The organism is Westiellopsis prolifica IICB1 (assembly GCF_004323185.1).
GTDB classification, from domain to species: Bacteria; Cyanobacteriota; Cyanobacteriia; order Cyanobacteriales; family Nostocaceae; genus Pelatocladus; species Pelatocladus prolificus_A.
Window position 1 is genome coordinate 480,935 of record NZ_NAPS01000001.1, and the last position, 57,671, is coordinate 538,605.

A 57,671-nucleotide genomic window follows, 5' to 3' on the forward strand; every position below is an offset into this window, starting at 1 on the left:
CCGATCCCCTTCCCCCGTTCCCTATTCTCAAGTTATAGGTAAAAATAAATGCGAATTTCCGCTTGCATCACAACTAGAAATCGTACAGAATCCTTAGATATTTGCCTCAAAGCACTTTGGAATTCTCAAGTAAAACCCCACAGGGTTGTTGTTTCTGATGACTCTAGTGATCCACAAGTACAAGAAGCAAACTACCAAGTTGTTCAGAAATATCCAGGTACAAATTATATCCAGGGACCTCGTCGTGGTGTTTGCGCTAACCGCAACAATGCAGTAAATGCAATTCCAGAATCGGAAACTGATTTTGTTGCTTTTGTTGATGATGATATTTGTGTGCAGCCAGAATTTTTTAGTGTGGCTATAGAAAGATATTCGCAGATGTCAACCCAGGAAAGAAATCAGACTATCCTGACAGGTACTAGCAAAAACGAATATGCCCACTTTGTACCAGCTAGACTCACTTTTCAAGGACATTTTTCACCCACTGATGATACTCCTCAAACTGTTGTTATTCACGCTACTGTGTTTCCCAGACATTTTTTGACCCAAGAACAATGGGATGAAAATATCTTTTTTGGTTATGAAGATGCTGAACTTGCTCTGAGGGCAATTAAGCGTGGTTACAAGATTTTATATTGCCCAGAATTAAAAGCTGATATTTATCCAGTAAACAGTGTCTTGGCAACTGGTACATCTGATCTGGATATTGGTGGCTTGAATTATTATGACTTAAATATTGAAGCGGCTCGTCTTTACATTGGTATTAAACGCTATAAAGATTTGTTCCCTAACCCTTTAAAATTGATAGCTTTTCTGCTTATATACTTTTTACAAATGTCAAGATATTTATTTAAAAACAAAGCTATCCAAGCTTGGCCGGAAATTATTCGACGTTCTCGGATTCAAAGATTATTACTGCCATCTGGAATTTAAGAGTTAAGCAGAAAATTGATTTTAGAGGATAGTGAACGTGAAACTTTGCATTGTTACCCACAATGTTGTCAAAGGTAATGGTCAGGGTCGAGTTAACTATGAAGTTACCTGGGAAGCAATTCGTCGGGGTTATGATGTTATCTTGTTAGCCAGCCAAGTGGCTCCAGAGTTACAGCAGCATAGCCAAGTCAGATGGATTAATATTCCTGTTAAAGGCTGGCCGACAGAAATTTTTCGCAATATGATTTTCTCCTGGCGGAGTGGTCATTGGCTACGTCAACACCGAGGTGAATTTGATGTAGTCAAAGCTAATGGTGCAATTACAACAGCACCTGCTGATGTGAATGCAGTGCATTTTGTTCACAGCTCTTGGTTGAAATTCTCTGCTATTGGGGCTAAACCAAAGTCACTGAAGAATTTACTAAATACACGGGGAGTTTTATACGATTTTTACCAATGGCTGTATACATCGATGAATGCACGTTGGGAAAAATCAGCTTTTGAGCAAGCACAGGTAGTTATAGCTGTATCTGATAAAGTCGGAAAGGATTTATTGGAAATAGGTGTGCCACCAGAACGGTTGCAAGTAATTTTTAATGGTGTTGACCTGCAAGAGTTTTCACCCGGAGTGAGCGATCGCTCACGATGGAATCTCCCCCAAAATGTACCCCTGGCGCTGTTTGCGGGAGACATTAGAATTCCACGCAAAAATTTGGATACGGTTTTACATGCCTTAGTGAAAGTGCCAGATTTACATTTAGCAGTTGCGGGAATTACGGAAGGTAGCCCCTATTTACAACTAGCTGCATCCTTGGGGTTAAATGAGCGAGTATATTTTCTGGGACTTTGTGATGATGTCCCGGAGTTAATGAAAGCGGTAGACTTTTTGGTCTTTCCTTCCCGCTATGACCCTTTTGGATTAGTGGTGATTGAGGCTATGGCTTGTGGTTTACCTGTAATTACTGCGGTAACTACCGGTGCAGCAGAACTGGTAAAACCAGAAGCAGGGATTGTACTGTCAGATCCTAATGATACAGAAGCTTTAGCACAAGCACTATCATTTTTGGCGAGCGATCGCACCTTACGTAGTCAAATGGGTCAGGCTGCTCGAACTCTTGCTGAACAACATAGTTGGCAATTAATGGCAAAGAGTTATGTGGATGTATTTGAAGAGTTAGTTAAATCATCTTAAAGATCAAAAGAAGTAGCAGGAAATAGGACTAATCAACAGGAAGATTAACTTGATTTATTCCTAACAAAAAGATATCTATATTGAATAAACCACAAAAAGTACAAAATTCAGGGATTAATAAGTATTTTTTGAAATGGTGAGAGGCAAATTAAGTTATTTTCACCCTCTCTAGTTTTAACTTCCACATTCCTATTTTTATAATATTCTCTTATGCAAGAATTACCATCAGTTGCTATTTGTATCCCTACTTATAACCAAGGGCAGTATTTACTAGAATCTGTAGGTACAGCCTGCGCTCAAACTTATCCGAATGTAGAAGTTTGGGTTGCTGATAATGCCAGTACTGACAATACACCAGAAGTGATGGCGCAATTATGTCAGCAATTTCCCCAAATTCGTTATCACCGCCATCCAGAAAATTTGGGCATGACTCCTAATTGTAATTGGGTTTTGAGTCAGCCAAAAACCGATTATGTCATCCGTCTTGATTCCGATGATGCGATCGCACCTCGTTATGTCGAGACTTTAATTGCTCTGATGCAAAAATATCCAGAAGCTGGTTGGGGTCATGTTGCTACTCAGGAAATTGATGAACGGGGACAAAAACACAGCATCCGCAGAGTAGTGAGAAAGCATGAGTTTCAAAGTGCAGATGAAGCCCTACAAGCGTCAGTATCCGGTTTACGGACGGCTTCTAGCATTTTTATGTTTAAAAGTCAAGCTTTGCGAGAAGTTGGGTTTTATGGCGATGGTCGCCTCAAGTACAGTGAAGACTATGATTTAGCAGTGAGAATGTCTGATGCTGGTTATGGCAATGTTTATTCAGATCAAATATTAGCCGATTACCGCGTTTGGACTGACACCAACAAAATACGTCCCAAGCGTAAAGGCGATCAACTGCAAGCTTACATTTGGATTTATAACAAAAGCTTTATCCCTGCTTTTCAAAGAAGAGGTTGGGATACCAAAATAATTGACAAATTTCGGCAAAAGATGGCGTTGATTCATGCTGCTGCTTGTTTTTCTCCAATTTTCACCGCAGATGAACGAGCAGAACTGATTAGTTTATTAAAAGAATTAGGTGATTCGCCAGCATTACGGTTACGTCTTTTAGCTTGCTCCTGTGGTCTTGCTCCCATATTTGATTGGCAACTCCACATGACATTAAAGTTAAAAGGTGTAGTTAAAGGCTGGTTAAGTCGGCTCAAGAATACTTCTAAGCTCAGTGCAGGTGTTAGCTCGTGATCACAATCAGCGTCATGATTCCTACCTACCGTCGTCCCCAGGATTTGGCGCGGTGTCTGAGAGCATTAGAACAACAAACTCGTAAACCAGAGCAAGTTGTAATTGTAGTGCGTGATACAGATAATGATACCTGGGCATTTCTCAAAGATTATCATCCCACAGGCTTCAAATTAGAAGCAGCAACAGTTACAGTCTCTGGTGTCGTGGCGGCGATGAATGTAGGTTTAGATACAACCACTGGAGATATCATCGCCATCACTGATGATGATGCTGCACCCCACCAAGATTGGTTAGCGCGGATGGAAAGCCACTTTTTGTCTGACGATCGCATTGGTGGTGTTGGTGGACGAGATCTGGTGTATGTGGGTAATGAACTCATCTACCAAGGCGTGTCGGAAGTAGTAGGGAAATTACAGTGGTATGGACGTGTAATTGGTAATCACCATACTGGTAAGGGTACAGCGCGAGAAGTAGACGTACTCAAAGGCGTGAATATGGCCTATCGTCGTAGTGCGATCGCAGGATTGCGCTTTGATGAACGTATGCTTGGTACAGGCGCTCAAGTACACTTTGAACTAGCATTTAGCTTGACAGTTCGGAGTCGGGATTGGAAACTCATCTATGATCCCCTGATCAATGTGGATCATTACCCAGCCCAACGCTTTGATGAAGATCAGCGCAATAACTTTAACCACCTTGCCTGGAAAAACGCTGTACATAATGAAACTCTAGCTCTACTGGAATATTTACCACCTCTGAGGATAGTAGCATTCATGGTTTGGGCTACACTTATTGGTACACGCAAAGCTTTTGGTTTGCTACAACTACTGCGATTTTTGCCAAAAGAAAAAACTTTAGCATGGCAGAAATGGTTGGCATCTATGCAAGGACGCGCCCAGGCTTGGCAGACTTTGTTGTCCCACCAAAGCTTCATCTCATCAGAGAAAGCCCAGTAAATTTAAAAATCCAAAATCGAATGACTTATAGGCAGGGTAATTTGACTAGTTACGCAACAACAAGCTCAGAGCAACCACAACAGTCACTACTAGGTTGGTTAGCAATTGTGGGGCTAGTGCTGGTTGTAGTGGTATCTATTTTCGCTGCTGGTGCAGCCGCTCGCCCAATTTATCTAGTAGGTACTTTTGGTGTAGGGGTTTTTCTCTATCTACGGTATCCCCTCCTTTACATCAGCTTGACTTGGTGGATGTGGTTTATTACACCCTTTGTCAGTCGTCTCATAGATTTCCGTAGTGGTTTTGATCCTAGCCGTTTTTTATTAATATCACAGTATTTAATCACCCTTCTCACCTTACATACCGCCTTAAAAAACCTTCCCCAATCTGCTCGCAAAGGTGGAATGCCTTTTGTACTAGCCTTTTTGGGTGTATTTTATGGCTTCTTGATTGGATTTGTGAAAACTACACCTTTCACCGCAGCTAGGGGTATGTTGGATTGGTTAACCCCGATTAGTTTTGCTTTCTATATATTTTTCAATTGGCGAGAATATCCTCAGTATCGTCAAGCCATTATCCGTACCTTTGTTTGGGGGGTTTTGGTGACAGGTATTTATGGTGTATTCCAATTTATGATTGCTCCAGAGTGGGATAGATTCTGGCTAGAAAGTACAAGACTCACAAGCTTTGGAGATCCTGAACCTTTTAGATTAAGGATTTGGAGTACGATGGCGTCACCTGGCCCTTTTGCCAGCATGATGATGACGGGCTTGCTGTTGTTATTCACCAGTAGTGAATTTGTACGTATTCCAGCCGCAGCAGCTGGTTACTTGGCGTTTCTGCTGACGATGGTGCGGACTCTGTGGGGATGCTGGGTAATAGGAACCGTAACCTTGCTGTCTTCCCTCAAACCACAAATCCAAATGCGACTGATGATAACTGTTGTGATCATGGCTATTTGTGTTGTACCATTAACCACAATGGAACCATTCGCTGAAGTTATTGCTACCCGCTTAGAAACTTTTGCCAATCTTGAAGATGATAACAGCGCTCAGGTTAGGCAAGGGATTTATCGAGATGGTTTGGGTAAGGCGATGACTAATATTTTAGGTAACGGCATCGGCAATACATTCATTGTGAATGAAAAGGGCGTTTTAGAACCAATTGTGATCGATAGTGGGATTTTGGATATGTTTTTCACCCTCGGTTGGTTTGGCGCTATCTTTTATTTGGGTGGATTGATTCTGCTGTTGTTTCAAATCTTTCAATTCTCAGAGCCTCGCTTCGATCCTTTTATGGCTGCGGCGCGTGCGATCGGTCTTGCCAATTTTGCTACCTTACCCCTTGGTAGCGGTATGCTAGGAATTTCCGGTATGATTCTTTGGGGATTTATGGGTATTGTCTTGGCAGGACATAAGTATTACGTGGGTCAGCGAAATTCTGGCAGAAGTTAACTGTTATATTATGTTCGCGTAGATAGATTCAGGTTTGTTTGCAAGCGATCGCCTTAGATAAGTCAGAACACTCAAACTACTGGTGAGGGTCTTATTTGTCATTTGTGATTACTGAATCTTGAAATTTTTCACAGTTGCTGCCAATTGTTGAGAAATTCCCACGGTTTGCTGCAATGATTGAGAAATGGAACGTGATGATTGACTAGTTTTTTCTGAGACTTGGGAAATTTCTGTGATTAATTTGGTCACTGCTTGCGATGTTTTGACTTGAGAAACTGTCGCTTGAGAAATTGATTGTACTAAATCATCAATTTGATGAGAAACTGTAAGAATTTGGTTAAGGGAGACTTTAGCATCTTCGACGATGCGAGAGCTTTCCACTACCTGGGTAGTTCCCTGTTCCATTGCTTTGACAACTTCGTTGGTTTCCCGTTGAATATTTTCGACAATCTGTTTAATTTCTTGGGTAGCGTCAGAACAGCGTGCTGCTAATTCACCAACTTCTGTTGCAACTACCATAAAACCTCGGCTCCCTTCACCTGCTCTAGCAGCCTCTAACCCAGCGTTGACTGCTAATAAGTTGGTTTGCACAGCAATCTCGTTAATTAAGGAAACTATTCGAGAAATTTGTTCTGAAGAATCGCCAAGACGTTTGACTTTTTTGGCTGTGTCGTCAATAGTCGATCGCAAGTTAAAGATTTTTTGTACCGTCAAATCCATTGCTGTTTCACTTTTTTGAGCAGTATAAGAAGCTGTATGGGCAATTTCGGCAGCTTTTTGAGCATTAACTGCAACATCTGCAATGGAAAGTGTCATGCGTTCGACACTATCGAGGGTACGGTTAATTTCCAGCGCCTGTTTGATGGCTTCGTTAGCAAGTTGGTAGATTGCACCTTCGTTTTCACCAATAGCTGTATTCACATGAATTGCACAGGTTTTGACTTTGTTGACTATTTCTCTAAGATTCTCAACTATGCTGTTGAAAAAGTCTGCTATTGTCCCAATTTCTCCTTCGGTAACTTCTGCATACACCGTCAAATCACCTTTGGATGCTCCTTCGATATCTCGTAGCAGTTTGACAATTTGTCGTTGTAATGATTCTTTTTGTTGACTCTGCTCGATCGCAATCAATTCTGCACGAGAACAGGCTTTTTCGGACTGTTCCAACACATATGCTTGTTCGAGGGCGTAACCAATGGGAATTGCAACCTGCTTAAACAAATCAATTTCTGATGCTTGCCATTGACGAGGACTAGAACATTGATGAGCAATCAGTAAACCATATAACTTATTATTGAGCAAAATTGGTGCGACTAAATTCGCTTGCACTTCAAAAGCTGCAAGTTGACGAATGTGACATTGGGTTAAACCTGCTTCGTAAATATTTTCTATAGCTTGGACACGGCCTTTTTGATACTTGTGTATATAATCTTGGGCAAAACAAGGATCTGCAATCTCTGCACCCAAGGCACTTGTCCATTGGTCGTTAACAGACTCAGCTACAATTGTTCCTACCCAGTTTTGAGCAAAGCGGTAAACAACGACTCGATCTACTTGAATTGCTGATCGCATGGTTGTTACTGCTACGTTTAAAATTTGTGCAGTGTTGAGCGATCCACGAATGCGAAGGGTAATGCTATTGATTTGTTTGGCAATTATGGCTTCATTTTCTTGCTGTTCTGCTTTTTGGGCAATTTTTTCTGCCATTTGATTAAAAGCCACAACTAATTCTCCGATTTCGTCGTTAGCGCGAATCTTGACTCTGACAGAGCGATCGCCATTTGTCAATTTTTGCATGGCGTCTTTGATCTGTGTGATTGATTGAACGGTATTGCGCTTCGATATATATGTTCCAATTCCAATCACAATTGAGCCAAAAACTCCTGTCAGGCTGTATTGCAGCCAATTTGAACTGAGTAAACTTTGCAGTTTAACTGGTTTAGTTACCTGCATCAAAACAGCTACTGACTGATTTTCCCTGCTTACAGGGACATTTCTTTTATTTGTGACAAAAGTGATAGTATGAACTTCTGATTTTGCCTGTTTAAGTGATTGAGTCTGAAAACTGCGATTAATGATTACAGTCGAGCTAATACCTAACCCAACAATCAAACCTAATTGATACAAAATTAAAACTGTCAGATTATTGCTGCTGATTGGAAAAGTGATAAATCTCTGCCATCGAGATTTTTGTAATTTTGAAGTCGTCGCTTTGGTTTGTGTCGGTCTAAAAATATTTTGGTAATGACTGCGATGAAATTTAAACATTAATCCTGTGTTCCAATGAAACTAAAATATCTCATGCAATTTAAAATAATTTCCATACATCACTAAGTCCATCTGTGATGTTTTTTAATTTTAAAAAGCAAAGATTGATAAGTAAGTCGGTGGGAATAAATCGAACTATGTTAATGAATGTAAAAAATTGGGAATTAATTTCGTAGTAAGGACTTCAGTCCTTATTTGAGGACTTTAGTCCTCACTACAAACCTTGAATTATTTCCGCCGTTCTACTTAATATCTATGAGGTTTTCTATTCAAGTAATACCAATTTAATGTGAAGCCACACTAAATGAATAAACTTCCACTCTTGGCGATCCACCTTACGGTAGACACGTAGACGCTTCTGCGGCTTCCGTAGGTAGTGGCTTCTGAAAGTAGCCGCTTGCGCGTCTAAGGCTTCTACCGTTCCGGTAGGCGCGTAGCGGCTTCTGCATTAATTGAGGGGAACACACTATAAATCAAAAAATAGAAGCACCCAATGTTGGTATTTTTAGCTTGTTAAGCTTTGAACTTCAGCCTAATAATTAATATCATTTTACATGAATACTGATTTTAAAGTATTTTGGAAATTTTTTACAACTATTTTTCCGCATTATCGAATAAAGATAATTCTAGTTGAAGTTTTTACCTTAGAGGATGTTTGAAAACTTTAGGGCGAATATAATTCGCTACTACACAAGCACGATACGTAGCAGCTTCCTGAAAGGAAGTCCACGGAGGTGGACTAATGAAAAATTCAGGATGTTAACCCGCGCAGGTGGGTTTTGCTTCTCGTCGCCAGGGCTAGTATCTGTGTACCACGATATCTTGAAATTTTATGTGACACAGAACACTAACTTCTGATGCAGAAACAAATAATTGCTTATAATGAGTGTTTTGTCAATATTTTTTTGTAGCTTTTTTATATACGTAAGTATATTTAATATTCACAACATATGGATAGATGCCAGAACTCAAATAGAATGGTTATGAGAAAGTAGCTTACATGAGCTGTGTACACCAAAATAAATCAAATACTTCACTGCTTCTCCTTGGTAAGGACACAGGTGAAGTTAGTTTAAAATCAGGTTAAAGCCCTAAAGACAAACTTAAATTGAGCAAGTTTGAACTCAACGAAAGTCACAGACTATCGCTTCTCAAAACAAACCGAGTTACTAAATCGGGGGTTAGCAGTGCAACAGGAAAACATCCAAGAATCTAATTCTCATCATCAATCTAGTGTGAAATTGAGTTGGGTTCACCAAGATTTAGCGCATTTGCGACCTTTTATTCGCAGTACCATCAAATTATTCAAATTAGGTGAAAAAGCTAGTAACCCAGAAATATTAGTACAAGAAGTGCTGGCTTGGACAAGCGCTCAACCTTTACTTACCCAAAAAGTTTGTCAGTTGCTGTCTGATTATAAAACTTTTATTACTGCTGGTGAAGAAGCCGCAGTCGTTGAGCAGTTAATACAAAATCACTTGATAGCAAATTGGGAAACTCAAATCGCTGCTGAACATTTACAGACAATTCACGACGGTTTAGTTGCTAATCAAAAATATAATTCGATATGGTTGCTGCGATTGTATCAGCAAATTTTGCAACAAGGAGAATTACTAGTTCACGATAGTCCAGTTCAAACAGAGTTGTTGAACTTAGGGTTAGTAGTTAAACAAGAAAATAAATTAAGAATATCAAACCGCATTTACCTATCTATTTTTAATTTGAATTGGGTCGAGCAAGAATTAGGACGTTTGCGACCCATGATTCACAACACTACTAAATTATTTAAACTAGATAAAAAAGCAACTCATCCAGATGTTGTACTCGAACAAGTATTTTTTTGGACAGGCGCTCAATCTTTTTTAACCCAAAAAGTTTGTCAATTGCTCTGTGAGCATGAAAATTTTATTCCTGCTGGGAAAGAAGCAACAATAGTTGAGCAGTTAGTACAAAATCACTTGATTACAAATTGGGAAAGTCAGATAGCTGCTGAACATTTGCAAGTAATTCAACAAAGTTTAGTCCAAAATCAATTCTGCAATCCTACACAACTACTAAGGCTATATCAGCAAATTTTACAACAAGGACAATTATCGGCTCAAGACAATCCCATCGAAACAGAGTTATTGAATATAGGAATAGTAGTTAAACAAGACAATAAATTAAAAGTAGCTAACCGAATTTACCAATCTATTTTTAATTTGGATTGGATCAATCAACAATTAGAGCAATTACAACCTTTGATCCAAAATACCATTAAAATTTTTAATTTAAATGAGAAAGCTAGTAACCCAGAAACATTAGTACAAGAAGTGCTGAGGTGGACTGGTTATCAGCTTTTTTTGACTAAAAAGGTTTGTCAATTGCTGTTTGAATATACAAATTTTATTGCTGTTGGAGAAGAAGCATCCACAGTCGAAAATTTGGTGCAAAATCGCTTGATTAAAAATTGGGAAAGTCAGGTAGCTGCTGAACATTTGCAAAAAATTTACGACGATTTAGTTGGGAATCAAAAATGTAATCCAATATGGTTGTTGAGAACATATCAGCAAATATTACAACAGGGAAAATATTCACTTGAAGATGACTTAGTCGAAACAGAGTTATTGAATATAGGAATAGTAGTTAAACAAGATCATAAATTAAAAGTAGCTAATCGGATTTATCAATCTGTTTTTAATTTAAACTGGGTTGAGCAACAGTTAGCAAATATAGCTGAGGTTTCACCTGCAATCAATTCTAGAATTAATACTAAAAAATCATTGATAGCAATTGCTATGCTTGAAGCCAGAAATTGGATTTCCAATCCCAGAAGCTTCATGTTGAGAGTGATTTGGTTGTTGCTAGCAATAGCTGGATTTAGCGCACTTTGCTTCAATATTTATAAAAATATAGAGGTAAGTATTATTTTTCAAGAAGGTAATGAACTGTTTAATCAAGGAGAATATAAAAAAGCGATCGCCAAATATGACAAACTTTTAAACATCGATAGCAACTACTATCAAGCTTGGACTAACCGAGGTTATGCACTCGCTGGCTTACAAGAATATAGCAAAATGTTAGAGTCTTGCTCTACAGCTACAATTATAGAACCAAAAGCCGTCTATGCTTGGAATTGTCAAGGAGAAGCACTATATAACCTCCAACAATATTATGAGGCGATCTCAGCTTTTGATTCAGCCTTGACTCTTGACACCAAAGACCCTGTATTTTGGATTAATAAAACTGAATCGTTATTAGCATTAAAACAATTTGATACAGCACTGGTGACTATTGATGAAGCAATTGGTCTGCTCCAAGAAAAGCAAAAACTGAATCCCCCAGAAAACATGACCAGAGAATTAGCAATTGCTTTTAGTCATAAAGGTAAGGTCTTATGGCACAAAAAACAATATAAAGAAGCACTTACTGCTTTTGATCAGGCTTTAGTCAACGATCCAAAATATTTTACTGCTTTGCGGGGGCGGGGTTTAGCATTCCAAAGTTTAAAGCAGCACAAACAAGCGATCGCTCAATTTCAACAAATATTGACTCAATCTCGTCTGACAGATACTCAAAAAGCAGAAACTCTATACTACATAGGAATAACTTATTGTCAGTCTTCCCAAGTTGATGAAGGACTCGCTGCTCTCGAAGCAGCTGTCAAACTTAAACCAGACTACCAAGCAGCAGAGCAAGCAAAAGGTAATTGTACTCGATCAGGTTCAAAATCTTAACCACCGAGGTTTGATATCAGTGTAAATTTTACCAACAGTCCTAGAATCAGGGGGTTGTGATTGCTTAAAATCACTACCAAGCATTTGGTATAAAGCTTGAGAAGAATTTACCTTTTCATTCAGGGTGAATAATACCTGAGCGCTGTAATGATTGCAACCAACACCCCTGCGTTCTACAGCACAAATTACAGGTTGAGCGTTGGATTTGTCGTTAGTGAGGTATTTGGCACGACCTGTTTGATATAGTGCTTGCAAAGTCTGAGCTGTTTTCTCACAGTTTTGCACCGCAGCTTGGGATGAAAAATATTCAGGTGGGAAACTCAAAATATTTAAATCTTTGACGCTTTTTTGCTCGGAAAAGCTAGCAACCACTGTAGGTATAGCAGTATTTGTCTTACACGTCACCTTCATGGTATATGCAACTTTGCTGGGTTGAGCAACCACTGCTACAGCGGGAGATGCAAGTATGGAACTTACTCCTAGTATAGTGAGCCAAGATAAGCGTTTGTTCATTTTAAAGTTGCTTCCTTAAATATTGACTAAAAATTTAGTCTTACTATACTATTTTTTAGTTAATTTTACTTAAGTAATACACAAAAAGAGAACTAAAATAAGTTTCAATTATCTTCATCTGTATAATTTTATTTTTAAAGATGGAACAGGTAAATAGATGTCTTTTATTACTCTTTAAAACCGCTATCAGCTATCTATTTGCTGGTAATTTAGTTCAAGCCCAAATTTCTCCAGACGGAACTGTACCAACTAGTGTCAATCAAATTAATAATATCTTTGAAATTACTGGAGGGACACAAGCTGGGAGCAACCTATTCCATAGTTTTCGAGAGTTTTCCGTGCCTACTGGCAGCGAAGCTTTTTTTAGAAATACTGCTAATACTAATAGTAATAGTATTGTCAACATTATCAATCGAGTCACAGGTGGCTCAATTTCTAATATTGATGGATTAATAAGAGAAAATTATGGAGCAAATTTAATTTTGATTAATCCTAGTGGGATTAATTTTGGTCCTAATGCCCAACTAAATATAGGCGGTTCTTTTTTAGGAAGTACAGCTAATAGTATTAAATTTGCTGATGGCACAGAATTTAGTGCTACAAATCTTCAAAATTCACCATTATTAACAATTAGTGTGCCAGTTGGTTTACAATTTGGTCAAAATCCAGCAGCAATCAACGTTCAAGGTCAGGGTCACAATTTATCAGTTGAAAGTCAAATTTTCTCACCTTTTACGAGGGGCGATACTACCGGGCTAAAGGTACAACCTGGTCAAACTTTAGGTTTAGTAGGCGGAGATATCACCTTAGATGGGGGTGTGATCACAGCAGCAGGAGGACGAATTGAATTAGGTAGCGTCGGTGGAAATTCTTTCGTTAATCTTGCTGCTAACCCTGGTCAAGTTTGGAGTTTGGACTATACAGGAGTGTCTAGCTTTAAAGATATTGACATGCGATCGCGCGCGATTACAGATACTAGTGGAGTTGGTAGCAGTTCTATCCAGTTACAAGGTAGAAATATTACACTTCAAGATGGATCAGCCGTATTAATTCAAACCCAAGGTACACAATCAGCAGGAAACATCAACGTCAATGCATCTGAATCTTTGCGATTAATTGGTACCACACCAGATGGGCGAATTTCCACCAACATATTTGCTGAAACCATTGGAGGTGGCAAAAGCGGAGACATCAATATTATAACTGGGCGCTTAGTAGTTCAAGATGGAGCAGTTATATCTGCTGCTACTTATACTCCTGCTCCTGGTGGTAATATCAGTATAAATGCTGCTGAGTCTTTAGAAGTACTTGGATATTCATCAGTAAATCCCAATCGTTTTAGTACAATTTCTGCTGCAACCTACGGCGCTGGAAATGCGGGAACACTTACAGTCTCAACCAAACGTGTCACAGCAACAAATGGAGGTAACATTGCATCGATCACAGCTGGAACTGGCTCAGGTGGAAACGTCATTGTAAATGCATCTGAGTTAGTCGAACTGATTGGATTTACCCCATTTGTCTTTGCACCTAGCCAGATTACCGCCGGTACAGGAGGCCCCGGTTCAGCAGGTAATGTGACGATTGATACTCAGCGTTTGGTTGTTAAAGATGGAGGTAGAGTAGATGCTTCCACCTTGGCGAGTGGTCCAGCCGGAAGTATTACAATCAACGCTAAAGAAGCAGTAGAAGTCAGTGGTACAGTCCCAGGATCTGTCAATCCCAGTCTGATTGTCTCCTCTGCTAATACCGTTGATCCCGCCTTGCAGCAATTATTAAGACTGCCTCCCTATCCTTCTGGAGCCTCTGGAGATGTGACAATTAACACAGGTAAATTACTTGTTACAGACGGCGCTCTCATTACAGCAAGCAATAATGGGTTTGGAGCCTCTGGAAACATCAGAATCAATGCTCGTTCGGTTTTTCTGGATCAGGGAGGAAGTATCACATCGGAATTGGGTTCAGCAAATGCCATAGGACAGCCTGATGTTTTTTCTCCGATAACTTTACCAGTTCCCAAGGGTGGGGATATTGCAATTTCAACCCAACAATTAGATATCCGGGGTGGGGCTAAAATATCTACTAGCACTTTTAGGGATGCAATAGGCGGCAATATTAATGTGGATGCTCCCGAATCAGTGCAAGTGTTTGGAGTTTCACCGATAAATCCTGCATTGCAGAGTTTGATTAGTGCTTCAACTTTCGGTTCCACCAATTCGGGAAATGTGACTATTTCAACGGGGCGATTGAGCGTTGTTAACGGGGGATTAATCACCGCCGGTACCTTTGGAACTGGTTCTGGGGGAGATGTAACCGTTAATGCAACTGAATTAGTAGAAGTTACTGGAGTAGAACCATCCCGATTCTTACCAAGCATCGTCGCAGTTTCAACATTCAATGCTGGGAATGCTGGCAACTTGAGTATCACCTCACCTAAAGTTGTAGTTCGGGGTGGTGGTAAAATAGATGCTTCCACTTTTGCAAGTGGTTCAGCAGGAAATGTTACCATCAACGCTCCCCAATCAGTAGAGGTGACTGGCACAGTCCCAGGGAGTCGCAATCCTAGTTTGATTGGTTCCGCAGCCATTATTGAGAACGAAACCATTCGACAGATTCTTGGAGTACCTCCTGTCCCAAGTGGAGCGTCTGGAGATTTGATCATTAACACAGGGAAGTTGAGTGTTACTGATGGAGGGTTGGTGACAACGAGTAATCAAGGTTCAGGAATATCCGGCGACATCAAAATTAATGCTCAGTCTATTTTTCTTAATAGTGGTGGTGGTATTAGATCAGAATTAGGAGGAACCTTCGGAGGAGGACAACCTACTTTCTTTTCTCCTTTCACTGTTGGAGGTGACATAGGCGGAGATATTAATATTTCAGCCCAAGAGTTAATAGTTAAGAATGGTGCTGGTATTTCAACTGCTACCTTTACGAATGCAGCAGGTGGTAATATCAATGTGGATGTTTCAGGCTTAGTGCAAGTAGACGGGTTTGCACCTTTCAATCCTAACGCGCTTAGTTTGATTGCTAGTTCTACGTTTGGTTCTGGACGCTCAGGAAATGTCAATCTTTCCACTGGGAAATTGCAGGTTCTCAATGGAGCGAGGGTAGGCGCTGGTACTTTTGGAAGTGGCTCTAGTGGAGATATTACCGTTAATGCCACAGAATCAATACAAGTTATTGGTAAAGAACCAAGTCAATCAGTAGGTAGTTTAATTGGTGTTTCGACGCTGAATATCGGTAATGGTGGTGACTTGACTATCAATACACCAAAACTGATCGTCCAAGATGGCGGTAGAGTTGATTCTTCGACTGCTGCTAGTGGTTCAGCAGGAAATGTTACTATTAATGCTTCTAAATATGTTGAGGTTGATGGTAAATCCAGTCTGATCAGTGCTGGTGCAAATATTGAGAGTGAAATTGCCCGACAACTTTTTAGATTACCGCCTGTTCCGAGTGGTTCATCTGGTGACGTGACAATCAACACACCAAAATTGAGGATTACAAATGAAGGTCAAGTGAACGCGAGAAACCAGGGAACAGGTAATGCGGGCAGTGTCAGAATTAATACTAACTCTACTTTTTTGGATAACAGAGGTAGCATCACAGCGGCAACCACATCTGGTGAAGGTGGTAACATTTTCTTGCAAACGAATTCCCTAGAAATGCGCCATGGTAGCCAGATATCTGCGGAAGCAGGCGGCAGTGGTAACGGTGGTAACATCACGATTACTGGCTTTAGTCCGGCTGACTTTGTGGTGCTATTAGAAAGTAGCAAAATCACTGCTAATGCATTTCAGGGTAGGGGAGGAAATATCAATATTAATACACAAGGTCTATTTGTGTGTCCAGAATGTCAGATTAGTGCTAGTTCTCAGTTAGGGGTAGATGGGCAAGTAGAAATTTTGACACCAAATACTAGTACAAATCAAGAAGTTCTTGACTTGCCGCAGGAGATTAATAAACCTGAAGAAGTGGTAGCACAAGTCTGTCCGGCGGACAGAAAACAGGGACAGAGTCAGTTTATTATCACTGGGCGGGGAGGATTGCCACCTCGACCAAGCGAACCACTCAGTAGTGAAGCATTACTGAGTTTTGAATCTTACCCGAGTCAAGCAGAAAAGATTTCTGGTAGAGCGATCGCCACCAAAACCAACCAAACTCAACAATTACCACCAATCGCCAGAGGTTGGTATATTAACTCCAAAGGTGCAGTCATCCTCACAGCAGCTACACCTACATCTTCCCCCTACAATTCTGGATTAAGTTCATCGTCATGTCATGCTAATTAGAAAGAACTTACTGAGACGTAAAGAGGCCAGAATCCGGGGACACAAATTCTCTTCATCTACCACCCTCTCCCTACTCTCTCTACTCTTCACTACATCCTCTGCTTGGGGACAGCCCATAAATCCGGTGACGCCAACACCAGAACCACCCCAACCCCAGCCTCTACCACCTTTAGAAAAACCACTCCAGGTTCCACCGACACCACCACAAACCCCTGACGAAATCCAGAGTGTACCAGGCACAATTGTTGTGCAGAAATTTGAGTTTATTGGCAGTACAGTTTTTAGTCAACAACAGTTACAGCAGGCGACGGCTGATTTTGTTGGTAAATCGATTACCTTTGCAGAACTGCTGCAAGCTGCAAATCAAATCACTCAACTTTATCTGCAACAGGGGTATATTACATCTGGAGCCTACATACCTAGTCAAGAAATCCAATCGGGGATCGTTAAAATTCAGGTATTAGAAGGTAGCTTAGAAGACATCAAAGTTAACATAGTCAAAGGGCGGTTAAGTTCAAATTATGTGCGATCGCGCATTGCGATGGCTGGTTATAAACCTTTGAACATTAATCGCCTACAGGAATCACTACAATTATTACAACTCAATCCTCGGATTGAAAGATTAAATGCCGAACTCACAGCTGGTACCAAACCCGGTACTAATTTATTAGAAGTAACAGTTTTTGGGGCAGATACTTTTAATACCCGCCTGATGTTAAATAACCACCGTAACCCCAGCATCGGTACTTTTGAACGTGGTATCGACATCTCAGAAACTAGTTTGTTGGGATTAGGAGATGAATTTACTTTTGGTTATCGCAATACTGATGGTAGCAACAGGTTTGAGGGTAGTTATAATTTTCCAGTCAATCCCCGCAATGGCACTATTGGTTTTACCTACCGGATCACCAACAACAAAATTATCGAAGCACCTTTTGATGATTTAGATATTAAAGTAGATTCTCGCGAGTATGAATTTACCTTTCGTCAACCAGTTATTCAAAAAGCAACCCCTCAACTTAGTCAAGAACTTGCTCTTAGTTTTGGGTTTGCAAGACGAGAAACCAACTCCTCTATTCTGGGAGTAGACTTTCCCGTTTTCTCTGGTGCAGATAACAACGGAGAAACCCGAATCTCAGAATTAAACTTTACTCAAGAATGGTTACAACGTGGTAGCCAAGCCGTCTTAGCTGTAAATTCTGAAATTAGCTTGGGTGTTAATGCTTTTAATGCCAGTGTTAGTGATGATGAGCCGGATAGCCAGTTTTTAGTTTGGCGGGGACAAATGCTGTATTTGCGCCGCTTGACACAAGCAACATCAAAATCAACAATCAGTCCTAGCCTACTGTTGCGTTCCAGCGTCCAGCTAGCCAGCGATTCTCTAGTTCCCATCGAGCAATTTAGTATCGGCGGTCCCACAACCGTACGCGGTTACCGTCAAGATGCCTTAGTTACAGATAACGGCATGATTGCCTCCGTAGAAGCACGACTACCGATATTCCAGACACGACAAAATAAGGGAGTTTTACAGATTGCACCATTTATTGATTTTGGTATCGGTTGGAACACAGGTAGAGACAGTCCAGATCCGAATACCTTGGTAGGGTTGGGATGTGGTTTACTTTGGCAGATGGGAGAAAATTTTTCCGCCCGCTTAGACTGGGGTATTCCTTTAATCGATATTTCCAATTCAGAGGGTAGAACATGGCAAGAAAACGGCGTGTATTTTCAATTGGAATACAAACCTTTTTAATGTTGGTGACTTGTTATTTGCGATCGCGTAGCAGCTGCTTTGTAGGATCGCTTTCACGTTTGTGGTGAAAATCGTCTCATTCATAAGCAACGTCGCGATGTTAGTGGCAAACGTCACGATGTTCTTTATGAACAAGACGATGTTGACCACAAACGTCGCGATGTTGACCACAAACGTCACGATGTTGACCACAAACGTCGCGATGTTGACCACAAACGTCACGATGTTGACCACAAACGTCGCGATTTTTTGCTTGTAGTAAGGGCTTTAGCCCTTATTTTGAGGACTAAAGTCCTCACTACGAACTTAAAGCATGTGCATCTATGGTCGATTTATATAACCCGATTGAGGTAAAAAGCTTATGATAATTAAAAAATACCGTCGTCTAATTATCTTATTGATTTCAGTCCTATTTGGATTATTTTCTACTTTAAGTCTTCCAGCTTGGTCGAATTCCAAATCAAATCAGGCGCTACAATTGGCACAGCAAGGACAACAAAGCTATAACATCGGTAACTTTGATCAAGCAATTGAGCTTTGGCAAGCAGCAGCTCAAGCTTATCAGCAAATGGGTGACAAAGAAGGTGTGACAAAGAGTTTGATTAATCAATCCCAAGCTTTGCAAGAATTAGGATTGTATCCCAAGGCTTGTAAAACTCTACTCCAAGCCTTTGCTGTTGCTAATCCCACATGTAACCCTGACCAGATAGACAAGTTTCTCACAAAAATTGCCCAACAGCAAAATTCTCTTTCACTTATCCAGGCTACTGGTTTACGTAGTTTAGGTGAAGTTTTCCGCAGACAAGGGTTGTTAGAACAGTCTCAGAAAGTTTTGCAATTGAGTTTGACAGCGCTAGAGAAATCACCCCAGTCAAGTGCGGTGTTGTTAAGTTTGGGTAACACCGAACGGACTTTAGGAAACCAAATTCGCGATCGCTGGGATTATGAACAAATCACAGCTATCATTGATCAAAAATCTGAAGATGCAGCTTTAGCACCTTACCAAAAAGCTTTCCAATACTATACACAAGCAGCAGCGGTAACTTCAGCACCAGCAATTGTCAAAACTCAAGCACAACTGAATCACTACAAACTGTTACTAGAAAATCAAAGTTGGTGGCGAGAACAAACAAATCGCCGTATTGTTTCTTGGTTGAGATTTGGTGAGTCTAAGTTAATCGCCCGTGCTAAAGATTTTTTGTCTGAGTTGGAATCAAAATTGAGTCGGGATGGACAAACTTTGCAAAGTCAAATTGAGTCTTCCTTGGCTACTATTCCTCCATCTCGTGCAACTATTTATGCTCAGATTTACTTTGCTGATACTTTGATTAATACAGAACAAGCAAACAAAGCCAAATCTATTTTGGATACAGCACTTCAGCAAGCACGGACTTTAAAAGATCAACGTGCAGAAGCTTATGTTGTAGGCTATTTGGGGAAATTTTATCAGCAACAAAAAAACTTCAGTGAAGCGATCGCTCTCACTCAGCAAGCCTTAATGTTATCTCAATCACAAAATAACACAGATGATACACGAGAAATTACGTATCTTTGGCAATCACAGTTAGGTAATTTGCTCAAACAAAAGGGAGAAAACAAAAGAGCGATCGCAGCTTACACAGCAGCATACAATACTCTCCAATCTCTGCGTACTGATTTAAATGCTAATAATCGCGATGTGCAGTTTAATTTTGTCCAAGAGGTCAAACCAGTTTATACAGAACTAGCGAATTTACTCTTAAAATCAGAACTGAGTGAAAGTGAATTGAGTTCTTTAGTAATTGCAAATCCTAATATTAACCAATCAAAATATGAGCAAAATCAACCCAAAAATCGTTTAGAATTTGCTCGTCGGGTCATCGAATCTTGGCAATTAGCAGAACTTGATAATTTCTTTCAAGACCCCTGTTCTCAAGAAACAGATGTTGCAGTTCAGATAGACGATATTGATTCTCAAGCAGCTGTTATCTACCCTATTAGTTTTCCAGACCGCTTAGAAATTATCCTTTCTTTACCAGGAAAAACCCTACAACAAGTAACCATTCCTGTTAATGAAGATAAACTTAATAACACTCTGGATAAACTTTATGACTACTTAGATAACGTCACTATCAATAACTCTGCTCGTAACATTCTATCTACTTCTAACCCAGACCCACAAGAATTGAAAGAAAATATTCAAGCAATTTTACCAATATTCGGACAGCTATATAATTGGTTAATTCAACCTTTAGAACCACAGTTAAACGCCAAACAAATCAACAAATTAGTTTTTGTACTCAATGGAAGATTGCAAAGAGTACCACTGGCAGCTTTATATAATGGTCAACAATATTTGATTGAGAAATACGGCATTGCTCTAGTGCCAAGTTTACAACTAATTGATACCAAATTCCTCAAGCGCCAAAACATCAAAGTCTTAGCTGCTGGTGTCAGTAAACAAATTCAAATCCAAGGAGAAATCTTTCCAGCATTAGTAAATGTGCCAAAAGAATTAGACGAAATCAAGCAAGCTTTTCCTACTTCTCAAAAACTTCTCAATCAAGAATTTACTACTAAAACAATTAAAAAGGAACTCAAATCCAATTTTCCTGTTGTTCACCTCGCAACTCACGGATTATTTAGTTCTAATCCTCAAAGAAATTTTATTATTACAGGAGATGGGAAAAGTATCAGTATTAATGAATTGAGTACTTTGTTAAAAGAGCAAGAAAATAATTTAGAATTATTGGTGTTAAGTGCTTGTGAAACTGCCACTGGTGATGAAAGAGCGATGTTAGGTTTAGCAGGAACAGCAGTTCGTTCTGGCGCACGCAGTACTCTTGCAACTCTCTGGCCTGTCAGTGATGCTTCCACAGCTCAACTCATGGGTGAATTTTATCAAGAATTGAAAAAACCAGGAGTACAAAAATTAACTGCTTTGAGAACAGCACAATTATCACAGTTGGAATCTATTCGCAGTCAACCTTTATTTAAGCAATTGAAATCTCTACCACCTCATCCGTATTTTTGGGCTTCTTACGTTTTAGTTGGAAATTGGCAATAAAACTTTATGAACTAACATTTAAAGTTTGTAGTAAGCACTTTAGTGCTTCAAAAAATAGGACTAAAGTCCTTACTACGAACCAAGCATTATTAATTAAAAATGTTGGTGTTGCATAATAGAGAAGTTAAATATACTGAAATATTCAATTCGTATTTATGCAAAACCAGATAACCCAGTTTTTGAATCAATACCTTTCAGAAATTCTCCTCCGCAGTGGGGAACACCTAGTACTAGTAGCGATCGCCATGACGATTGCGATCGCTATTGGTATTCCTTTAGGTATTTTCATCACCCGCGAACCTAAATTCACTCAACCCATTCTCAATATAGCGAATGCTATTCAAACTATTCCCAGTTTAGCCATCTTTGGCTTCCTCATTTCTGTGCCATTTATAGGAGGAATTGGTTCAACTCCTGCGATCGTTGCTTTGACTCTTTACGCTTTGCTTCCCTTGATTCGCAATACCTATATTGGTATTACCAACGTTGATCCAGCAATTCGTGAAGCGGGAAAGGGAATGGGAATGACTGATAGACAATTGTTGTTTCAGGTAGAAATTCCCCTCGCTTTAGGTGTAATTTTAGCAGGAGTCAGGGTAGCCACAGTGATTTCTGTGGGAATTGCTACCATTGCTGCGGCCATTGGTGGTGGTGGTTTGGGAGTATTTATTTTCCGAGGGATTTCCACAGTTAATAATCAGCTAATTTTAGCAGGAGCCATACCCGCTGCTTTGATTGCTTTAGGAGCAGATTTCATCTTAGGATGGTTAGAAAACCAACTGACACAGCAAAGAGGAAAAACGCTAAAAGTTAATCGCCAATTTGCCATTACATTAAGCACATTAGCATTACTAATTGCAGGACTAATTAGCTGGAACTATTCGCAAACAACACCAAAAATTGTGATTGGAGCTAAAAATTTCACTGAACAGTTTATCTTAGGAGAATTACTAGCTCAACAAATTGAATCTCATACAAATTTAAAGGTGGATAGACGCTTCAATTTAGGCGGAGTTTTGATTAGTCATGAAGCTGTGAGAACAGGACAGATTGCTGGTTATGTAGAATATACAGGAACGATTTTTACAAATGTATTAAAACATAAACCTATTAGTAATCCTCAAGTTGTTTATGATAAAGTTAAACAAGAATATGATCAAAAATTTAAATTAGAAGTTATGCCTTCTTTAGGATTTAATAGCACTTTTGCTATGATCATCCGGGGTGAAGACGCTAAAAAATGGCAGATTAAAACCCTTTCCGAAGCTGCTAAATATACACCTCAAATGCAAGCAGGATTCGGATATGAATTTCTGGAACGCGAAGATGGTTATTCTGGTTTAGTTAAGACTTATGGCTTAAAATTTACCAAAACTCCTAAACAAATGGATTTAGGTTTGATGTATCAAGCTTTGAAAGAAAAGAAAGTAGATTTAATAGCTGGTGGTTCAACAGATGGCTTGATTCCTGTCTTGAATTTAGTCATTTTAGAAGATGATAAAAAATATTTTCCGCCCTATGAAGCTATCCCTATATTCAACCAGGAAACTCTGAAAAAATATCCAGATATACGAAAGGTGATTAATCAACTAGCTGGGTTAATTTCCAATGAAGAGATGCAAAAAATGAATTATCAAGTGGAGAATCAATCTCGTCCTGTTGAACAAGTTGTCCGTGATTTTATTAAATCTAAACCTGAATTATTATAATCAGAAATCCTGTAGAGACGAGATATATCGCGTCTCTACAAATTTATGTGTATTGTGATTAGCGTGAAATGGTATAAGTCCTGACAATGTCGAAAAATCTTATTTATTGCAGTATTGAGTCCAATTCAGGTTAATTTTGGTATCAAAAACCTTACTCTATTTCATCTTTTATGTCCTCAATAACTTTCAAAATAGATTGACGAATTAAGCCTTCCAAGACATCAATAAATGAACCTTCAGCTGTTTCGGTTTTCCAGGGATCCTGGACTACAGTACGGATGACAGTAATCGGTTGATCTGGTTCTCCAGTAACCCCTAAACGGTTCTTGTAGTGTTCAATGAAATAAGAACCATAAGATTCTGCATTGAAATCTGTGGTACTGACAATCATGGGGTAATTATTAATATCATCCCCCTCGTCAATACTCAAGTTTTCATAATACCGTTTATTGAGAAGGTTTGCATTCTTTAAACTGGTATTGAGCTTACCATCAATCTTGAAGTTGAAAGCGTAGATCAATATATTTAAATCAGGCCCAAGTTCTTCAAGTGCGGCCATTGCTTCTTCATCTTGCTCAATCTCTTCATTCGTTTTACCATCAACTCTTTCCCGAATGAATTGAATTTTTTCGGCTTCTGTATTTCCGGGAATAGAATCTGGAATTAAGGTCAGAGGAACAATAATAAATGGATCTTCCTCTTTGGCCATACACAACAGTCGAGCATAGAGTTTATCACCACTAAACAGAGCCTGACCCAAAATCCTACCATAGCCATCTTTGGTGGGTCGAATGATGCGATGACTCAAATATACCGCCGCTGGAGCTGCACCTGGTTTAGATCCCTCAATTCCATAAATACCAATGGTTGGCTCGGCTTCTCCATGAAAAACATAGGGAGCAACAAAGGTAACTAAATTCCGCATCGCTGAGTTGCGATAGCATAACGCTCCAGCTGGATAGGGGATGTAACCTGATTTATGGGGATCAACAGTGATGGAGTCAGTTTGAGGAAGAGCGGCGAATTGCTCTTCTACGTAAGCACTCAAGGGAGAAATCGGGGGTGCTGAATCTTTAAAAGAGGGTAAATAAAAGTCTGCGTCGGTACGTAATAGGGTGGCGAAATATCCCCCCCAAGCAGCATCCGCATGAACGGTAAATTGTAATCCTTTTTGGCTGAATTCTTCTCGTAGTTCCAGAATTTGCTTGAGGGGATCAACGGCGCTTTCTTCGGTGGTTCCAATAACTGCAACGACGGTATAGACAGGAATGTGATTATCTAGGCAATATTGTAAATCTTCTCTGAGATTATAACCCTTGAGTCCATCTTGACCAGGTTGAGGTTTAAGAGGCTCAATTCTCATTCTGCCATGTTCGTCAACTTCCACATCAATCATGTGGGAAGCTCCCATTCCTAAAACAGCTGCTGCTTTCGGGAATGAGTAATGTTTGGTTCCGGGTACGAAAAAGACAGGAGATTCAATTTCTTGTAGATAACGTTTGGAAAATTCTTGTATTCCTAAATCTTGTACAGAATACTTGGATAAGGCAGCCGATAAAATAGTAGAGGCTTCACTTTCGTTAACACCTTGGTTCACTAATTTCTCAGTGATTTGCGTGGATAAGGCTAGGATATCATCAACCTTGAGGTTTAAGAGTTGCCAAGTGTTGAGATTGACTAACTGTTGCTCTGTCCAAGTTCCAGAATCTGATGAGTAGGCATTAATCTTGATCTGTTCTGCTACCTTGACCAAGTTTTGATCATGTAACAAAGCTTCTTTGATAGAAATGGGATAAAACTTGAGATTTCTTGCTGACCAAATAGCCTCTATGTTAGCAACAGTTCCCCCACAAGTGATATGTCCCCAGGCGCGCAGTTCATCATTTTCATTATCATCTGGCGGAACGTAGTATCCTAGCATTCGGCAAAGATCATCACCTACTTGGATTTCCAACTCTGTGGTGACAGTAGACGCTTCAAAAGCCACATTATTAGCGTTGTACAGCATTCCCGCAAAGTAGCCGATTACCGAAGGAATCGTGGAGTCCCAGCCCATGTGTCCTTGATAGCGCAAACTGAAAAAGGGAACGGATTGCTTTAGTCTTTCTAATAAGTCGTTATAACCATCTTTGATCAGAGCGATCGCTTTCTGGTAGTCTGGCGATTGCTTGATTTCTTCGGTAATATGACCAGGATCATCTGGAAAATAATTTCTTCTCCACTCAGCTTGAGAGTCGATAGCGTGTGATATTAATCCCTTCAGCAGTTCAGCATTTTCGGCTCTTGGCCCTAAAAACCAAGCTTCTACGGATCTTGAGCCAGTTGTGTTGAGGTTGAGGGTGTTTGCTTTTTTAAAAGACTTTTGGATACGGCGCGCTGCTTTTTCAAAAGCTTTACTGGAAGCCTCTCTGGGAGTTCTCATCAGAACTTTCTCCTTGTAAAGTAATATCGATTTAGTCTTGAAGGCTGTCTGTAAATGTAAACAGGGCTAACTCAGGCATTACGTTTTTACGTGGCTGATATGATGTTAAAATACATCGTGACACCTTGATTCAGACTGTCATAATCGTTTACAAACAGTCGATTTTCGTATTGCAAATTACCATCAATATTGGTAATTTAAGAATTTATTTATAGAATTAATCTTTGATTTTTGAAAGAAAATCAATACATGATATATGTGAAAGTTCCCTTCGGAAATATTTGGATAATTTATTTTTTGATGTTCTCCTAAATCCTATAGAGACGTTGCACTACAACGTCTCTACATGCCCAAAAATATGAGGATAATCCTTCAAGTTTTTCAAAAATTCATTGAAAAATGCTGCTTAGAGACTTGATAAAATTTGCTTTATGAGTAGTGTTTTCTCTTCAAAACACTATGAAGAAATTTTATCTGATGAAGCTTGTAGTAGAGATTTTTGAGCATGGGCGATCGCTTCCAAATTTCTTGACCTGCAAAGACACTGAATACCGAAGGAATTTTATTACTTTCTGTCGTCTTTAATAGAACGTTTTGAGAAATTTCTTTAAGACCAGGTTCATGAGCATCAATATCTAAAGCAACCAAGTTGGTAACGGGTTCACTGCTGTGTAAATCGGAATCCGCCTTACTTGCTTGAGGAATTTGACTTAGGATCAGTGCTGCTAAAACAAGAACAGCGCCAATTATACCTGTTACTCCCAGCTGCTCCCCAAGTAGCCAGAATGCAAAGATTGCTGAGAATACTGGCTCTAGCGTGTAGATCAAAGCAGTCTCGTTTGCTGAAACCCATCGCTGGGCTATGGTCTGAAGCCAAGTGACAATAGTAGTTGCGATTATTGCTAGATATAAAATTACTATCCAGTGTTGATTTATTGCTTCAAACTGGTTCAGAATTTGCGAGTTACCCCAAACTGCACCCAGTCCCCCAATAAATACCAGTTGGATACCAGTAAGTGGAAAGCTAGAGTGACGTGAAGCAATTCGCTCTAGAAACAATATATAGAATGCATAGATCAATGCATCAGCAAACATCAACAAATCACCAATTCCTAGCCTTCCCTCTTCCCAAAACATCGTACCAATACCAATTACAGCCAATCCTGCTGCTAGGAAAGTTCTCAGCATTACACGCTTACCACTCAGCCATTCTAACAGAGGTACAATCAGCGCATTCAGGCTGACAATAAACGCTGCGCGATTTGATGGTATGGTTTGAAGTGCGATCGTTTCAAAAGCTAAGTACAGAAAGAACAAAAACCCCAGAATAATACCATCACGAACCAAATTTAAATTTAGATTGCGTAAATGAAATACAAAAAAAACTGATGCTATTATAAAGCGTATGCCGATCAACGTGCTTGGTGAAAGGCTACTAACGATGTCTTTAGTCAACGGAAAAGTTGTGGCACTAATGATATCAACAAGGATAAGCAGAGCTATTCCTTTGAAATGCAAGGTATTTGCAGTTTGCATCAGATTAATTGATTAAATAATGTTTCTTTACATTCATCAAGAATGCGATCGCTGACTCTGTTTGCTTACAAGTTTTTACAGAGTTACCGATTTAGGGCGCATCCACCCAGCCAGTCCTTGTTTTAGCTTAGTTAGTCTTTATAGTTTTTCCCAGGTTAAAAAATATTTCACCACCAGCATCTATTGCTACTCGACCCCCTTATACTAATTTTCTATTGTACTGGCTATTTGACAAATTAATTGCCAAGCCTGCTGTACATGAATTTTCTGTGTTGTTGCTTGTCCAATTGATATTCGTAAAGTTAGTTTTTGGTCAAGCTTAGTAGAAGTCAGATAGAGTTTTCCTGAAGAATTAAGGCGACTAAGTATTGTCTCATTAATTTTGTCGTTACCTTTGTGACGAAAGCACACCAAGTTTAAGGGAGGATTCACAACTAGCTCAAAACTGGGATGAGCTTTTACCCATTCGCTAAATTCTTGTGCCATAGCAATATGCTTGCGAATGTGATATTGCAATCCTTCTACACCATAGTATCGAATTACAAACCACAGTTTGAGACTTCTAAATCTACGTCCTAAAGAAATCTGCCAGTCTCTATAATCAAGAACTTTACCAGACGTGCTGGCTTGATTTTTGAGATATTCAGGCATGATAGATAGTGCTTGAATTAACTTAGCTCGCTCTTTGACATAAAAACAGGTACAATCAAAATTAGTGAGCATCCATTTATGGGGATTAAAACAATAGCTATCTGCTAGTTCTAACCCTTGGTGAATCCATCGATATTCAGGACATAGAGCTGCTGTACCACTCATTGCGCCATCAACATGAAGCCAAATGTTATATGCTTGAGCGATCGCACCGATTTCTGTTAATGGATCTACTGCATTAGATGAAGTTGTCCCCACAGTAGCAGCAATATAAAAAGGAATTAATCCAGATTTAATATCTGTAATAATTTGCTGTTTAAGTAATTCTGGACACATTCTATAGTCAGCATCAACCTCAATTAAGTGGAAGTTTTCTTGCTTAATTCCCGCTACCTTGGCTGCTTTCTCAATAGAAGAGTGTGCTTGAGTAGAAGTGTAGACAACCAGTTGATTAATATCTGCTTTTGACTGTTCTCTAGCTGCGATCAAAGCTACTAAAGAAGCAGTACTGGCTGAGTCTTGGATTACTCCTCCTCCTGCGGTCGAAGATTTAAACTGCGAAGGAAGATCCAACATATCTATTAACCAGTCTAGAACATGAGTTTCTAATTCAGTACAAGCAGGAGAAGTTGCCCACAACATTCCCTGAACTCCAAGTCCCGCACTGACTAATTCTCCTAAAATTGACGGTGCAGAAATACCTGTAGGAAAGAAAGCGAAAAAGTTTGGAGACTGCCAATGAGTCAATCCTGGTACGATAATTTCATCTAAATCTTGTAAAATATCTGAAAAAGACTCTCCTTTGATCGGGGCTGTTTCTGGTAATTTTGCTCTAATGTCTCCAGGTTCTGCTTGAGATAGAACAGGTAGTTCCTCTACTGTTTCTAAATAATTTGCTATCCAATCAATAGTTTTATATCCCCAATGGCGAAATTCATCTGAGGACATATGGTATTGTTTATTATTTTCCATATTGTTCTACGATTGAAAACTAATGATTTGACACTATATTGAATTTTATTTGGAAGATTTTGAAATTACAATTAAAAGCTAAAGCTGGTTTGCATCAATCCAATCCAAACTGTATCATTATCTGCGTTATGTTCGGGACTTGTAATCACTAAAAATCCTGGAGTAATAGAAATTCTGTCAGTCACTGGGTAGCGATAAGATAATTCAAAATGTAAGGAAGTATCTTGATCCCGGCGTTCGATAACGTCATTATCTGTGACTTTTGGAGGCATTCCAAACACAAAACTTAGTTGACTACCTAATTTGCCCAAATCAGCTAGTGATGTGGTAATTGCCCAACTCCAGATATCTGCCTGATCACCTTTAGAGCCATTGAAATTACTGAGACTAGGTGAACCCTCCGCACGTGCATTAAAGTAGCTAGCCCAACCGCCTAGTATCAGTTTTTCACTTAATTTGTAAGTAAATTGTAAACCAAAAGCATTCGAGGAAGTCGGTGTATTGGCACCAAATGGTAATTGAGCAAATTGACTACCCTTACTTCCCGTAACATTAATACTTGCACCAGGTTCTGGAGCATAATAACGACCGTAAGTAAAAGCAATCCCGATTTTGTCTGATGGAGTGTAGGTGATTTGAGTCAAAGCAGTATATTGACCACCAAATAATCCTTCATTGGGGTTGTCACCAGAACTAGTTAAATAAGTGATACCTGCGGCTAATGTATCGGTGAATTGATAGTAAGCTACAGCTCCACTACCAAAAGCAAAAGAGTAAATTGGACTTTCCGCGCCAAAATTGGAGATGGAACTGACAGGATTAAGAGCCGGAAAAATGCGAGTGGGAAAGTCTGCTGCTGGAGCAATGGCTACTATTCCGCGATCGCCTATGGGAAATTCATAAAATAGCGTACCGAGTACCACATCATTACCAGTGTTTGTTGCGCCTATCAACAGAGTCATATCTGTGCCGGTGACACTACTCCCAACATTATTAACATTCCCTGCAACCAGTTGAGTTCGCAATCGATCTTTACCTGTAAAACTGGTATCAAGAGTCAAAATACTTCGTGATGATAGAGTGGTATTTGTATCTATTTTTTCAGTTGAGTTATTACCAGGAGAAACTGATCTTTTATCACCAAAGGCACTAATTAAGTTAAAACTCGCTGTACCCTTTAAAATTGTAGTAGTACTAAACTGGCGATCTGCAATTGAAGCTGTTTTATATTCTAATGTATCTATTTTTGCAGTAATTGCTTGCAGTTCTTGTGTAAATTCTGTTTGTAATCTTTGTAAAATTGCCAAGTCTTCTTGGGTAGCAAATTTATTACTTAAACTGTTAATTGAACGCCCAAGTTTTAGCAAACAATTATCTAGTGCAGCGGCAAATTCATAACGGGTCATAGCCCGATTACCATTAAAATTACCCTCGGTATCACCACTAATACATTGGTATTTTTCTACTAAGTTCCGCAGCGCTTCATAAGCCCAATGATCAGGAGTAACATCTTGTAATTGATTAACGTTAATAATTTCATCTAATTCAGGAGGAGCGCTAATATATAGTTGCTTACTTTGTGTTTGTAGTGTTTCTGCAACTTTAGATTCGGAATCAGAACTTACTAAGGTTAACTGATTTTGATTCTCTGATGAAATTTGTAAATTCTCTGTATTACTTAAATCTTTTTCTTTAACAGAATTAGAATTTAAATATGTCTGTGCTAATACTGGCAATGCAGTTAACAAATTACCACTCAAAATTATGGAGGTAAGAGTAATGGGTATATCAATTTTTTTCATTATTTTTAGTAAGCGTTTCAGCGCTGAAGCAGATTGAGATATTAAAGGGATATAGTAAAAGAATTATACCCAGCAATAAAACTGAGCATTGACAACTCTTAAAAAGGACGAAGCTTTACTTCATTATTCACAACTTCAATTACTTTTGTATTCACATCATCAGGGATTTTTGTATATCCTAAATCTTCGTTAATTTGTTGTCCCTTAGTCAAAATCCATATCATCAATTTTTTAATTTTTTCCAGCGTATCTTGGTTGGCATAGTTTTTATGGACTAGTAACCAAACTAAACTTACTAAGGGATAGCCATTTTCTGGATCTTGGATATCTTCTGTAGAAAAGTCATCCTGAAATGTGATATTTGCTAGGGCTTTATTAGTTTCTTCAAGAGTAGGTTTAACATAATTACCACTTTGATTTTCAATACTCGCTACTGACAAATTATTAGACAGAGCAACGTTGGCTTGAACATAGCCAATAGCACCGTCAATGCGTTTTACTTCTCCAGCAATTTCACTATCCTGACTAAGAGCAGAAAATACCCGAAATCCCCAATCGGGGTTTCTGCTGGCTACTATTTTACCACCAGTAATTTTCCGCAAGTATTTAGTGAGAATAAAGTTAGTACCGCAATTGTCAGAGCAAACTACTACTTGAATTTTTTTATTAGGAAAACGGGAATTAACTTGTTGCCAATTTGTGATTTTACCAGTGAATATTTGTGACAATTGGTCACGGGATAATTTCACATTACTACTAACTTCTTTGAGATGATAAACAATAGCTAATGCACCTCCTCCTGTTGGCACCATTAACAATCCATTTTCCATCTGATTGATTTCAATAGGAGTGGGAATTAAAGTCGTCGCCCCAAAGTCTACGGAGTTATTCGTAAATAACCGAATACCACCACCACTACCAATCGAGCTATATTTAAATTTTCCACCTGTTTCTTTTTTGTATTCTTGGCTATAACGTTCTATCAACGGTTGAGCAAAAGAATCACCAGATCCTCTTAATAATTGGGCAAAAGCTGCATGAGTGGTGGAAGTAATTGTTGTCGCAGCGACTAATGTAAAAATTAAAATTTGCTGGTAGTTACTAATTTTCAATTTGTTCACAAATATATTCAAAGTAAATAAAGCAACTAATTTTGAGAAAAAGTTCATCCAATTTTAGAACTTACAATTTGGAAATTTTCCTATCGAAATTATCAAACAACAAATTGGATAACTGTCTAGATATCCGTTAATATAGGAGTCCGATTTGATTTATGAAAAAATCTAATACCAATTCTTCGTGAAGCTGCTCCCGAATTTTACCCCTCCCCAACCCTCCCCTTGCGAAGGGGAGGGTGCGCTTTTAGGGTATTGAAAAATGCTAATACTTACCACTAAACTGTACTAGCTCACATTAATTTTTTTCCGATAAATCATAACTTTATTGCCATCAGGGGCAACTTCTAACCAAAAATCTGGAATGACAAATTGATAGTACAATTCTCCCAGACGGGTACTCCGCCAAACGCTTATTGTTTGGTCATTGGGCGCCCATCGTTTGAAAGCTTTGACAGCAACTTCAGGAACTGCACTGGAATCTATTTGTTCATCTACTTGAGTCACAGTACCATTGGGACTAACTTGGGCTTCCACTTGATAGCCTTGTTGGTTTTTTCCTCTCATAATATACATTAAGGAACCATCTGACTTCAGTTCAATTCGAGCTTGATTAAATTCAGCATTGGTCACAGTTTTTGCAGCTGACATTGCTGTAAGTGGTACTTCTTCTAAGGAAATTTTTCGTACTATTCCCCCTAAATTTTGAGCTATTAATATATTGTTTTGTTCAGACAAACTTTCAGCCTGAGCATTACAAGGATAAATGGAGGAGATGCAAACCATCATTCCTGTAAGTATTGATATTCTCCATCTATGAATTACGTTAAACATGATTACCCTGCTAATATTTAATATCTTGAACAATTCTAAAACCAGCGTGTTGATAGAAATTTGGACGGAACCAATTGCGGTAATATTTCAAAGCCTCTGTACCATTGGTTATCCAGCATCCTCCTAACATCATGTGATGTTTGGTATCAAAAAAGATGGCAGAATTATCTTCATACAAAAAATGAGGTTGATATCCTGAGAGAGGGTTTAAATTATCACTCAACCATTCCCAGACATTACCGCGCAAATCATACAATCCAGAGTGACTTTTTGCAGTTTCTAACATCCCGACTGGACTAGGTGAGCCAAATTTAAAATTGAGATTGTAATTGTCTACATCTTTTACTAAACCATCACCATAAGTTGCTAGATTATACTCAGCTTCAGTCATTAAGCGAGTACCTTTACCTTGCCAACGACAGTAAGCTATTGCTTCATAGTGATTGACTTCCACTGGCCAATCCAAGGGTAAGTCTATCTCATCAAAGATGGCTCGATATTGATAATTACCATTTTGAAGCAGCCAAAATTTGGGATGTTGGATGTTATTTTCAGTTTTCCAATTCCAGGATTCTTCATCCCAATAATCTTGATTTTTGTAGCCATCGGACTTGACAAAATTGACAAATTCGCAGTTGGTAATCAGATATTTACTGGCTAAAAAAGGTGCAACTTCAACAGTGCGATCGCCATAATCAATATCCCATCCATAGGTAGTATCATTAAAGGCTTTACCTATTTTTACTACCCCACCAGCCACTTCTATCATTTCATTCTGAGGAGCGTCAGCACCAGAAGGAGCATATTTCCAGTTTGAAGGGCGTTTGACTCTCTCAATTGGCAGTTGGCGAATTAACATCGAAGAGGTTTCAATGTGAATGCGTTGGTGTTCCATCCCCATCATTAACGCCCAAAGGGGATGATCAGGATGAATTGGTAGAGTAATTGGGGTTCTCTTAATTAATTCTGAAATAACTGAGTATGCTTGTTTTCGATACTCCCAAGTCTCTGCAACTTGTGGCCATTCCAGATGGGCGATCGCTTGATCTAATTCCTCTGGCTTTTCTGGATCAACTCCAATTTCAAATAATATCTCATAATCTGGATTAATACGTTTCTTTAATAATCCAACACGAATCAATTTGTTGATGTAGAAAACAGCCGAATGTCCCAGATAAAAAATCAGAGGATTTCTTAAAGGATCGGGATTAATATAAAATGTGTCTTCACCAACTAAACTTCTAAACAACATGTCTTCGAGTTGCCAAGCATTCTCAAAGTAATCGAGGATGGCTTGGTTATTGCAACTATCAAGTTTTGGAGGAACAGTTAATTGGATTGTTTTCATGGTTTTTTGTGGTTGTGATGAACTTTTGAAAACACAATTTAATCCAGATAATTCGCTTCTGTTTCTAGAGTAATAGATTTATAGGTAGATTCCCATGCAAGGGTTAATAAAGTCAAAAAAGATGCAAAAATCTTACTGAGTGACATATTCTCGCTTATCAAGTTCAATCAGGTAAGGAGCGACAAAACCTTGATACTCTTTTTTCCTAGTCGCTGATAAATCTTTCCAACCAGTAACTTTTCCCCGACATTCTTTCGAGCCGCATATGCACTTGGGTGGAAAATGATCAATATAATAGTTTCCCATCGCATAATCATAAGTGATTTCTTCACCCACACCGATATTTTTCATTGCGACAATATCATGACCACCTGTTTCATTGACTCTGATGCCACAATTAGGATCGCAAGAATGGTTTACCTTAGCCATCAATCCAGCATGGAGAACATATTTATTTTGGGCTATTTGTGAAGCGTGACGAGTATTTTTATCCAAGATTTTTTCAATTATTCCAACCACAACTATCTCACCAGCTTTAAATGTTCGCGTGGCAAACACTCCTTCTCCTTTAATATCAATATTTCTTAACTCAATGCCATCTTTCATTTTTTTTCCTTTTTTGTATGATGGTTAAGGTTTTGACAACTAGAAATGGCATATTGACAAATCTATTTTAAATATCAATGATCAATAGGCAGTAATTCATAGGACTTACGCACACTCTACGAATTCTTGGCTTCTACCTTACGGTAGACACGAAGTGGCTTCTGAAAGTAGCCGCTAGCGCGTCTAAGGCGTCTTGGCGGTTAGATAAATTAACCTTTTTGGCAATTTTTGCGTAAGTCCTGATTCATATCGAAATGGGGAGGTAGCAGACCAGCTTCACCAGAAAACTTTTCCATAGACAGAATCAATCTCCCAATCAAGGTTTCTATGTTCGTCTGCGTTAACGAAATTCTATCAAAGAAGGCTTGCTTGTAGATTTTCTAATAATTGATACCAAAGTCCAGTTTTTTGCGAACAATAAAACCGTGTTGCTACACTCTCCCATTTTTCAGACCTTGCTCTAGATGGTCACAATCCCACTCCTGGTTAGCAAAACCTTCTTCAATTGTTGATTGCTTCCCTAGTCTGTTTATATGTTTCCATATCTACTTCTAGGTTTATAGATAGGAAATCTATTCCTTCTTTCTCTAGTAGTTCTAATATGGCTAAATTTAAGTTTCTCTCAGCATCAAAGTAGAGATTGTCATCATTGACAAATGCCATAATCTCAATCACACGGGCATTTCCTTCAATCTTGCTAAACCGCACTATACATGATGGAGAAAAACCTGGAATAGATTTTGGTATTTCCTGAATAGCATTACAAATTCTGGCAGTTTGCTTTGCTGAAATACCATCAATATTGAGAGTTAAAGCTATACCCCACTTTAACTCTTTTCCAGGATTTTGTGACCAATTTTCCACAATTCCAGTAATCATTCTTGAATTGGGCATTTTGATGATCGAACCCCACTTGGTTATATGCAAAGTTGTGGTTCTAAATCCAATTTTTAGTACCTGCACAAAACCATTTATTCCATCTACTCCTATCCAATCACCTTCTCGATAAATATTATCAGAGTAGATAATTAATGTACAAAACCAGTCATAGACAATATCCTTTAATAGCAAACCTAGAGTGATACCAGCACCACCTAATAACCCAACCAATGCAGCAGCTGATTGTCCTAAAAATATTTCACTAACCTTAATTGTCAGTATAATAATTGCTGCTGATTGGAAAACCTTTGGCATTAAAGGCCTGAGCAAGTCGTCAAGGTCAGTTTCAGTTCGTAGCACTACGTTGGCAAGTATCTGACCCATGATAGAAGAGCCTCGATAAACAACGTATGCAACTATAAAAATGACTATAAAGTTGAGTGTTCTACCTATTGCTTCGCTCAGTGCAGGTCCTAATTCTTCTGCCAGAATTGTCTTGACTAGCCAAAATCCACCAATCTGAATTATCCAACTTAAAGAAGGCTTGATGACAGCTACCAATTCATCATCAAGTGTACTTTTAGTTTTGCGAGTAAAGCGCTCAAGAGCTTTAATAATGACTCCAACAAAAAACCGTCTCAACAGCTGTGTTAGTGTCAATATCAAAATAACAGTAGCAATTTTGGCGATCGGTATGCCAGAGTAGTTAATGTTTTTCAGCGTGTTCCAAAGTGTTTCCATAAGTTAACTAAAAAGTATTTGAATTTTTGGTAGATGAAAATTCCTCTATACCTCAACTGTTTGAAATCAGAAGATCAGGCACAGAAAAGAAACACGATGAATTTTATCATTTTCATCCGTAATTTATTTCATAAAAATTATGAAATAAATTACGTTTTATTTCCCGGAATATGTGTATTGGAATTCTTCAAGTAGATATTTATTCTATCAACATAAAAAATGCTCTATAAATTAAGGATTTTCAAATAAAAAAATATCTAATTTGTAAGGTGCGTTAGGAGTACAAAATCTTTGAATACACAGCACCAACTATGCTGACGCACCCTACAATTCAGAAAAATTTGGATAATTGATTTTTTGGTGTTCTCTGATTCACCTTAGTGTAGACACTTCATGATGCCTAGCTCGTTATCCTACAATGGAAGAGAAAACAATCTTTTAAGCTTGGCAAAGAATTAATCCAAACCACTGCTTGGGATCTGTCCAGATTTTCAGGGTTTTAAGTCCTTTGTTCTCTAGTTCTTTTTGCATAATTGCTAAATCAAACTTACGAGAAATTTCGGTGAGAATTTTTTCCCCTCTTTCCAAGAAAACCTTTAAATCTAAGATTTCTAAGGATACCCAATGATTCTGGTGACAATGAAGATACATTTCAATTTGAGCATCGGTTTGATTATATATTGCTTGATGTGTAAATAAGCTAGGATCAAAATTACCTTGAAATCGCCAATTTAAATGGGAGAGCATATTCAAATTAAAAGCAGCCGTTACTCCCTGACTGTCATTATAGGCTGATGATAAAATTTCTTCTGGTTTTTGTAAATCAATACCAAGTAGAAAATAATCACCAGGGTTTAAAGTGTGAGAAATGTGGTGCAAGAAATTCTCGGAATCTTGGGGAGCAAAATTTCCTATAGAACTTCCCAAGAAAAAAATCATCCGTGATGGCGACGAGATCGATTCCAATTTTGCTAATGCTTGCTCGTAAGTTCCTACTAAACCCTCTATCGAGAAAGAAGGATATTTTTCTTGTAGTTTCAGTACACTAGCTTTGAGGATTCCTCCACTTACATCAATTGGTATATATTTACATGAATTAGCAATTTTTTGGTATGCATCTAATAGAAACAAAGTTTTAGTAGAACTGCCACTACCTAATTCTATTAATTCACAAACGCCTGTGATCTTGGCAATTTCATCAGCATATTGGCTCAAAATCCAAGATTCTGTTCGTGTTGGATAATATTCTGGTAAATCACAGATTTGTTCAAATAGTTCTGAACCGCGATCATCATAAAAATACTTTGGAGGTAATTTTTTCGGAGTTTGAGTTAATCCTTGAATGACATCTTTACCATCGTTGGTAACAGATTTATAGAGAACCGTGAGAGATTTCAACGAATTTATAATCATTCTGGTGTTGTTTTTTATTTTCTTAATCTCACAAATAATTGCATATTTAAATATATAGATCAACTCTGATTGCTAGCAATAAATATTTAAATTTTATTTATAAATTACAAACAATCATTATTGTTTAATTATGAAAACCTAACCCATAATTTTTCAGACTTTTTTAACAATAATGAATACTTTTCAAAAGTCTAAATACTATGGATTATCTATTTGATTAAAAAATTGAATTATTTAGTAATGATTTTTGAATTCTTTACTCATAAACTTCCTCAGTGCAAGTTAAAGCTATGGATATGTTGATTGGGTATCTGAGCAGATACATATGAATTATGAAGCGATGCGATCGCTCAAGGCGGGAGCATTGCCACTTCCTCACTCTTGCCTGAATCAAAGTGTTCAAAAGGTTTAAGCACCAGAATTAACGGTGAGCCTAGTGCTATTTTTGGCAGAACATACGGGAACTCACTAGGTAGAATTTAGCGTGCTATGGCAATCAGCATCACTAAAAGCAATTTTCTTAACTTGATATTACACTATTTTGAATCAACTAACTGCATTCTTTTTTAAGGTTATTTAGCTGTTAATAAGAGTACGTTTATAAGAAATTGAGAATTTAGTCAAGTAAAAAATGTTGTCTGGTCACTCAAAAATAAACTACATTTTGTTCTTTGCGAACATCAAAAATAAACCAAAACTTGATGTATTATTTTGCACTACATTAATAAAAAAACTATTGATATCAAGTTACAGCAACTGTTTCAGATATTGCTAAAATTGTCAAGGACTTTTTTGTGGACAATAAACACCTTTGAAGATAACTTCTAAGATCCACATTTTATAATCCTGATACAGCAAGAGTTTTAGAACTATACAGAAAGTAGATTTCGGTTATCGGCCACGCAGTTTACTTGCAGGCGATTCAATATAAGTAAGTTGGCGCTAATATTTATAGCTATGTTAAGAAATTTAAATGTAGGGTGCGTTATGCCGTAGGCTAACGCACGGTCAAGAATTCAAGGTGCGTTGCGTTGCGTTGCGCTGCGCGACAACGCACCCTACAGCTAATTTATATTTCTTCATATACATTGAATTTTTCCCGCCGACTTACTTAGAGTCTGATAATATTTATCAAACTCACGGTATTTTACGGCTGATTGCAACTGGTGCAAGATGTCAGATAAGGGGTAGCGGAAATTCTCTGTTGTCTTCCTTGTCTCCCTTCTTTACCTTAATTGACCTTCAAACGAACTAGTGTTTCCTGTAACTGTTGGGAAATCTTCACCGTTTTTTGTAGAGACTCAGAAACTTGCACAGATGACTCACTAGTAGATTTTGAAGTCGTAGCAAGTTGCTTCATTAACTCGCTAACTGTTTGTGATGTTTGGACTCCATAAATTGTAGCAGTAGAAATTGACTGCACTAAAGCATCTATTTGCCGTGAAACATCTAAGATTTGACTAAGACTATGTTTTGCATGTTCAACAATTTGTGTTCCCTGGGTAACTTGATTAACTCCTTCTTGCATCGCTTTGATTACTTCTTTGGTTTCCTGTTGAATGTTTTCAACAATTTCTCCTACTTCTTTGGTTGCTTGTGCTGATCGCACTGCTAGTTCGCTAACTTCTTCAACTACAACAACAAAACCTTGACTTTCTTCACCCATTCGCGCTGCTTCAATACCTGCGTTGATCGCTAACAAGTTAGTTTGCATGGAGATTTCGTTAATTAGTGACACTACACGCGAAATTTCTTGTGTAGATTGTCCCAAATGTTTAACTTTCTTGGCAGTTTTACCGACGATTTCACGCAAACTTAAGATATTTTCCACTGTTGTATCCATCGCTTTTCCTGTTTCGATGGTGGTATGGGCGACGGTATTAGCAACATGTGCAGCTTGCTGAGTGCTAGATGCTACTGTTTGCATTGCAGTAGTCATTTGCTCAACAGCATCCAAAATACGACTAATTTCGGTAGTTTGTTCTAGTGCTTGTTGTGTGAGATGGCTGATTGTTGTTTCGTTGCTACCAATCGCGTCGTCTAATTGCACAATAGATACTTTTACTTTGATGATAATATCCCGTAGACTTTCAACAATAGAGTTGAAAAAGTCTGCAACGGTTCCAATTTCGCCTTCATTGACATCAGCACGTACCGTCAAATCACCTCTAACTACACCTTCAACGTCATCAAGTAATTCTAAAACTTGATTTTGCAAAGTTTGTTTATGTTGCTGTTCCTCGCAAGAAGATGTGTTTGCAGTTTGGCGACGTTGTTCTATTTGTTGAATAAGTTCTGCTTGTTCTAGAGCATAACCAATTTGAATAGCAATTTGTTTAAATAAATAAATTTCTATATCTCGCCAATAACGTTCATGAGAACATTGATGAGCCACCAATAAACCATATAGTTTTCTATTAATAAAAACAGGTGTTAACAAATATGCTTTGACTGCTTGGCTTTCTAGTTGATGTAAGTATGAATGACTAAAGTCATAGTCGTAAATATCATAGACTGTTTTCACTGTACCTGTTGCTAAATTATCAGAATACTCTTCTCCAAAATAGGTGTTAGAAAGATTTTCTTCTGAATCAGTTAACCAAGAATAATCAACTGATTTAGCAATGATTTTACCTTGCCAATGATCATCTAAACTATAAAAAAGTACGCGATCGCAAGCAAGAGCATCTCGTATATTTGATATTGCGGTTTTGATAATTTTTTCACTGCTGAGTATTTCTCGTAAGTTTATAGTGATTTGATTGAGTTGTTCTATAAGTTTTGCATCGTTTTCTTGACGACGAAGCTCTTTTGTTATCGAGTCTACCATCTTATTGAAACTGACAGCCAGTTGACCAATTTCATCATTTGCGAAAACTTGAGCGCGGACATTGCGATCGCCTGCGGCAAATTTTTCGGTAGCTTGCTGCAAATTAGAAACTGGTTTGATGATTGAGCGTCTTAAGATGAATATCCAAATAGCAATTGACAAGAAAGGTAACAAAACTAATCCAGTTTGGAATAACCAGTTTTGTGTTAATGCGTTATTTGTAGATTTATCTGGATCTCTTTGCACTAAAATAGCTAAGGGTGGTGTGTCATCAGAAACCAAAGTTGCATACTCTACTTTGAAATTCTGAGTTTTGTCTTTGAGAATTTTTTTAGTAATTGGCTGCGATTTTTGCTCTAAGATTTTACCAGAGTTATGCAAATTAACTGCTGCTAATAGATAATTATGCTCTGATTGACTCGGCAACCCAATACTCATTTTATTAAATCTAACCTGAACATTAACATCATTTACTGTTAGTTCTGATTTAGTTTGTTCCGGGAATTGAGTTGCTAAACTTTGATTAATAAATACTTTTGTTCCAATAGCTATACCCAAAACATAAACTAATTCACAGCTAATTAAGGCAATTAAATGTTTATGATTGATAGCCAGGTTATAAAACGATCTAAATAAAGATTTATGGATTTTCAGAGAAGTTGTAAGATTAAATTTACGTGGTTCTGAAACTCTAGAATTATCAATCATTAGCTGAGAAGGTAATAGGGGATATGCCAAATTGGAGTTTTTAGTTTTATTAGCACTATCAAATCGATAACTCATAGGTAAATTCCCTGAATTAATAACTCAAGTCAAAAATTTAGTGGACACAACCAATATAAAACTTTCAGGTGTATTCCCCTTTTTGCTTGCAGCATAACTGTCTCTTATGTTGTTTGCTTAATAACTTCAGAGAAGAATTCAGGCTAAAAATCGTCTGATTTGATATCGGTACTATAAAGTAATAAGTATAATTTATATGATTTTGTTGAATTTCGACCACTGACAAAGACCTAATAAATTCCTCTACTTACAAAAAATTACTGAGGTAATTACTGGTAGTAAAGCAGACATAACATTATAACAATATGTTGTAAATTTTAATAAGAGGTATCTTATACAAATTCTATTATTTTGCTTTCATTGGTCATTAGTCAAAGGTTATTAAAAGTAACCAAGAATACCATTTCACGTTAATCACGATACACATAAATTGTGTAGAGACGCGATATATCGCGTCTGGTACATGGTCTGTATTTGTATCAGATTTTTTGTGAAATGGTATAACAACCAACAGGCAACAACCAAGAATCAACAGATTTAAAAGGCTGCATGGAGAGGTAAAATTCACTATCCTCATGCAGCCTAATGTAAAGATGGAGATGTTAAAGTTTTTTTACTTACCGATCAATTCAGTTGTCTTGCGTAATTATACTCAATTTGCACTAATTGAATTTAGTTTCTATTTGCTCCTGCTAAGGGAAAAATCAGTTCTTCCAGTGTTCTCAATAATTCTTGTTCATTGTAAGGTTTTGAGAAATAAGCTTTTGCACCTAATTGCATTGCTAGTTGTCGATGCTTGTCACTGCTACGAGAGGTAAGCATGGCAATTGGTATATTTTTAAATTCATTGTTGGATTTCACCCGACCTAAAAAGCCATAACCATCAACCCGTGGCATTTCAATATCACAAATTACTGCCTGAACTTTTAAGCCACTTTGTAACTTTTCTAAAGCATCTTGACCATCTTTGGCTTGTTCTACTAAAAATCCTCCTTTTTCCAAAGTTAAAGCCAAAAAGCGCCGGACATTAATCGAATCATCAACAATTAAGATAGTTCCTTTCTGGTCTTTTAATGAGTCTGGGTTTTTTTCCTCAGATGGAGTCAGGAATATAGTCTTCAACCTTGCTGATGGTAGTTGATTGTTTCTAGGTGTACGGTCATTAGCAGCAATCCAATACAGCAACTCACTAACATTGACTAAAGCCACGACTCTACCATCACCAAGAATTGTACAGTTGCTAAAGCCAGCAGGTAGAGGGATATTTCCTTCCACACGGCGAATAGCAACTTCTTGTTCACCCCAGCAACGGTCGATTTGCAGTGCAATTGGTTGATTGTTGCTTTCAATGATTAATATGCTAGCAGCATTAATTGCTGGAGGTGTTTCCAGGTTTGGATTATCATAGCGGTAACAATTAAATTCTAAGTAGCGGCTGAGGCGAATCAACGGTAGCATGGTTCCTTGCCAGTTGATCACTTCGCTATTTGCCATTGGGAAAACATGCTCATTTTGCAGCAGGAAAATTTCTGAGACTGCATCTGTGGGGAATGCCAATAGCATACGGTTACTTTCTACTAGCAGTACACGAGCTACAGAAAGAGTAAATGGTACGGATAAAGTAAAGGTAGTTCCCACTCCTGGCATAGTATCTACTTTGACATCACCACGTACGTGTTTCAGGTTGTTACGAACTACATCCATACCTACGCCACGACCGGATAGGGTTGTGACTTCGTCTTTGGTACTAAACCCTGGCTCAAAAATCAAGGATAATAGTTCTTCATCGCTGGCTTGAGCTAACAGAGTCGCATCTAAGCCCATTGCTAAAGCACGGGTGCGAATTCCCTCTAGGGAAATGCCACGACCATCATCTCTCATGGTGATCATGGTACGATTACCTTGATGAGTGGCTTTAATTTCAATTGTTCCTTGTTCTGGTTTGCCACAAGCGCGGCGTGTAGCAGGATCTTCAATACCGTGGTCAAATGCATTTCGCATTAGGTGCATTAAAGGCTCATTCAAAGCCTCTAAGATGCTGCGTTCAATTAAGGTATTAGCACCTTCTATTTTTAACTGGACATTTTTGCCAAACTCCACAGATAAGTCACGCAAAGCTCTGGGGAAGCGATCAACTATATCAGATAGAGGTCGCATCCTGACTTGTGTGAGTTTTCGCTGTAACTGCTTGGAAGTTTTGTTGAGCTTTCTGGAGATTTGGTCGGTATCGTCTACACTCAGTTGAATGTCAGCGGTGACTTCTTGCACCTGGACGATTGTTTCCATGACTTCTTGTGAGAGCAGGTTTAATTCGTTGTAACGATCCATTTCTAAAGCATCAAACCTGCTTTCTATGTCTTGTGTCGGGTAGGTGTAGTCAAATGCAAAGCGATCGCCACCATTTCCCATCAATGGCAATGATGACACTTCTGCTGAAATCACAGCTTGGGTAGCGATTCGATCATAGGCTGTCCGTAGTTCTTGATTTTCTCTTTCCAGACTTTGGACGCGCTGACTAAGATTGCGAATTAATTTACGTAGTCTTTCTAGCTGTAAGTTTAGCCCATTGCGTTGGATAATTAATTCTCCAAACAAGTCATTAATTTGTTCGAGTTGTTTACTAGGTACTCGGACGGTATTTTCTTGAGTTTCGCGGTCTTTATTTACACTGACTGGCTCTCGTTTAGGTTCAACAAATTTATAATCTGTAACGGGAATTTCTCTAGCAGTTACTGAAGTCGGCTCACTGAGTTCATCAGCAAAAGAGTTACTATCGTCAGCAAAGGCTGCTTCTAAAGCTTCAAAGTCTGCGGCTATGATTTCGTCATCCAGCCAATTTTCTACAGTAACTTCTGCTTGCAGAATTTCATCTTCTAGGGTACTTGCGATTGTTTCCAACTCTGGAGTTATTTCTTGTGTTGGCGATTGCTGGGGTGAGAGTTGGATGAAGGTTTGTTCTAAATCAAGTTCTGTAGGTAAGCTATCGAGTTGATTTGTAAGTACTAATGCTTGCGATCGCCGCCATGCTGTCAAGGAAGCACGAGCAATTTCTTCCATTTCGTCTGGTTGAGCATTATCGACATGGTGAGCGATTGATTCGCACAACTGGGTGAATCCTTCTAACTGGAGCATTTCACCCAAGCCGCCTAACTCTGCTGCCATAATAGCAACTTCTTCTTTGAGACAGGATTGTTGATTTTCTTCCAACACAGACTCTAAACGTTGTAAGCATCCCTCTACCTCGCTTTCAAAGAGTAAAGGTATAATATTTTGCCCATCATCTTCCGCTGAGAGAATAGTTGTAGCGTCTTCTGGGGTCGGATCGCCTAAAAGTTGATGTAGTTCTTCAAAAACAGGGTAACAAAAAGTACTTAACCACTGTTCATCAATAGTATTTCCTTCTGAGTGCAATTCGACTATCTGACGCAACCAATCAACTCCAGATAGTAATAAACTTTGTAATTCTGTATCAATTTCTAAAGAATTTTTCCGAGTTTTTAATACTTTAAAAGAATCTTCTAAACGGTGGGCTAAATCTGAAAGGGAGCGAAACCCCATCATCCCTGCACCGCCTTTGATGGAATGGGCAGATCGCAAAGCGGCATTGATTTTGTCTGGAGCTATGCGGTGATTAGTCTCTATTTCGAGTAAAATTCCTTCTAGCGTATTCAGATAATCTGTTGCTTCCTCCAGAAACTGCATCTGAATTTCTAATTCTTTGTCCTGTGACATAGTTTTTGTCCTTGGTCATCCGATTTTAGATTTTGGATTACTCTTTGAGAAGCCGCTATCGCGTCTATGGATTTTGGATTGACCCCACGGATAAATCCGCTTTCTTGTAATCTGCTCGGAATTATCGGTCAATAGTCAAGAGTCATCTATCATTTATCATTAGTCATTAGTCATAGGCAAATAATCAAGGACAAATGACTAATGACCAATAATTAATTGACCTTGAACGTACCCACACTTTCTTGTAACTTTTGAGAAATCTTCACAGTCTGTTGCAGAGATTCTGAGACTTGCAACGAAGAATCGCTGGTACGTTTGGAAATAATCGCGATTTGTTTCATTAATTCGCTGACTACTTGTGATGTTTCCACTCCAGAAGCTGTGGTGGTAGAAATTGATTGTACTAAGTCATCAATTTGTTGAGAAACTTCCAAAATTTGGCTGAGACTACCTTTTGCTTCTTCAACAATGCGTGTACCTTCTACTACCTGAGTGGTTCCCACTTCCATCGCCTGTACTACTTCACTGGTTTCTCGTTGGATGTTCTCAACGATTTGTTCAATTTCTTTAGTTGCGGCGGCTGATCGGGCGGCGAGTTCTCCGACTTCTTCGGCAACAACAGCAAATCCTTGTCCTTCTTCACCTGCTCGTGCTGCTTCAATTCCAGCGTTGATCGCTAGCAAGTTGGTTTGCATGGAAATCTGGTTAATCAATGCGACGACGCGGGAAATTTGTTGTGTCGATTCTCCTAAACGTTTGACTTTTTTGGCTGTTTCGCCGACAGTTTCTCGTAGGTGGAGAATATTCTGGACTGTCATATCCATTGCTTGACCACTTTTGGCAGCAGTAGTTGAAGCATTTTGAGCAACCATAGCGGCTTGCTGGGCGCTGTCTGCTACTGCTCGAATAGATGCAGTCATTTGATCAACTGCACTTAGGGTGTTGTCAATTTCGGCGGCTTGTGCTAGCGCTTCTTCTGCCAGTTGATGAATTGCGCCGGAGTTTGTGTCAATTGCCTGATTTACTTGGTTAGCAGCGATTTTGACCTGGCTAACGATATCTCGTAAGCTTTCGACAATAGAGTTGAAAAAGTCAGCAACAGTACCTATTTCGCCAGCAGTCACATCAGCACGTACTGTCAAGTCACCACTAGCTGCACCTTCTACGTTGCTGAGTAGTTCCAACAGCTGCATTTGCAAAGCTTCTTTTTGTTGCCGTTCATCAACAGTAGATTTTTCGGCGATTATCTTAGCGCTTTCTAGCTCTTGTAGCAACTTGGCTTGTTCAATAGCGTAGCCGACTTGAGTGGCTAGCTGTTTAAATAAATCTATTTCCGCTTGTTGCCAAATCCGGGGGCTTTCACAATGATGGGCAATCAATAAGGCTACTAGTTCTTCTTGATGCACAATTGGTGCGATCAAATTTGCTTTGACTGCAAATTTTTCCAGCATTCTGGTATAACATTCAGCATTACTCAGATGGGGGTCTTGATAAATATTTGCGATCGCCCGCACCCGACCATCTTTGTAAGCGTTGACATGGCGTTCCCGAAAACAAGGATCATCTATTTGTGCTCCTAACATTTTCGGAAAACTAGTACTGACTGCTTCGGCGACGACATCGCCATCCCATGTTTGGGAATTAAATTTATAGACAATTACTCTGTCTGTTTTCAGTGCTTGCCGAACTTCTCGGACTGTTGTTTTGTAAATGTCTTCTTCTTGGAGACTTCTGCGTAATCTTAAGGTAATGTCTGCAAGTAGTTTAGATCTTTCTGCATCTTGTTCTTGCTCTTTGATTGAAGCTTCTAGTTGTGATGCCATTTGGTTAATGTTCGCAACCAATACTCCCAGTTCATCTTCTCCTTGGACATACAAACGAGTGTTGAGTTCGCCGCGACCGAGTTTTTCTACTGTTGCTGTTGCTTGCAAAATTGGTTCTGTAGCACGTTTAGCTATCCAGGCTGCGATCGCCGCTACAATTATTGCTGTTAGCCCTGTACCAATGGCGAAAGTCAATAATAATTCTTGTTGAGCGGCAAATGCTGTTGATGTATTACTTGCTAGCAGTATTTCCCATTTCAAATCTGGCAAACCTTTGAGTGGTTTAATGGGTACGTAGCTGATCAACTGCTGGCGATCGCCATGTACCGGATCTAATCCTACTACAGTTTTTTCTTTAGATTTTTGTAGCGATTTGTATGCGTCTGGGTAATCTGTTTTGATATTACTATTTACGTGGTCTGTTTCTGATGCTATGAAAATTTTGCCAGAGCTATCAAGAAAGAGATATTCGTTCACTGTTTTTGTATAACTTTTTGCCAATTCTCCCAGCGGTTTTACAGGCATACGTACTCTAGCTATAGCAATTGTATTGCCTGTGCCATTTTCTTTAACAGGTGCAGCAATATAAATACTTACTTTATTTGTAGTTGGTGATAGTTCTGGTTGACTGATATAAGGCTGATTACTTTGCACTACATTCTTAAAAAATGTACGCTCTTTGACATTAGGAATAGATTTTGCTTGTGATTGGAGAATCAAATTACCGTTTAAATCATAGACGGCAATGCTTTCATAAATTGTGCTTCCATCGATTGTTCTGGACTCTATGATTTTGTCAAGTATTGCTTGTTTTTCTTGAGGGGAAGTATTTACCCTCATTTGGGAATTAATCAGTATTGGCAGATTAGATATAAGCTGAATATCTCCATACCGCTCAACCATAAAACGGTTTACTTTGTCTGCTAAGTCTTCTGTTTGAGATTGTTGTAATTGGGAAACTTTACGTTCGATTGATTGCTTAGAAATTTGATATGCCAGTACCCCAATCCCCAAAACTGGTAGTGTACCAATGGCGATCGCAAGTACTGTGGCTTTTGTACCCAAACTCAGCCGCTTAAAATTAGCAAATATCCGACCCAAGTGAGAATTTGTGCCTGTTTGCTCATGATTAGTTAATGTCGGTAGTTGCACTACACTATCTGTAAGTTTATGAGAAGTAATCGTTGAATTTCGATTTTCAACTTCACTACTCTTAGTCGTGTCCGTTTTATTAAACATAAAATACTTTTCCAGAATAGGTTGAGAATAACCCTAAAAATACCGTAGTTATAGTAGTACACCCTAGTTACCATGCAAAATAGAAGATTGGACAATTGCTTGTGCATCTAACACCAGCAACACTTCCTTCTGTTGCACAACGCATCCACGCAAATACGGAACTAAACTAGAAGCGACTTGTCCAACAGGAGAGCGAATTTCATCTGGCATGAATTTAGTTGTACCTTTGATTTCTTGTACAACTAGTCCTAGAAGCAGTGATTCCACCCGAATCATTACGATATTGAACTGACGAAATCTATAGTCTAAGGATTCTAAATTGAACATCCTTGGCAGATCAACTACCCAAACTATATGACTGCGCCAATTCATCAAGCCGAGTATACAGGAGGGCATGTTTGGCATGGAGGTTACAGCCTCCACAGGTACAACAATTGCCTCTTGCGTATACTTCATTGGCAAAACTGCATGGGCTTGTTTATTGAGTTGAAACCGCAGATAGCCATCTCCCAAGTTAGAATCAATTGATTTTGCAGCGAGTGTCATTTTTGAATTATTCATGATTATTCAAATCGCCACTGATTTAATTGCCCGCAATAGTTGTTCACGGGTATAAGGTTTAGTTAAATAGGCATCAGCACCTTGCCTCATTGCCCATAATCTATCAATTTCTTGATTTTTAGAACTACAAATTACTATTGGTACTTTTTGAGTAACTGGATTTTTTTTGAGAGAACGGCACAATTCAAAACCACTCATTCCTGGCATCACAACATCTGTGACAATCACATCTGGTTGTTGTGAAATAGCTTGTTCTAATCCTTCTTTTGCATTGCTTGTTTTAATAACGTTGTAACCACTTTCTCTAAGATAGTGGCTCATTAATTCCAATTCACTGGGAGAATCTTCCACAATTAAAATAGTCCCAAGCAAAGTTAGACTCACTCCTGTATCTCCTAAACAACCAAACTTTTACTAAATAGAGTTGTCAGTTTCATTGTGATCAAACACAATTAATCAAGATGTTTAAATACCATCTTTAACAGATCAGATTGTGTAAATGGCTTAGTTAAATAGCCTGATGACCTTACCATTTTTGCCTTGGCTCGATCTATAAATCCTGTTCTGCCTGTCACCATGATTATAGGCGTATTTCTAAAAGCTGAATGCCTACGCAGCAAGGAACATAGTTCGTAGCCGTCCAGATTCGGCATTTCCACATCTAGTAAAATTAGATCGGGTTTGCTGCGAAGAATTTGCATCAAAGCTTTGACTGGGTCGTTGATCATTACGACTGAAAAAGTATTTTCATCTAAGAAATTCCTGATAGAATTTAAAACTGTTGGACTATCATCAATACAAGCTACCGTGTATAAGCTCCGATTCGCTGGTTGCAAGGGAATCTGGCTATGTAGAATATTATCTGAATTCTCAAAATTCTGAGTGTTTGTTGTTATTTTTTGCTCAGGTTGAGCTTGAGGTTGTACTCTCCTTTGAGATGGTGTTTTCAACAAAGTTTGAGAATTTTCTTCAGTATTAACTGTCGAATACTGCTCTTGCTTATTGCGTAACTGCTTTTGACAGTGTTCTACTAATAATCGTAAATCTAATCGGCAAAACTTTGGCAGATCATCCAAAGGAGTTTCACGGTAAAACTCATAGCTACCTTGTTTTAAGGTTAAGAATGACTCCAGCACTTCTTTGGCTAATTCGTCTATTAAAATAGCTGCTTGTGGAGGAGTAATATAGTCTTGATTTACCAGCCAGCAAATCGCTTGATAATCTGCATGTGGCATTGATTGATTGTCGTTCTTAGTATCAAACATCAACCGCATTTGCACACGATTTGCACCTAACAAATTCGGAATTTGTTGGCTCAAACGTCGCAATTGATGGTCTAACCGCTCAAACAATTTATCTGAAGAGGAGGCATAAGTAAGTTTTCCTTCTTCTAAATAAATTGTCCAAGAGTTTTTATCAGTAAATACTCGTAAACATCCTGTGGCACGCCTACTAGTTAATTGTGCTAATAAAGACAGAGGATGTAGTTTTTGAAAAAATCTGTAGCTACTTAGAGGACTTGTACTCATTTTGATTTTACTTGTTGCTCAATTAGATGGGTCTAAGCTATATTTATCAGAGGGTTTAAACAATAGAATTGCATAAAGTGTATTTTTTGGTATTTAAATATACAAGTTTTGTGATTCTGTTTATAGCCAAATTTTAATTGATTAGCTTTATTTATTTGATAAGAAAATAACCATTAAATTGGTAAGTAAGAGTTATTTTACTTACTAATACTGAGATTAACAAACATTCTCCGGCAAAAAGCAAAAAAAATGTAAAGACTGGATTAAACCAGTTACCCTTAAGTGAACATTGTGTAACTGTATGTGCAATGTGTGGTGGCTGAAATTAGAAACTCAGACCTACTAGACCTCTTGCATAAATTCTCAAAACCCCGTTCTAGGTTAATTTTGCTTTGTGTCTTGGTGTCTTGGTGTCTTGGTGTTAAATAAGTTTCATTGAAACACCAAGACACTAAGAAGACTTGTTTTTTTGGGTAACACCTTAAATGGAGGTGTTTCAAATATTCATGGAAGAGGTCTACTGTTTTTAGTGATACCACTTAAGCATCATCTCTAAATATATTTTCTAGAAATTGTATACTCCTTTTAAGTATATATACTTACAAAACTCTAAATGCTAATAATACTTTATTCTGCACTAACTCGAAAATATTTGTGATTTTGCCAGATATTGAGCTAGTTTACTTTATATATTAGTATTATCATTTACACTATTTAAAGTATTATTTAATACATTTTTCTAAAAAAATTAATCTGCTAATTGACTGCGATCGCATAATTGTTTTAGCAACAATGAAATCATTCGTCAGTATTAGCATTAGCAATAGTTATATCCTACGGGCAATGGTATCCAGAAAAACTGTATAAAAAATCAACCACCGCGCAAGGAAGGCGATGACACCCATAATAGATGAGTTTGCAGCCAATCTCCAATCCCTATTTTTTCAACGCAGCTGCTTCTTCTGGCGCCTGAACAACTAATCGGTTTTTCCGAGATAAAAAGTAGAGAGTTGCTAAGAACAGAAAAATTACAACGCCCCAAATACCAAGTTGGTAAGCAGGTACAGATAAACAGGCTATGAGAGCAAAAATAGCTAGGATTGTCCCAACCGTAGCTCCTGTAATACCTAATGGACTTTTGTAGGGTCTCGGTAAATCAGGGCGACTGAATTTGAGCTTGATGTAACTGAGCATGACCAGGATATAGGATATTAAGGCTGCAAGAACAGCCATATTCAAAATCAATGCATCCACTTGATTACTACCTATATCAACAAGCATTACACATATCAGTCCAACTGCTGTACCTAGAAATAATGCCCGGTAAGGTGTCTTATTTTTGCTAGTCACAGAAATCTGGCGCGGTAAATATCCAGCACGAGAAAGAGAAAAAATTATACGCCCATATCCGTATATTTGAGTTGGTAAGCTAGCTCCCAAGCCAAGAGTGAGTGCGATCGCAGTGATAAAATTACTAGTAGCACCCTTACCAAAGTAAGCTTCTAAGCCTTCTGACAACGGTACATTAGATTGACCAATTGCAAAAGCACCACCCCCTACACCTGAGTTCAGTACCAAAGTTAAAACTGAAAGAATAATCAGGGTAAACATTGCTGATATTAACCCTCTGGGCATATTTTTAGGTATGTCCGAGGTTTCTTCGCTCGCTAGTGGTAGTATTTCTATTGCCAGATAGAACCAAATTGCATAGGGTATTGCCGCAAAAATACCTTGCCAACCTTTAGGTAGCCACATTGCAGATTGTCCGTAATCAGCAGGAACATTGAAGAGCAATTCCAGCTGAAAAAAATTAGCTGCCAGCATACTCACATAAAATATGCCCAATACCATAATTGCTATCAGAGTGAGCCAAAAACTCATATACAGGTTCAGTTCCATACTCTGAATGCAAATTGCCACGAAAACAGCATACAGAATTAGCCAAATCAAATAACTTGGTAGGGGAAATAAGTTATTAATCAAAGGCTTGAGGTAATTACTCATGCTGTAGACAAGCGCAGCAGTCGCAAACACATATTCAATAGCGACGGAAACACCGCAAATATAGCCCCAAAATGGACCAAAAGCATTGCGAGTGAAAGAGTAAAAACCACCTGCATGGGGTAGTGCTACTGATAATTCTGCCAGACAATAAACCATGCATATATACATGATTGCCATTAAAAAAGTCGCAATACTTAAACCCCAAAAACCACCTGCAATTAAACCATAGTTCCAACCATAGAAATCACCTGAAATAACTGCGCCTACACCTAAACCCCATAACATGAAAGAACCAGCATCTGGTTGTAACTTTCTCCGCCTTAAATAATTTTCAGAAACAATTTCGTAAGAAATAATATTGGCTTTCTTGTACATCTAAATACCTTAACTAGTAATAGCTTTGTATTCATTTTTCATACTTAATGCATGTGGTTAGATACACGACTAATTTTTAGTTGAACTTTAGTGATGTTATTAACATGCAAATTGATATTTAATACCGTTATGCTTCGCTCAGAATCACAAACTACACTTGTTATATATTTATTTAGTCATTCTGATATTTATTAACAGCAAGCTGGTATAAATAAAATTGCAAATGTATCTTATTGTTTCACAAAGTAGCTTTTTACTCAACCTCAGTATTGAACTTATAAAAAAATAATTTTTTAGTAATTTAATATCAGGTCATTAAGCGTCTATAAACTTAATAATATTAATTTTGTATGAACAATTAATGTTATCTTAATCTAGTTGGAAATAGGCTTGACTTTGCGGAACTTCTAACCGCAAATATTCTACCTTTGGCAGCCGTATTTTCCAAAACAGTGGAATAGAGAAAGTCTCCAGTCAAAGGATCTGTAGTCGCTCCTATCGTTCCAGTCAGAGATGTAGGTGAGTGATAACTAATTCCTGTGATGAAATTTTGACGACTAGAGGGGATAGGATTTCCTTTAGTATCTAATTGATAAGCAGAAACATTATTAGTATCAAATTCTGCTATGAGCAGACTATCTTTAACAAACCCAGGCTTTCCTGCTTTGACAAAAATCATGGCATCAAGACCACCACTCAGTTTGATGCTTCTAGAAGGTGAAACAATACTATAGGTTCCTGAGCCATCTGGAGTTATGGTTGTGTCGTATAGTGTATTATTTGTATAAGAAGTAATTTTGAGTCGATCTACTCCAACAAATCCTTTAGGAACAAAGGCTAATGCTCCTGTGGTAGAAGCAACGCCTAAACCAGTAAGATTAATTTGTTTATTTGGACTACGACTACCGAGTTTAATTTGACCTATAGAGTTGTCATCATATGAAGTATAAAATAAGACATCTCCTTTAGGACTATAAGCTAAAGTCGCATCAATTCCTCCCTTGCCTTTTCCAGGAGCTTTTGCCAAAGGAGATGCACTATTAAAACCGATAATGTGATTATCTGAACCGCGTTTGACTCTGACTTCATAGATTTGTGCTTTTTGAGTACCAGCTAACCCACCAATCAATAATCTCTTGGCATTTTTTGGGTCAAAGGTCAATCCTCCATAAGCTGGTGGAAGTTTTGGAATTGTCCCCAGATCATTAACTGAGTAGAAACTTGAGAAAGAGGGTGCTAGTTTTGGTGTTGGTATTTTTGCTTGCCCTTTCATCAGGGTGAGTAAAGTAACTAATACAACTCCGGCAATCACTAAAAATAACTTTTTGCGGACAATTACAGTAGTCATATTCACTTGTTTTTTCACAAATTTTCTACTTAAATACAGGATTTCATAAAATTTGTGTCTTTTTATCAAACCCCAAACTTATTTAATATTTATCTGTAGATTAAGTAAGAAAAGTAGGTCTGGATCAATTTGGAATCAACATCTGGACAGACTATATTAGTTCCAGATAATCCAGCTAATGTATTTTGGCAGTCAAATGCCTGGGATACCAAAGCAGCTGTTTTTAAGTAGCTTGCTTGATTGTCAGAATCTCCATCCGTAAACAAAAACAATACAGAACTCAAAGGATGTTCTTGCTTGGTGGCAAGATTCAGTAGCTGTGCTTGCCAATGCTGATAGTTTGTCCACTCAATAGAGTAACCAAATCCTTGGATTTGATTGACAAACTCATAGAAAGGTAAGGCCTCAGGGCTAACTAAGTGAAACGCTTTGCCCCAAGATGCTTCTTGTTGAGATAGATGGACAATGGCTTGGCTGACGTAATCTACAGGAGTAAGGCTCATCTGTACATCTAATTCAGGTGCATAGCCTAGCTGAATTAAACCTTTGACAAGTCTGGCTACTAAATCATTGGTTTGAGAAGCACCAGTCTGACTATGTCCTATAATCGTGCCTAGTCTATAGATGCAGGCTGGAATACCTCTAGCAATAGCTGTCTTCACCAATTTCTCAGCAACCCATTTACTTTGGGCATAACCATCAGAAAGTCCTTTGGGATCAACAAGCTCATCTGTTTCTAAAATCTCTTGCATCCCAGCATATTGAGGGGATTGGAAGACATCAAGAGTAGAGATGAAATGAACGGGTTTAACTTTGATCTGACTTGCTAATTTGAGGATTTCTTGGGTTCCATGTACATTTGCTGCTCGTAAAGCAGGATAAGGATAAATTAAATTAACAAAAGCTCCATTGTGATAAATCAGGTCAATCGAGTTGGCTAACTCATGGAATTCCTGCTGGGAAAGTCCTAACAAGGGTTGAGATAAATCTCCAACTACTGGAATAACTCTCTTGTCTAGATTTTCATCTGCAAGCAAATAGTGTTTGAGGTTTCTGTGGAGTTTTTGCTTTGCTTGTTCAAGGCTAGTAGCTCGCACTAGACAATAAATACTAGCTTGAGTTTTTTGGAGAAGTTCGTGTAGTAAAAAAGCACCCACAAAACCAGTGGCTCCAGTGATAAATATACGCTGGGGTTCCTTGTGAGACTTAATCAAAGGAACTGCGGGTGTAATCGTGGGGTCTAAAACTGCATCTACCTGTAAATCTGCAATACTCACAGTGTTAGGCGTGGAAGTCGAATTGATATTCCCAGCATTTGCGATCGCCACAGCAATTCCAGCTATTGTTGGTACTTCAAATAAAGACAGTAAAGGCAATTTTAGTTGTAATTCTGTGCGAATTTGAGACAACAACTGAGTGCAAAGGAGAGAATTTCCTCCCAGTTCAAAAAAGTCATCATGCACACCCACTTGCTCAATGCCCAAAATTTCTATCCACATCTGAGCTAATTTTTCTTCTAGTGGGGTGCGAGGAGCAACAAACTCTGTTTCTATCTCAGGTCTTGTTTGTTTAAAAATAGCTGGTAGCGCCTGACGATCTACCTTACCATTCGGTGTCAAAGGTAGATTTGTAATTGCTACAAAAGCAGCAGGAACCATATACTCAGGTAGCTGCTTGCTTAAAAAAGTGCGTAGTTGCAAAATATCTGTGTTTTGTTCCAGGAATTTTTGCATTCCAGATTCTGGAACTATGTAAGCGACTAAGCGTTTGTGTCCGGGAACATCTTCTGGCACAGTGACTACAACTTCTCTGACAAGAGGATGTTGGGATAGAACAGCCTCAATTTCTCCTAGTTCGATGCGATAGCCACGAACTTTGACTTGATGGTCTATTCGTCCAATGTACTCAATGTTGCCATCACTGCGATAACGTGCTAAGTCTCCAGTGCGATACAAACGAGCTTCTGGATTTTGGCTCAAAGGATCAGGAATAAATTTTGTTTGCGTGAGTTCCGGGCGATTCAGATACCCTCGTGCTAAACCTGCTCCACCGATGAGTAACTCTCCTGGTTCACCTGTTGGAACCAACTTGATAGAGTCGTTGTGAAAATTCTGATGTGGTTCTGCTAGATATATTTGCGTATTAGCGATCGCTTGACCAATAGGAACAGGAGCGTCTCCAGACTCTACCTGATACACTGCTGACCAGACTGTAGTCTCGGTGGGACCATACATATTCCATACAGAGGTACTTCTTTGAAGCAGCTGATTAGCTAGATCACGAGACATAGCTTCACCACCACAGAGGATTTTTAATTTTGGATTACCTTCCCAACCTGCGGCTAAGAGCATTCGCCAAGTAGCTGGTGTTGCTTGCATAACTGTGGCGTTAGATAGTCGCAAAACCTGTAATAACAGTTCTGCATTTGAGGTCACTTCTTTACTTACCAGTACGACGCAAGCACCAACGATTAATGGTAAATAGAGTTCCAACACAGCAATGTCAAAGGAGATCGTTGTGACAGCAACCAAGGTATCTTCATGGCTGAGTCCAGGAACTTCTCTCATAGATTTGAGGAAATTCACAACTCCTCGATGAAGAATTTGTACTCCTTTTGGTTTCCCTGTGGAACCAGATGTATAAATGGTGTAGGCTAAATTGTCGGGAATAACTTGGCTAGTTGGGTTATCTTCGCAGTACTGAGCAATTTTCTCCCAATCAGTATCCAGACACACTACTTGAGCCTGATGAGGTGGTAGATATTCTAGCTGACTTTCTTCAGTCAGTAGTATTGGCAATTGGGAATCTTCTAGCATCAAAGCCAAGCGCTCTTGGGGATAAGCAGGATCGAGAGGTACATATGATCCACCAGCTTTGAGGATAGCTAGCAGTCCAATGATCAATAAGGGCGATCGCTTCATGCAAATTCCAACCAATATCTCAGGTTTCACATGCAAGCTTTGCAAGTAGTGAGCTAGTTGATTCGCTCGATTATTTAGCTCCTGATAGGTGATTTTTTGCTCGACTCTACAAGAAGTTGTATTTTGCGCGTCTGCAAAAATAACAGCAATGCGATCTGGTGAGCTTTCTGCTTGCAACTCGATTAATTGATGGATACATTGATTGTTTAGATTGTTTGCCTGAGCATGATCGCACTTTCCACGCAACTGCCGTAATTGTGTTGACATTGGAAGTAACATAATATATTTACTGTTTTCGATAAAAGCTTGTTGCTTCAGTTAGAAAATAGAAAAAGCTTAAGAGATTTCCAAAAAATAAATTACCAAGCAATCATAAAATCATCGTAAAACCGCAAAGCCTTACGCCCCCCTTTACTGGTATAAATTATTTGAATAATTATCTTAATACAAGCAATTTTCGTAAATTTATTTAAGTATTCAAGTATTACTAAGTACCTATTTTTGTGGCGGATATAGGCAGGTAAATCCTTAAATTTAGAGCATGAATATTAACAATAGTTCTTTCTAAACAGAACACAAACATCACAAATTAACCCTGATTTCACTGCTGCAAAAATAGTAGAGTAGTAATATATGTGATCAAAAGGGTAATTTTACTTAAAATAAATGTAACTTTTATTGTATATTTTGGGTATATTATTAATACCAATTTAAAAATAATTTTGATCTATAAATTGGCTATAAAGCTTATATCGTAACTTTTCTTACAATCAAGAATCTATAATTTTAAATAGTATAAAAACTGCTTATTTTACTTTTATAAAAGTAAGTTAGCTGTAATTGATAAGTAATCTTTTTTACTATATTCGTGCCAATTATATTTAACTTATGAAAATTTCGCATGATTGTATTGCTGACCTTACAACAATTACAAGATTATTTCTTTTGATCACTAAATTTAGATTTTTTATTATCATAATATGGTTATATAGCAATAATTTAGTTTAAAAAGTTAAACTAACTTCATAGTTTAACTATAACCACAGTAGTAATCAAATTCAGCTAATCTCAAAGAATTAGGTTTCTTAAAAATAGGTATGCCTTCAATCGTAACTGTTGCATTTATTTAC

At 38.4% G+C, this 57,671-nt stretch carries 32 protein-coding genes (1 of these 32 cut by a window edge); 10 read left to right on the top strand and 22 right to left on the bottom strand.

Annotated features, from left to right (window positions below; genetic code table 11):
• Positions 1-48 precede the first annotated feature (48 nt).
• The 5 genes from B4U84_RS02110 to B4U84_RS02130 all read left to right on the top strand — a co-directional run bounded on the left by B4U84_RS02110 (position 49) and on the right by B4U84_RS02130 (position 5,777).
• Entirely contained in the window at positions 49-933 is an 885-nt protein-coding gene (locus tag B4U84_RS02110) for a glycosyltransferase family 2 protein (RefSeq protein WP_131115275.1), read from the top strand.
• Between the two features lie 37 nt (positions 934-970).
• The gene (locus B4U84_RS02115; protein ID WP_131115277.1) at positions 971-2,125 is read left to right on the top strand and encodes a glycosyltransferase family 4 protein; all 1,155 of its coding nucleotides are present in this window, start codon (positions 971-973) and stop codon (positions 2,123-2,125) included.
• Positions 2,126-2,335: 210 nt separating this feature from the next.
• Entirely contained in the window at positions 2,336-3,370 is a 1,035-nt protein-coding gene (locus tag B4U84_RS02120; protein ID WP_131115279.1) for a glycosyltransferase family 2 protein, read from the top strand.
• Positions 3,367-4,326 (top strand): glycosyltransferase family 2 protein, encoded by a 960-nt coding sequence (locus B4U84_RS02125; RefSeq protein ID WP_131115282.1) that lies wholly within the window; start codon positions 3,367-3,369, stop codon positions 4,324-4,326. Before B4U84_RS02120 ends, B4U84_RS02125 begins: the two co-directional genes overlap by 4 nt.
• Positions 4,327-4,346: 20 nt before the next feature.
• Positions 4,347-5,777, top strand: coding sequence for an O-antigen ligase domain-containing protein (locus B4U84_RS02130; RefSeq protein WP_131118665.1), 1,431 nt, complete (start codon positions 4,347-4,349; stop codon positions 5,775-5,777).
• Positions 5,778-5,885: 108 nt separating this feature from the next.
• On the opposite strand, the gene B4U84_RS02135 is transcribed toward B4U84_RS02130, so the two are convergent.
• Positions 5,886-8,045, bottom strand: coding sequence for a methyl-accepting chemotaxis protein (locus B4U84_RS02135; RefSeq protein ID WP_131115284.1), 2,160 nt, complete (start codon positions 8,043-8,045; stop codon positions 5,886-5,888).
• 1,118 nt (positions 8,046-9,163) lie between these two features.
• Between B4U84_RS02135 and B4U84_RS02140 the strand changes: the two genes are divergently transcribed.
• Positions 9,164-11,761, top strand: a complete 2,598-nt coding sequence (locus B4U84_RS02140; protein WP_131115286.1) for a tetratricopeptide repeat protein — start codon at positions 9,164-9,166, stop codon at positions 11,759-11,761.
• Here the strand turns inward: B4U84_RS02140 and B4U84_RS02145 are convergent.
• Entirely contained in the window at positions 11,750-12,274 is a 525-nt protein-coding gene (locus B4U84_RS02145; RefSeq protein ID WP_131115289.1) for a COP23 domain-containing protein, read from the bottom strand. The genes B4U84_RS02140 and B4U84_RS02145 overlap by 12 nt on opposite strands.
• A 140-nt stretch (positions 12,275-12,414) precedes the next feature.
• Here B4U84_RS02145 and B4U84_RS02150 point away from each other — a divergent pair, with 140 nt between their 5' ends.
• The 4 genes from B4U84_RS02150 to B4U84_RS02170 all read left to right on the top strand — a co-directional run bounded on the left by B4U84_RS02150 (position 12,415) and on the right by B4U84_RS02170 (position 23,077).
• Entirely contained in the window at positions 12,415-16,569 is a 4,155-nt protein-coding gene (locus tag B4U84_RS02150; protein ID WP_131115291.1) for a two-partner secretion domain-containing protein, read from the top strand.
• Positions 16,559-18,322: a ShlB/FhaC/HecB family hemolysin secretion/activation protein gene (locus B4U84_RS02155; protein ID WP_131115293.1), complete on the top strand. Its 1,764-nt coding sequence runs from the start codon at positions 16,559-16,561 to the stop codon at positions 18,320-18,322. The genes B4U84_RS02150 and B4U84_RS02155 overlap by 11 nt, the downstream gene beginning before the upstream one ends.
• Before the next feature lie 361 nt (positions 18,323-18,683).
• Positions 18,684-21,368 carry a CHAT domain-containing protein gene (locus B4U84_RS02165; protein WP_131115295.1) on the top strand — a complete coding sequence of 895 codons (2,685 nt, stop codon included), beginning with the start codon at positions 18,684-18,686 and terminating at the stop codon, positions 21,366-21,368.
• A 155-nt stretch (positions 21,369-21,523) separates the two neighbouring features.
• Positions 21,524-23,077 (top strand): glycine betaine ABC transporter substrate-binding protein, encoded by a 1,554-nt coding sequence (locus tag B4U84_RS02170; RefSeq protein ID WP_044452875.1) that lies wholly within the window; start codon positions 21,524-21,526, stop codon positions 23,075-23,077.
• A gap of 151 nt (positions 23,078-23,228) precedes the next feature.
• Here B4U84_RS02170 and B4U84_RS02175 read toward each other — a convergent pair whose 3' ends face one another.
• From B4U84_RS02175 to B4U84_RS02270, 20 genes are all read right to left on the bottom strand, one after another.
• Positions 23,229-25,499: a pyridoxal phosphate-dependent decarboxylase family protein gene (locus B4U84_RS02175; protein ID WP_131115297.1), complete on the bottom strand. Its 2,271-nt coding sequence runs from the start codon at positions 25,497-25,499 to the stop codon at positions 23,229-23,231.
• Between the two features lie 429 nt (positions 25,500-25,928).
• Positions 25,929-27,035 (bottom strand): DMT family transporter, encoded by a 1,107-nt coding sequence (locus tag B4U84_RS02180; protein WP_131115299.1) that lies wholly within the window; start codon positions 27,033-27,035, stop codon positions 25,929-25,931.
• A gap of 204 nt (positions 27,036-27,239) precedes the next feature.
• Positions 27,240-28,658 (bottom strand): pyridoxal-dependent decarboxylase, encoded by a 1,419-nt coding sequence (locus B4U84_RS02185; RefSeq protein WP_131115301.1) that lies wholly within the window; start codon positions 28,656-28,658, stop codon positions 27,240-27,242.
• A gap of 71 nt (positions 28,659-28,729) precedes the next feature.
• Positions 28,730-30,460, bottom strand: coding sequence for an iron uptake porin (locus B4U84_RS02190; RefSeq protein ID WP_044452872.1), 1,731 nt, complete (start codon positions 30,458-30,460; stop codon positions 28,730-28,732).
• 98 nt (positions 30,461-30,558) lie between these two features.
• On the bottom strand, positions 30,559-31,581 hold the full coding sequence (locus B4U84_RS02195; protein WP_131115303.1) for a substrate-binding domain-containing protein: 1,023 nt from the start codon (positions 31,579-31,581) through the stop codon (positions 30,559-30,561).
• A gap of 282 nt (positions 31,582-31,863) precedes the next feature.
• Positions 31,864-32,409: a hypothetical protein gene (locus B4U84_RS02200; RefSeq protein ID WP_131115305.1), complete on the bottom strand. Its 546-nt coding sequence runs from the start codon at positions 32,407-32,409 to the stop codon at positions 31,864-31,866.
• Positions 32,410-32,419: 10 nt separating this feature from the next.
• Positions 32,420-33,757, bottom strand: coding sequence for a 5-histidylcysteine sulfoxide synthase (gene ovoA, locus B4U84_RS02205; protein ID WP_044452870.1), 1,338 nt, complete (start codon positions 33,755-33,757; stop codon positions 32,420-32,422).
• A 132-nt stretch (positions 33,758-33,889) separates the two neighbouring features.
• Entirely contained in the window at positions 33,890-34,363 is a 474-nt protein-coding gene (locus B4U84_RS02210; RefSeq protein ID WP_044452869.1) for an SET domain-containing protein, read from the bottom strand.
• Between the two features lie 501 nt (positions 34,364-34,864).
• On the bottom strand, positions 34,865-35,983 hold the full coding sequence (locus tag B4U84_RS02215; protein WP_131115307.1) for a mechanosensitive ion channel family protein: 1,119 nt from the start codon (positions 35,981-35,983) through the stop codon (positions 34,865-34,867).
• Positions 35,984-36,421: 438 nt separating this feature from the next.
• Entirely contained in the window at positions 36,422-37,396 is a 975-nt protein-coding gene (gene egtD / locus B4U84_RS02220; RefSeq protein ID WP_131115309.1) for an L-histidine N(alpha)-methyltransferase, read from the bottom strand.
• Between the two features lie 1,231 nt (positions 37,397-38,627).
• Positions 38,628-41,009: a methyl-accepting chemotaxis protein gene (locus B4U84_RS02225; protein WP_131115311.1), complete on the bottom strand. Its 2,382-nt coding sequence runs from the start codon at positions 41,007-41,009 to the stop codon at positions 38,628-38,630.
• A 672-nt stretch (positions 41,010-41,681) separates the two neighbouring features.
• The gene (locus B4U84_RS02230; RefSeq protein WP_131115312.1) at positions 41,682-44,741 is read right to left on the bottom strand and encodes a hybrid sensor histidine kinase/response regulator; all 3,060 of its coding nucleotides are present in this window, start codon (positions 44,739-44,741) and stop codon (positions 41,682-41,684) included.
• Between the two features lie 212 nt (positions 44,742-44,953).
• Entirely contained in the window at positions 44,954-47,803 is a 2,850-nt protein-coding gene (locus B4U84_RS02235; protein ID WP_131115314.1) for a methyl-accepting chemotaxis protein, read from the bottom strand.
• Positions 47,804-47,866: 63 nt separating this feature from the next.
• The gene (locus B4U84_RS02240) at positions 47,867-48,364 is read right to left on the bottom strand and encodes a chemotaxis protein CheW (RefSeq protein WP_017312221.1); all 498 of its coding nucleotides are present in this window, start codon (positions 48,362-48,364) and stop codon (positions 47,867-47,869) included.
• A 6-nt stretch (positions 48,365-48,370) separates the two neighbouring features.
• Positions 48,371-48,748, bottom strand: coding sequence for a response regulator (locus B4U84_RS02245; RefSeq protein WP_017312220.1), 378 nt, complete (start codon positions 48,746-48,748; stop codon positions 48,371-48,373).
• A 68-nt stretch (positions 48,749-48,816) separates the two neighbouring features.
• Positions 48,817-49,893 carry a response regulator gene (locus B4U84_RS02250; protein ID WP_017312219.1) on the bottom strand — a complete coding sequence of 359 codons (1,077 nt, stop codon included), beginning with the start codon at positions 49,891-49,893 and terminating at the stop codon, positions 48,817-48,819.
• A 936-nt stretch (positions 49,894-50,829) separates the two neighbouring features.
• Complete coding sequence (locus tag B4U84_RS02255) at positions 50,830-52,272, bottom strand: amino acid permease (protein ID WP_131115316.1); 1,443 nt, start codon at positions 52,270-52,272, stop codon at positions 50,830-50,832.
• A 364-nt stretch (positions 52,273-52,636) separates the two neighbouring features.
• On the bottom strand, positions 52,637-53,620 hold the full coding sequence (locus B4U84_RS02260) for a hypothetical protein (protein WP_165490236.1): 984 nt from the start codon (positions 53,618-53,620) through the stop codon (positions 52,637-52,639).
• An 89-nt stretch (positions 53,621-53,709) separates the two neighbouring features.
• Positions 53,710-56,808, bottom strand: a complete 3,099-nt coding sequence (locus B4U84_RS02265) for a non-ribosomal peptide synthetase family protein (RefSeq protein WP_242677515.1) — start codon at positions 56,806-56,808, stop codon at positions 53,710-53,712.
• 836 nt (positions 56,809-57,644) lie between these two features.
• Positions 57,645-57,671, bottom strand: partial view of an ArsR/SmtB family transcription factor gene (locus tag B4U84_RS02270; RefSeq protein WP_017312215.1) — the final stretch only. The gene runs 312 nt beyond the window's last position; 27 of the gene's 339 nt are visible here — the last part of the coding sequence; the start codon falls outside the window, past its right edge — the gene reads right to left on this strand; it ends in the stop codon at positions 57,645-57,647.

Coding starts and splice junctions, on each gene's coding strand:
- B4U84_RS02110 (WP_131115275.1), top strand. CDS start 49: ATGCGAATTTCCGCTTGCATCACAACTAGAAATCGTACAGAATCCTTA.
- B4U84_RS02120 (WP_131115279.1), top strand. CDS start 2,336: ATGCAAGAATTACCATCAGTTGCTATTTGTATCCCTACTTATAACCAA.
- B4U84_RS02130 (WP_131118665.1), top strand. CDS start 4,347: ATGACTTATAGGCAGGGTAATTTGACTAGTTACGCAACAACAAGCTCA.
- B4U84_RS02135 (WP_131115284.1), bottom strand. CDS start 8,045: ATGTTTAAATTTCATCGCAGTCATTACCAAAATATTTTTAGACCGACA.
- B4U84_RS02145 (WP_131115289.1), bottom strand. CDS start 12,274: ATGAACAAACGCTTATCTTGGCTCACTATACTAGGAGTAAGTTCCATA.
- B4U84_RS02150 (WP_131115291.1), top strand. CDS start 12,415: ATGGAACAGGTAAATAGATGTCTTTTATTACTCTTTAAAACCGCTATC.
- B4U84_RS02155 (WP_131115293.1), top strand. CDS start 16,559: ATGCTAATTAGAAAGAACTTACTGAGACGTAAAGAGGCCAGAATCCGG.
- B4U84_RS02165 (WP_131115295.1), top strand. CDS start 18,684: ATGATAATTAAAAAATACCGTCGTCTAATTATCTTATTGATTTCAGTC.
- B4U84_RS02170 (WP_044452875.1), top strand. CDS start 21,524: ATGCAAAACCAGATAACCCAGTTTTTGAATCAATACCTTTCAGAAATT.
- B4U84_RS02175 (WP_131115297.1), bottom strand. CDS start 25,499: ATGAGAACTCCCAGAGAGGCTTCCAGTAAAGCTTTTGAAAAAGCAGCG.
- B4U84_RS02180 (WP_131115299.1), bottom strand. CDS start 27,035: ATGCAAACTGCAAATACCTTGCATTTCAAAGGAATAGCTCTGCTTATC.
- B4U84_RS02185 (WP_131115301.1), bottom strand. CDS start 28,658: ATGGAAAATAATAAACAATACCATATGTCCTCAGATGAATTTCGCCAT.
- B4U84_RS02190 (WP_044452872.1), bottom strand. CDS start 30,460: ATGAAAAAAATTGATATACCCATTACTCTTACCTCCATAATTTTGAGT.
- B4U84_RS02200 (WP_131115305.1), bottom strand. CDS start 32,409: ATGTTTAACGTAATTCATAGATGGAGAATATCAATACTTACAGGAATG.
- ovoA (WP_044452870.1), bottom strand. CDS start 33,757: ATGAAAACAATCCAATTAACTGTTCCTCCAAAACTTGATAGTTGCAAT.
- B4U84_RS02210 (WP_044452869.1), bottom strand. CDS start 34,363: ATGAAAGATGGCATTGAGTTAAGAAATATTGATATTAAAGGAGAAGGA.
- B4U84_RS02215 (WP_131115307.1), bottom strand. CDS start 35,983: ATGGAAACACTTTGGAACACGCTGAAAAACATTAACTACTCTGGCATA.
- egtD (WP_131115309.1), bottom strand. CDS start 37,396: ATGATTATAAATTCGTTGAAATCTCTCACGGTTCTCTATAAATCTGTT.
- B4U84_RS02225 (WP_131115311.1), bottom strand. CDS start 41,009: ATGAGTTATCGATTTGATAGTGCTAATAAAACTAAAAACTCCAATTTG.
- B4U84_RS02230 (WP_131115312.1), bottom strand. CDS start 44,741: ATGTCACAGGACAAAGAATTAGAAATTCAGATGCAGTTTCTGGAGGAA.
- B4U84_RS02235 (WP_131115314.1), bottom strand. CDS start 47,803: ATGTTTAATAAAACGGACACGACTAAGAGTAGTGAAGTTGAAAATCGA.
- B4U84_RS02240 (WP_017312221.1), bottom strand. CDS start 48,364: ATGAATAATTCAAAAATGACACTCGCTGCAAAATCAATTGATTCTAAC.
- B4U84_RS02250 (WP_017312219.1), bottom strand. CDS start 49,893: ATGAGTACAAGTCCTCTAAGTAGCTACAGATTTTTTCAAAAACTACAT.
- B4U84_RS02255 (WP_131115316.1), bottom strand. CDS start 52,272: ATGTACAAGAAAGCCAATATTATTTCTTACGAAATTGTTTCTGAAAAT.
- B4U84_RS02260 (WP_165490236.1), bottom strand. CDS start 53,620: ATGACTACTGTAATTGTCCGCAAAAAGTTATTTTTAGTGATTGCCGGA.
- B4U84_RS02265 (WP_242677515.1), bottom strand. CDS start 56,808: ATGTCAACACAATTACGGCAGTTGCGTGGAAAGTGCGATCATGCTCAG.